The organism is Bacilliculturomica massiliensis (genome assembly GCF_900605495.1).
In the GTDB taxonomy this organism is placed as follows: domain Bacteria; phylum Bacillota; class Clostridia; order Peptostreptococcales; family Anaerovoracaceae; genus Bacilliculturomica; species Bacilliculturomica massiliensis.
On the sequence record NZ_LR027603.1, the window covers coordinates 115,343 to 173,013 of the forward strand.

The following is a 57,671-nucleotide window of genomic DNA, read 5'->3' on the forward strand; positions in this document are numbered from 1 at the left end:
GGCTTTTCAATTTGAATAGAAAATCCTGAATATTTGATACGATCGTAGTCACTTCCAGCGTCCCCCTGTCCCGGATCTTGTTCAGTACAAATTCGGAGACATCCACCGCATAGATATACACGGGGCGCACCTGGCCGCCGCGCACAACAAAAGAGGGCGTCAGATTTCCCGTAGCGATGGTGTGGAGCTGCGTGGCCAGGCACACGATAGTGGTGGCCCGGCAGGTGTGCTCCCGCATGCGGTCCTGCACGTCGGACATGTCGCAGTTTACCTCAGGCATGGGACCGTCGTCCCTCAGAGAGCCCGCCAGCACCATGGGCACGTGGTTTTTTACACAGGAATACACCAGTCCGTCCTTTATGTAGCCTTCTTCCACAGCCTTCTTGATGGACCCGCATTTCTGCACCTGATTGAGGGCGTCCAGATGGTTGTAGTGACCGTTGGGCATATTCTCATTCGTCACCAGATGCTGACCGAGAGCCGTGCGGTACATGGAACCTTCAATATCGTGAGTGGCCACCGCGTTTCCCCCAAAGACCACATGGCAGTAGCCGTTGTTCACGATATACTCCATAGCCTTCCGCGATCCATCGTCGAAGATCGCCGCAGGGCCCAGGACCCAGACAATATGTCCATCCTCGCGGTCGTGGCGCAGAAGATCCGCCAGTCTTCTGTAGTCGTTGGCAAAGGACGTCTCTCTGGATCTTCCGCTGCGGAATCCGAACACGTCGCCGCTGCATCCGCTTTCGTCGGCAAACCCGCCGCCGTACACGTAGATCCCTTCGCTTCCGTCCTCCGTTCTTCCAAGAAACGCCCTGTCGCCTTTTTTCAGCCGCCGGAACTCCGTCGCCTCAATACTGCCGTCCTCCCGCAGCACCGGCACGCAGTCCATGCGGGTGTTTGCGATCAGGACCCACTCTCCGTCAACTTTAAAATACTCCGGATACATGGAAGTGGAATGATAGTAATCAGGCGCCACTCCGTCCCGGGTCACTTCCGCCAGTTTCGCGTCCGGCGCGTTCCGGAAGCGCTCCTCCTCAAAATCAGGAGCTTTATACTTGGGTAATTCAAACATTTGCGTCAACCTTTTCTTCAATTTCCTTCTTTTTTGAATGGTTCGCGCCGCCCTCCGCGGTCTTTTTTTCGTCTCCGGAAAGCACAGCGCTCTAATCGTAATATTTTACCACACTAAAGTGCCTGTGACAAGAGAAAACAGCCATTTTCAGGCTGTCTCCCTCAATTGTTCCGTTTATTTTTCGCGGATCCTTTCGATGCTTCCGATGATCCGTTTTGCCGCCTCGTATTTGTTCATGGTGTAGAGATGGATCCCCCGCACTCCCCAGGCCAAAAGCTCCACGATCTGCTCCGTGGCGTAGGCTTCTCCGGCCTCCCGCAGGGCCGCCGGATCGTCGCCGTACCTGTCCAGCATCCGCTCCAGCTTCGCCGGCACGCTGCATCCCGAGAGTTTGGTCATGCGCAGGATCTGATTCCTGTTCAGCACAGGCATAATGCCCGCGGACACAGGTATGCTGATCCCCGCCTTCGCCGCCCGGTCCATGAAATCGTAAAACAACTCGTTGTCGAAAAACAGCTGGCTGACCAGAAAATCAGCCCCGCAGTCCACCTTCTCCTTCAGATGCTCCATGTCTTCTGCCGGTCCCGGGCTGTCCACATGCCCCTCGGGATAACAGGCCGCCCCGATGGAAAAACCGCCCGCAGCCTTCACCTCGCCGATCAGTTCTCTGGCATACTGATACTGCAGGGGATTGGGAAATTCAAAATCCGGATCCTCCGGGATATCGCCGCGCAGGGCCAGAATGTTTTCGATCCCTGCATCGCGGATGGCCGCAAGCCCCGAGGCCACCTGCTCCTTCGTGGACGAGATACAGGTGAGATGAGCCATGCTCTCGATGCCGTAATCTCCCTTGATCTTCCCGGCGATCTCCACGGTGCGGTCCTTGGCCTTGCCGCCGGCGCCGTAGGTCACGCTGATGAAATCGGGGGAAAGCTCCTTCAGGTGGTCCAGCGTGTCGTACACGGTCTCCACAGGCGACGTGATCTTAGGCGGGAACACTTCCAGCGAGATGACCGTCTTCTTCTGTCTATAAATTTCACTGATCTTCATAAAATACCTCCATTAAATAAAGTCCCTGCGGCGGCGCTGTGTGCCCTGCGTATCTTCTGTCTGCCCTTTCTATGATGGCCTTCAATTCCTCAGGCTTCCGCCTGCCCATGCCCACCTCCGTCAAGGTTCCGGCGATGATCCGGACCATGTTGTATAAAAATCCGTTACCCGACACCGAGAGGAGAAGCTCATCGCCTTCCCGCTTTACATCCAGGCCGTAGATCCGGCGGACGGTAGACTCCATCTCCTTGCCTCCGGCCGCCATAAAGCACCGGAAATCGTGCTCTCCGACTACGTGCTCCGCCGCCAGGGCCATGGCCTGCTCGTCCAGCCGCCTCCGCACCTGATAGCAGTAATTCCTCTGAAACAGATCCGGCTGCCGGCTGTCTCTGATGCGGTAGACATACCGCTTTCCCCGGGAGGAAAAACGCGCGTGAAACTCCGGATCCACCTCCCTCGCCTCCAATATGCGCACGTCCCCCACGGCAGTCTTTCCAAGCCCCAGTCCTGCGGCCAGGAGATTGTTTGCGGCCTGCGCCATGCGCTCCACGGGGATCCCAAACTCCCCCTTGAAGCTGGCCCGCTGGCCCAGCGCATGGACGCCGGCGTCCGTGCGGCTGGTCCCGTTTATCTGTATTTCCTGACCGCAGAGCACGGAGAGCACCCGCTCCAGCTCCCCCTGCACCGTGCGCCGCCCCGGCTGGCGCTGCCACCCGGAAAAGCCTGTGCCGTCGTAGGAAATCGTCAGCAACACATTCTTCATCTTTTACCTCTGTCCTCCGGCCGGTACTCTGTCCGCTCCGGCTGTTAGCCCACCATGACGATCCTTATATTCCGTACAATAATACCACATTGAGAGCAGAAAAAACAACCCCGCCGAAAGGCGGAGCCGTAACTTGCGATCGAAATGGCCGCTCCCGCGCGGCGGCGGTACATATTCCCGGTCACGGCAGGGCCGCGGCTCCGGAGCGGAAGCGCCGGTTAAAAACTTTGTACGCGAACGCTGTGGAACTTTGACGAAACTTCGTTTCTTTTTGCACACCTAAGTCATTTACTTTTTCCGCCGCAGCGCATACAATTATGTACAAATAACGGGAAATTTCTATTCGATACAACATAAACCGCAAGGAGCAGACACTACATGAAACGCCTTAACAACATGATCATTCTGATATTATGCGTGACCTTCCTTCTGGTCATAAACGCTGTTGCCGTCTTTAACTACCGGGACAGCGTTCTTTCCTGCGAAACGAGAAAGGACAGTATGCTGAACTTCGTCATCAAGTATCAGACGCTGGCGGATAATCTCCGCAGCGACGCGCGCAGATATCTGGAGACCGGTGATGAAAAATATGCGACAAGTTTTAACGAACAAATGAATAACTATCAGACCATGGATCACATCTCTCTGGGTTATCGGACGTTTACCGTTTTACAGGCGGAAGAACAGCTGAATTTCGTAAACCCCGAAGAAGATTTTACCATGAAAGCTCAGGCCGATTTCCTCAATTTCAACGAGCAGGAAAGCGAAGTCTATGAGCGTTATCTCCAGAGCTACGGTCAGGTGCTCTCTATGCTACGCAAGAGCATGGAGGAGAGAGATCCCTCCCTCATCCTCTCGCTTTCCATGGAGGAGAAATACGCCGCGCTGGGCGAACAGCTGCGCCTCCTCAGCCGGGACTATATGCACCGGCTCAACGCCGAGGAAGACGATGTGGTGGCGACGCAGAATCTGACAGAGTTCACTCTGATCCTGCTCTCTTTTCTGCTCCTCACCGTGGCCGGCATCCTGTTCTATTTCCTGCTGAAAGAAAACAAATGGAATTCGTACTTCCGGCAGCTTTACACCACCATCGTGGAGAACGTCAGCGTGGGCCTTTCCATTATCAATCAGGCGGGCGAATACGAATACATGAACGCCAAATACAAGGAGATCCTTGGCGTGGACAACCCCCACCCTGTCGGGAAGGCTCCTGAACAGATACTGGACAAAAATGTTTCCGCCGCCCTGACCGGAGTGGCCAGACTGGATCAGGCGCGCTCCGGCGGCCGGCTGCATCTCACCGTCAACCACCTGGAAAAATACGTGGATTACGACCATTTTCTCATCTTCGACGATAACAATCAGAAAAAATACGTAGATCTGCTCAACGATATTACGGAGACAGAACAAATGCGGCTCCGCCAGGAGAAGAACCTGAAGGAGATCGAGTACTATTCCAACTCGAAAGACTCTTTTCTGGCGAATATGTCCCACGAGATCAAGACTCCCATCAACGCCATCGTGGGCATGACCTATTTCCTGAAAGAGACGCCTCTTTCCAGGAAACAGCAGGATCTGGTACAGAAGATCGAGAGTTCCTCCGACGTGCTGCTGGCCATCATCAACGACGTGCTGGACCTGTCCAAGATCAAGTCAAAAAATCTGACGCTGCACCCCACCGCCTTTTCGCTGGCCGAAATGATCCACAGCGTGGAGGACATGTTCCTGGCCCAGATCACGGGGAAAAACCTCGCCTGGTTCTGCGATATGGATTTTGTGCCCGATCTCTGTCTCTATCTGGACCGCACCCGGCTGATCCAGGTGCTGGTCAACCTGATCAACAACGCTTATAAATACACGGAAGAAGGCTACATCACGCTGTCGGTGGAGACCAAATCCGAAACGGCGGAACTCATCTATCTGGAATTCTGCGTGGAAGACACGGGGATCGGAATAGAACCTCAGGATATCCACAAGCTGTTTAAAGAGTTTGAGCAGCTGGAAAATCATCTGACCAAGCAGCACACCGGCGCCGGGCTGGGGCTGTCCATCTGCCGCCATATCGTGGAAGCCATGGGCGGGCGCATGTGGATCACCAGCACGCCCGGGGACGGCAGCCGCTTTTACTTTTCCATCCCCGCTCCCAAAGCCGACAGCAGCGACGTAAAAGCCGCTTCGCCCGCGGAGCCTGCGGAAAGAGTCTCCTTCGACGGTCAGGGCGCTAAGGTCCTCATCGTAGAAGACACGGAGATCAATCTGGAGATCGCACAGAATCTGCTGGAGACCATGAATGTGGAATGCGATACGGCCGCCAACGGGCTGGAAGCCATCGAACAGTGCAGAGACAAGGCGGCGGATTATTACCGCGTTATCCTCATGGACATTCACATGCCCGAGATGGACGGCTACACTGCCTCTGAAATTCTCAGAAATGAAATGAAGATCACCACGCCTATCATCGCTCTGACTGCCACGGAGGTCACCGAGGAGACCAGCCTGCAGCACAGAGACACCATAAGCGGATTTATTTTGAAGCCATTTAAGGTAGAGACCTTTTACAAGACGCTGAGCAAATACTTTGCTCCGTCCAAAGACCCTGCCGCCGGTTCGGAAGTCTCCGACCCGGCATCAGGCGCGGGAGAGTCCGGGGGCACAGGGCCCTACGCGGGAAAAGCCACCGCCATACATAATCTCGGCGGCATGGAATCCATCTATTACAAACACGTGGCCAGATTCAAAGCCAACTACCCTCAGACGCCCGACGAGATCGAAAGGCTGCTGGGCGAGGGCAATTTCGACGAAGCGAAGCGGCACGCTCACTCCGTCAAAGGTCTGGCGGGCACTCTTGGCATGCTGGATCTTCAGAAAACGGCCTACTCTCTGGAAAAGAGGATCGCCGCCCGGGAGACCAAGCTCATCCCCGCTGCCCTGGAAGAGTTCAGCGAGGCTTTGGACGAAGTGATCCGGACAGAGCCGTAGACAGCACCGGCGGAACGCCGCCCCCGCAAGGGTCCGGCGTTCGCCCTGGGTCCAAAACGCCCCTAGGCCGCCGGATCCTTTTCATTCTCCGGTATCTCCGGCGTTTCCGGCATTTCCCCGTCTTCCTCCGGTCCGGACGGTTTTCCGGGAAGCTGAGCCACGATCACCGCGCACATAATGGCCACGCTGCCCAATACCTCCTGAAAGCTCATCCTCTCGTGAAGCACCAGAACGCCGCAGAGAGCGCTGAACACCGCTTCCAGACTCATGAGAAGCGCCGCCACCGTGGGATCGGTATACCTCTGCGCCGTCACCTGCAGCGAATAGCCCACGCCCACCGCCATGATCCCGGCGTAGAGCAGAACCCAGACGCAGTTCATCAGTCCGCTGATGATCCCGTCTTCCTGCACCAGCGCGATGATCGTAAAGAGACTGCCCGAGAAGAAAAACTCTCCGCAGACGAACTTGATGCCGTCCACCCGGGGCGAGATGCAGGCGATCAGATGAATATGCAGAGCAAAGAACAACGTGCTCAGCAAAATGATCAGATCGCCTCCCTGAATGACCAGTCCGCCGGACAGCCCCGGCGCGCAGAGCAGATACAGCCCTCCCATGGTCAGGATCACGCCCACCCAGGTAAACAGACTGGTCTTTTTGTGAAATAGGAACATCCCCAGAATGGGCACAAACACAATGTAGATCGCGGTCAGAAATCCGGCTTTGCTGGCCGTAGTATGGGCCAGACCGATCTGGACCATGACGGTGCCGGCGCCGTTAATCAGGCCGCAGAACGCAACCGTGGCGAGAAACTGTCTGCCTCTGATAGGCTTTCTGCTCTCCATCTCTGCGGCCACTGCCGAGGCGGCTCCGGGCCACTTCTTCGCCTGGTAATTCCGGTACAGGATCAGCGGGATCAGGGAACAGCTGCCCAGCAAAAACCGGGCGGCCACAAAGGAAAACGGTCCCACGTACTCCGCCGCCACCCGCTGGGCGACGAAATTTCCTCCCCAGATGGCCGCGGAGACAATAAGCATAAGGTTAGCGAGTAATTTCATTTTGCGGCTGGCGTGCATTTCTTTTTATATACCTCTACTTCTTCCAGGAGCTCTTCAGGTCAACGATCTGGTTAAATACCTTTTCACTGTCCGTAGTCAGTCTCTCATCTGCAATATAATATCCGTGACGGAAGAACTGGAATCGTTCGCCCGCCTTTGCGCCGGCCACGGAGGGCTCCGCCCAGGCTTCCTTCACGCTGACGGAATGGGGATTCATCACATTCTCGCCGTTTTCATCCTCCACCATCAGATAGCTGTAAGTGCGGACCGTGATCTTTTGAGCAGTTTTCGCGTCCACCCAGTGGATGGTGCCCTTGACCTTTCTTCCCTCAAAACCGCTGCCGCTTCTGGTCTCCGGATCGTAGGTGCAGCGCAGTTCCGTCACATTTCCCGCGTCGTCCTTGATCGCTTCCTGGCAGGTCAGGAAATAAGCGCCCTTAAAACGGACCTCGTTTCCGGGGAACAGACGGAAATATTTCTTTTCCGGCACTTCCATAAAGTCGTCCCGCTCCACATAAAGCTCTCTGGAAAACGGCACGCTGCGTTCTCCCAGGCTCTCGTTTTCCCTGTTGTTCTCGATGGTCATCTCCTCCGTCTGATCTTCCGGATAATTGGTGATGACCACCTTCAGCGGATCCATGACCACCATGCGGCTCTCCACCTTCGCCTTCAGATCTTCCCGGATACAGTGCTCCAGCAGGGAGATCTCCACCATGCTGTTGGCCTTCGCCACGCCGATCCGCTCGCAGAAATCCCGGATGGCTTCCGGCGTATAGCCGCGGCGGCGCAGTCCGGCCACCGTGGGCATTCTGGGATCGTCCCAGCCTTCCACCACTCCGTCGTCCACAAAACTTTTCAGGTAGCGTTTGCTCATCACCGTATTGGTCAGGTTCAGCCGGGCAAATTCGATCTGCTTGGGCGGGTTCTCCCACTCCAGTTCCGCCAGCACCCAGTCGTAGAGCGGACGGTGATCCTCAAATTCCAGCGTACAGATCGAGTGCGTGATCCCCTCGATAGCATCCTCGATGGGATGCGCAAAATCGTACATGGGATAGATGCACCACTTGTCCCCCGTATTGTGATGAGACGCGTGGGCGATCCGATAAATGACCGGATCTCTCATATTGATGTTGGGCGACGCCATATCGATCTTCGCCCGCAGCACTTTTTCTCCGTCCCTGTATTTTCCGGCCTTCATCTCCTCAAAGAGAGCCATATTTTCTTCCGGAGTCCGATCGCGGAAGGGACTTTCCTTCCCCGGCTCCTTCAGGGTGCCCCGATGCGCCTTGATCTCCTCCGCGCTCAGATCGCAGACATAGGCTTTTCCTTTCTCGATCAGCTTTACGGCGCACTCGTACATCTTGTCAAAATAGGAGGAAGCATAGAACAGATCGTCCCACTCAAACCCCAGCCATCTGACGTCCTCCTCGATGGACTCCACGTATTCCGTATCTTCCTTTACCGGATTGGTATCGTCAAAGCGCAGGTTGCACTTTCCCCCGTACTTCTGCGCGGTGGTAAAGTTCAGACAGATGGACTTGGCGTGACCAATGTGCAGGTATCCGTTTGGTTCCGGCGGAAAACGGGTGTGAACGCGATTTCCGTAAACCTGATTCTCCAGATCCTTATCGATGATGTTCTGGATAAAATTCTCTGCCATTTATATTCCTCCTTAGATATAAAATCACAATTTCGATCATTTCTATATTATAAGCTTTTCCGCACCGTGTAAACGCCTTTTCACGTTCTTTCCGCCGATATTTAAAAATCGCCGGCGGGTTTCCCAGGCGCTTTGCGGCCATTGTATCACGACTGGCCGCAGGCCATCGTGATACAATCCGCGCATGGCGTCCGCCGCGCACAGAATCCATATAATAGCCGCTTTGCGGCTATTATATCACATCCGCCGTCGCAGCCGCCACAGTCTGGAAAAAAAATCACGTTCTCTTATGGCCTTCCAGACAAATTTTTGCCCGGAGAGGAAAAGACGCTGTTCTTTTCGAAATATTTCGGCGGGCATTCCGAAAAAAAACACTCAAAAACACAATTATTTTAATGTTTTAACTTGATTTATCTAAATTATTTTGGTATTATTTCTATAAAGTTTGAGTTTATGTGTTATATGTTTGTGTTTTTAAAGAAAATTAAGAGGCGGTGATTATTTGGATATTATTGATGTGAAAATTCTCGAAGTGCTGCAGGCCAATTCACGGGTTTCCATTTCCGAGCTGAGCAAGAAGGTCAACCTTTCCCTCTCCGCTGTCAGCGAACGTCTGAAAAAGCTGGAGAGCTCCAATGTGATCGAGAAATACACGGTCATCCTGAACTCTCAGGCGCTGGACAAAGAACTGTCCGTCATCATGAATATCAGTTTGGAAAACCCTCATCTCACCAGCGATTTCCTGGAATTCGTCCGGGCTGAAGATGAGATCCTGGAATGCCATTATGTGACCGGTGAATACGATTATGTTTTGAAGATCACGACGAGAAATACGGCGACCCTGGAGAATCTCATGAACCGCATCAAAGGCATCTCCGGTATCAAGAGGACGCAGACCAACGTTATACTTTCCAGTGTGAAGCACCTGTACAGCGTTTCGCCCTCGCCCAACAAATAACAAAAGACTTTTCTCATCTCATAGAGATCCCTGCGGCTTCGGCTGCGGGGGTTTCGTTTTTTTGCGGGAGACGTGGGCGCCGCAGAGGCGGGCTGTTTCGCCCTGGACCCGGGCATAAAAAAGCACTGCAGAATCACTGCAGTGCTTTTTGGTATCAGGCATTTTCAGCGCTTATTTCTTCTTTTTCTTACCTGCGCTTCTGGCTCTCATCTCCGCCAGCCGGCGTTCTTCTTCCGCTTTGCGGGCGGCTCTCTTTTTCTTGTTTTTACGGACGATACTGTCCGGAGTCTTAGCCCCTACCGCCGAGATCGGCCTTCTCGCCTTTACGCGGTACGCGCCGTCGTTCCGGTCATCCTCGTCGTCCTCGTCCTCATCATCGTCGTCGATGACGGTCCTGGACTTCTTCCGCTTTTTCTCCGCCCTGGCCTTCTCTTTTTCGATGTAGGCTACGGCTTCCTCCACGGAGATCCCCTTTTCCTTGGCGATCTTATAGGGGTTCAGCGCTTCCTCTTTGTTGGCGATGGCTTCCTCTTGCTGCTGCTTCGCCATCTTTTTCGCGGAAGCGGTGGAAGCGAATATCATGATGACGAACATGCCCAGCGTCATGAACATGCTGATGTTGTTGTCCGTCTTTACGTTTCTGGTCGAGAAGGTGGTGACGTAATCGGCGCCCAGCTCTTTGCCGCTGCTGGACAAGAATCCCTTGTCGATCGTGATCTTATATTCCGTGTCGGAAACCAGATCGTTCTGAAGGATCAGCCAGACCTCGTTGGGATACTTCTCCGCATCGTAGATCGTCACGTACTCCTGCGCTTTTCCATCCGGGTCCGTGACCTTGAACCGGTTTTCATTTTCCTTCTGCGCCTCCGCGCTGGTCACGTTCTCGTTGAATCTGACCTTCACCGCCATATTCTGCGGCTGCTTTCCCGTCTCGCCGTCCTTCGGGGTAATGTGCTCCACCGACAGTCCGGCTGCGTAGGCAAATGGACAAGCCAGCATGGCGATGACCACTGCGAGGCTCAATACGGCACCCAGTCTCTTCATAATCCTTATCTTCCTCCGTAATTTATTGTTTTTTCTTCCGTAATGATCTGAAAAATTCTTTCATCAACTGTCCGCACTCCTCTGCGAGCAGTCCGGTCTCCGTCTCCACTCTGTGATTCAGGCGGCTATCCGCGACGATGTTATATACAGAACCGCAGGCTCCGGCTTTGGGGTCCATCGTCCCAATGAAAAGCCTGGGCATTCTGGACAAAACAATAGCTCCCGCGCACATGGAACAGGGCTCCGTGGTGACGTACATCGTGCATCCAGGCAGGCGCCAGCCTCCCAGCGTCCGCGCCGCATCCCTCAGAGCGATGATCTCCGCGTGGGCCGTCGGGTCCTTGACCGTGTGGGTGAGATTGTGTCCCCTTCCCACAATTTCGCCGTCTCTGACGATGACCGCCCCTACAGGGACCTCCCCCATGTCGTACGCTTTCCGCGCTTCCTCAAGAGCAAGTTTCATAAAATCCGCATGCTCTGACGCACGCTTTTCGCCTTCGTTAATATCCATGAATTTCCATCATTTGATCCCAATAATTCAGACTAGCTTTATTATGTTATCACACTTCCGCCGCCATTTCAATGGTAACCTCACGAATATCTCCTGTTCGTCCGTCAATTTCCACGATCCAGTAACCGTAGGGATTCTTCTGGTTCTCAGCGCCCTTCACCGGCTGCCAGAAGACAAATCCGGACCGGCCGCCGTCCGGCTGTTCCGCATCCATCTTCCTGCCCGGTATGCCGAAAAAATAGCAGGACGCGTAGCCCCGCTGGTCGGGCCGCGCCCCGAAAATGTAATGGTGATATAGACTGGCGAAATAATGCGCTCCCGGGGAGACCAGCGGCAGGTTCATAATGTTCATGATCTTTTTCCACCGCGCCCCCGTCCGGTCCTCCGCGAAAGGTTTTACTTCCTCATAATATTCCGCCACCTGACAGGTGTGGGCGCAGGCGTGAAGAATGTATTCATTATAAAAGCCGTTGAAACAGCGGCCCCCGGGTTTGACGTCTTGTTTCCGCTCCTCATGGATCCGATCCTTCAGCGCCTCGGGCGTCTTCCACCCATTTATTTCTTCTTTCTCCCCCTCTTCCCCGTGTACGGCTTCCGGCGCCTGTTCCGCCCGGTCCGGCATGGCGCCGGCGGCGTCTTTTTCGCCTCCCCCTTCATCGGTCCCGTTCCGTTCCTGCGGTCCCCCGCCGTCCGTCCCATTCCGCTCCTGCGATCCGCTTCTGTTTACCGACGCGGCCAGAGGCCGGGCTTCCGGTTCATTGCCCGTGTTTCCCTTCAGAACAGGATGCAGCGGTTCTCTGTCGTTTTTCATGGAGACAGCGGCCACCACCGCCGTGCTGAAACACATATAGTCGTTTCCCCGTCCGTCCACATCGTTGGGATCGAAGCGGAAATAGCCCTCTCCGTTGCCGCTTCGCCCCACCGGCACCGTCCCCACCACTGAATGGATCGTGCGCTCCCCCCGGTTTCCAAACAAAATCAGCTTGTATACATAATCGCCCTTTGGATAGGGGCGCAGATTTTCCACACTGCAGCGCATGGCGCCCTTGTTGTTCCCTGTTTCTACCTTTAGATATCCTGCGATCTGTCCGTCCGCTGCGGCAAAGTCCCGCCCCTGACCGGAAAGAACCGTCACCGACCGATTGTATCTCCCGTAGTTCATATGGCCTCCCCCTTTGAAATCCCTTGTTTTTCACCGCATAAATTGGTAATATAGATATATGCAAAAAGAAGGGGGGTTAGACCTATGTGGATGGACATTGCAATACTTGTCATCGTCCTCGGTTCAACCGTATTGGGATATAATCAGGGGTTTATGCGCACGTTTCTTCACACGGTGGGATGGCTGCTGGCCATTGTACTGAGTTTCGCCTGGTATCCGGCCGTCGTGGAATTTCTCAAGGACAAGACAGACTTTTACACTACCATGCATACCAGCATCACGGAACAGCTGGCCGCAGGCGCGGGGGACGCCGCGGCGGACAGCGCCGGCACGGCCTTCGGCCGCATCCCGGATATTCTGGTCCAGGCCTTTCAGGCCGCTTCCGACGCGGTGGCGGATTCCGTGGCAGGCAGCATCACCGACCTGCTGTTCAACATCGTCGGTTTTCTCATCGTTATTGCAGCCATCAAATTTATTTTCTGGCTGCTGATCTCTCTGTTCAGCAAGAAGGACAACGACGGGATCACAGGCTGGTTTGACGGGATCTTCGGAGCGGTGTTCGGCGGTGTGAAGGGGATCGTCGTCGTATTCATTCTTCTCGCCATTCTCGTTCCCGTGACCGAACTTTCTTCCGGGACCTTTTTCCTGGATTCCCTGCACGAGTCAAAGATCGCCGAAAGCCTTTACGACAACAACGCCGTGTTTATCATGGTCAAGGAATTTCTGTAGGAGGCCCCCTCCGGCCATTACAGTTGGTTTTTCACCGGCCCTATTATTACAATCAGGACCGCTCTGAAAAAACTTTGACGCACCGACGAACACGGGATCAGAAGACTCGCCGGTGAGGCAAAAGCCCGAACCGGCCGGCAGAGTCAGAACAGGAAGGTCAATCAATTGGAAGATAAAATAAAAAAAAAGCGCGTCGCCGCTAATCTGGCGCTGCTGCTTATTGCGCTCATCTGGGGCTTCTCCATGGTAGCCCAACGAATGGGCATGAGCTATATCGAGCCCTTTACCTTCTGCACCGTCCGCTTCTCTCTGGGCGTGGCCGTGCTCATTCCCGCCGTCTGCATGTTCCACAAAAAAGAGGCGGACCGAATGCGGGAATCCGGGGAGACTCCAGCTCCCATCTTTACGAAAGAGCTGTGGACCGGCGGCCTGCTCTGCGGGCTAACCGTCTTCTTCGCCGTAGGGCTGCAGCAGGTCGCGCTGGTAGATACCTCCGCCGGAAAAACAGGCTTTATCACCGCACTTTATATCGTGATCGTTCCCCTGATCGGGCTGCTGTTCCGCCAGATCCCGCCGAAGGCCGTGTGGCTGGCGGTGATCCTGGGGCTGGCCGGTCTCTACCTCCTGTGCATCAAGGAGGGATTCACCATCGCCCCCTCTGATTTTATCATTCTGGGCAGCACCCTATTCTACGCGGGACAGATCTGGATCATCGCCCACTATTCGAGACGGGTAGATCCACTGTGGTTTTCCGTCATTCAGCTGGGCTGCGTGGCCGTGTTCTCCTTTTTCGCCATGCTGCTTCTGGAACATCCCGTCTGGCCCGATATTCTTGACTGCGCGCCCATACTGATCTATGTGGGATTTGTCTCCGTAGGCTTTGCTTACTCCGTGCAGGCGGTGGCTCAAAAATACGCAGATCCCACCGTAGCGGCACTCATCCTCAGCATGGAAGCGGCCTTCAGCGCTCTGGGCGGTTTCCTGATCCTGGGCGAACGCCTGACGGCCCGGGAAAGCGTCGGATGCGTCCTCATGCTGGCCGCTGTGATCATTGCCCAGCTGCCGGAGCGGAAAAAAGCCCCTGCCGACTCAAATGATCAATGACTGACAGAAAAACGCCGCCATTCACAGCAAATCGGAGCTGTGTGTGGGGGCGTTTCCTGTTTCATTATGGTTTTTGATCAGTCGTCAGCCCGCCGGCTGGAAGCGCCGGCCCACGGCGTCCGCGGCGGCCAGCGCAGCGGTTCTGGCTGGCTGCTCCGCACCCCCACCCTGCGCACTGGCCAACGAAAAGTTGCCACGACGTGCAGAACTACCTCTGGTCTTTTTATTTTTTATGGAAAGCTTGCTTGACATTTCAGGGCAGCGTGCTATAATTCAAGTATGGAAAGCAGACTTTCCATCGAAAGGAGAACGGCTGTGAAAAACCGCTTAGAAGAAATCAGAAAAGCCAGGGGGATCAAACAGGAAGAGCTGGCCGCCGCTTTGGAAGTCTCACGGCAGACCATCGGTTCGCTGGAGAATGGGCGCTACAACCCATCTATCCTTCTCGCTTTCAAAATCGCCCGTTTTTTTCAGATGAGCATAGAAGACATTTTTATTTACGAGGAGGAATTGAAATGAAACATACAAAGAGTTATGTGATAATCGCCGCAGGCATCGCGCTGTTCGGACTGGGTTTTTTTCTGCTGAAAGCCTTCACGGACCCCTATTGGATCTCCCATACCTTTCCCTATCTGTGTATCGGAGTAGGCTGCGGCGCCTTTGGTCATGGACTGGGCGATCTGCTCAGCAAAAAGGCCCGGGAGAAGGATCCCGAGATGGCAAAGCAGCTGGATATCGAGCTGAACGACGAGAGAAACGTGCAGCACATGAACGCGTCCAAAGCAAAGGCATTCGACATGATGACATATGTTTTCGGCGCCCTCATGCTGGTCTACGGACTGATGAACGCTTCCCTCAGCATCCTGCTCACCTTCGTGGCCGCCTACCTCTTCATTCAATTTTATGCGCTGTATTACCGGTTCAAAATGGACCGGGAGGACTGAACCGCCCCGAAAATGGATGTTTCAGCGCTGGCACCGCCCTCCACCCCGAATCCTTCATTTCAAAAGTATGATATGCACTTCGCCATTCGAAGGAAAACATTCCCTTCGAATGGCGGAATATCCGGTCTGCACAAGGAAAATCGATCCCCATTTCCAAAATACAGCTTGCGAAAACATACCCTTTAGCATTATAATATAAAAGTGGATCTTATCCACTCAGATCGATGGCAGACGCCATCGCACAAATCTGCCTCCGTAGCTCAGGGGATAGAGCGTCGGTTTCCTAAACCGTGCGTCGGGTGTTCGAATCGCCTCGGGGGCACCATGCAAAACAGACCTGTTTTTTATTGAAAGATAAAAGACAGGTCTGTTTTCACATCCAAACATTCCAACCGGGCAACAACAGAATTTTAAGCCTGTCCGCACCGGGCGCCCCTTTTTTGGGCTAGCGGGCATTTTTTACGGACAGCTTTGCTGCTCTGCACTCGCAAGGTACACGTTTTTCATCCAAAGATGCTGTTATATCTGACATTGCAGACCCTACACTATAACACCAGACTTTCGGCCTATGGTAATATAGTTGTATGCAGGAGGGATGTTCAATGAACACATACAAAACCGCTGAAATAGCCGCGGTGATCGGGATACACCCAAACACTGTCCGGCTATATGAGGAATTAAAGCTTATTCCAAAGCCGGAACGCCGGCCCAACGGCTACCGTGTATTCACGGATTTTCACGTCGAGCAATTCAGGCTTGCACGCCTTGCCTTTCAAGTTGAAGTGCTGCAAAATGGCCTGCGAAAGAAAATTGTCCAGGTGGTGAAAAGCTCGGCGGCGGGCGATTTTGACACGGCGCTGGCGCTGGCACAAGAATATAGAACTCAAATTCGGAAAGAACGCGACAACGCAGAGGAAGCAATCGAGATCGCAGAGCAGATTTTATCCGGCGCCGTACAGGAAAACGGATCCTTTTTCAAAAGGAAAGAGGTGTCCAAATACCTTAACATTTCCATGGACACTCTGCGGAATTGGGAAATGAATGGTTTACTGACCGTCAAACGAAAGCAAAATGGTTATCGTGTGTATACGGCCAAAGATATACAGATCTTAAAAGTTATCCGCTCTCTGCGGTGTGCGAATTACAGTTTGTCGGCAATTTTAGGGCTCCTTTCCCAGTTGTCACAAGATCCGAATGTGGATATAAAAGCGGCATTGGATACTCCATCGGATGATACGATCATTGCGGTATGCGATAAGCTCATCACCTCTTTGACAGCTGCAGAAGAGAATGCCGGACAAATGATTTGTATGCTGCAAAGGATGAAGATCACCTTTTCATAGACTCTCCACTTTACCACCAGGGTTTTCTTTGGTGGTATTCTTTTTGTATTAAAACAAGGAGGTGGATCTATGCAGGATGCAGTCAGAGTGGAGCAGCTTTCAAAATCTTATGGCAGGCTGCTTGCAGCGGACAACATCAATTTATCAGTAACAAGCGGCACTGTGTTCGGGCTGCTTGGAGCCAACGGAGCGGGCAAAAGCACAATCATCGAGTGCATTTTGGGAACGAAAAAAGCTGACGGCGGTAAAATTTCCGTTTTGGGAATGAACCCGTTGACCGATCGTAAAAAGCTGTTTGAAAAAGTGGGCGTTCAATTTCAGGAAACGAACTATCAAGACCAGATCACCGTAGCGGAACTTTGCGAAGTTACCGCGTCGCTTTATCGCGACCCCGCCGATCCCAATGATCTGCTGGCAAGGTTCGGGATCGCCCACAAGCTAAAAAGTCTTGTCAGGGATCTATCCGGTGGACAAAGGCAGCGGCTGTTTATTGTCCTCGCGCTCATCCCCGGACCGAAAGTCGTTTTTCTGGACGAACTGACCACCGGGCTTGACGCTAAAGTGCGGCGGGAAGTTTGGAAGATCCTTTCCGGCCTAAAGGAAAAAGGCCTGACTATCTTTTTAACGTCTCATTTCATGGATGAAGTCAAAGCTCTATGCGATCAGATCTGTATTTTAAAAAAAGGAAAGATCGCGTTTCTCGGAACGATTTCTGAAGCAGTCAAGGCCAGCCCTTGCCACAGCTTCGAGGATGCTTACCTTTGGTATACGGACGAGGAGGGACAGACCGATGAAAACTTTTAAAACAATGCTGAAGACGGAACTGAAATTGTCACTGCGGGGTCTGGATATGTTCATATTTGCAATTTGTCTTCCGCTTGTGGTGCTGGTCATTCTCGGTATACTATATGGAGATAGACCCGCCTATGAGGGGGCGGATCACACCTTTTTGGAACAATCGTTCGGCGCGCTGGCCGCGATTTCTATTTGCGCCGGCGGCGTTATGGGGCTGCCTTTAGTGGTTTCAGACTACCGGGGCAAAGGCATATTGAAGCGTTATCAGGTCACGCCCGTTGACCCCTCAATGATCCTGCTGGTGCAGGTGACGATCTACACCCTATATGCGGTTGTCTCTCTCCTGCTTTTATACTTTGCGGCCGTCCTCTTCTTTGGCTGTCAATTCCACGGGACGCTTCCAGTCTTTTTCGGCGGCTACCTTTTGATGGTCGTATCCATGTTCAGTATCGGCATGATGGTAGGCGGTGTAGCCCCCAATACGAAAGCGGCTGGCGTAATGGCAAGCATCTTATATTTTCCTATGCTGATATTTTCAGGGGCCACGCTGCCCTATGAGGTAATGCCGGCATCACTTCAAAAAATAGCGGATATTTTGCCGCTGACACATGGAATAAAGTTATTGAAAGCCGCATCTCTGGGATCATCGGCCGATGACATGCTGATCCCGCTGATCATCATGTCTGTCATCGCCCTCTTTTGTATTTCCATATCCCTTAAATGTTTCAAATGGGAGTAGCTCTTCTCAATCTTCGCATAACCCCCTATTCCACGGGAAAGGGGGTTATTTCCCATGTTGTCCAGCGATTTTTCCTGAAATAATTGTCAGATTGTTTCAAATATTGTAGATCAGATTTTGCAAAACTGCTATAATTATGAAAAGACGGAACGTTACTATCTGACAAAAGAAGGTGGTCTTATGAAACCAAGGGAATTAATTGTAATTTTTCTCTCCGCTGTCATCGAGTGTATTCTCACCTTTGTTCTGACTCAGGTGTTCGCTCTCGGCAACTGGGGCATGCTCGCTATTTTTACGGTCAATGTTATCGTACTTTTGTCGATCTACCTGTGGTTTAACCGCAAAGAAAAAAAGCATGCGGAGATCGAAGACATATTGAGAGAGATGAATATCGTCTCCCACGAGGATCTCACAGCTCACCGGGATCTTCACGCGCGGCTGGATCTTTTGGGGATGGTAAACTGTACGGAAAAACTCACCGACACGCTCTTTGCACCCATTACATGTACGTCCAATATTAAAAAGACGCTGTATTTTATGGGAGTGGCCGGTTCAAAATGGGTCAATGACCCTCCTGTACTCGTTCAGTTCGAGCGCATGCTGCAAAAAGTATCCGCCGCGCAGGGGGAAGTGAAGTTTTTGCTGATCAATCCGCGGGGGGACGGCTGGCAGAAGTTAAAGAGCCTGAGAAGGGACAGGCTGAGCGATGAATCCTATCCAAAATTTAAGGAGCTGGCTTCAAAATATCCCTGTCTGAAGGTAAGGCTTTATGATTCGCTGCCAAGTTTTCGGCTTCAGTTTGTGGATAATTCCTATGTCACCGTTTCCAGATATAAATTCGAATTCTCAGAGTATGAGGCCACTCACTACGGCTGGGACGCGCCGCATCTCATCGTTAAAAATGAGGAACCGGAACTTTCCACTGGAAATATACGTCATTTTTGGTCCTTGTACATGGCGTTCCAATATTTATACGACCATATCTGGAACCACTCAAAGGACTTGTCAACACTGGAGCTTTGATCGCTCGGGAGGGAGAAAGATGACAGATTCTACAGGCGTGATCCACGGAAGATTTCAGATGCTCCATATCGGCCATATGGAATATCTCCTCGCCGCCGTTGAGAGATGCGGACATTTAGTGATCGGCATATCAAATCCCGACCCTTCCGTGACCAGATACTCAAGCGCCAATCCTCATCGTTCGGAAGCGATCTCAAATCCGCTGACCTATTTTGAACGCCTGGAGATGATAAAGGGCTCCATGCTGGAATATGGCGTCTCCGTCGACAGCTTTGATATTGTCCCGTTTCCGATCAACTGTCCGGAGCTTCTCTTCAATTATGTTCCCCGGGACGCAAAGTATTATATGACGCTGTACGACGCGTGGAGTTTAGAGAAAAAAGCGTGTCTGGAACGGCTGGGATGTTCGGTGGAGGTAATGTGGCAGAGAACGAATGAGGAAAAAGTCGCCAGCGGAGCGGAAGTCCGCAGACGTATCATAACAGGCCAGCCCTGGAAGCATCTCGTACCCAAATTCGTTTATCAATATGTAACGGGCCGCGGAATCGATGAACGGCTGCGGCAGATGGCTGTGAACGGAGAGGAGGACACGCATTGTTAAAAATAGCGGCTCCTGAAGACAGAGGTATTACCGATCAGATTTTCGGCGGAAAGGCGGCAGGATTATCTGTTTTGGTCCGCCATGGTCTCAGAATTCCCAAAAGCATATTGATCGAAGCCTGCGGGGACGCGAGCCAGCTGGACAACGAGGAATTTCTTCGCGCCTTCAGCCGGCGTCTGGCTGCTCTGGGAGAGAACGGCCGTTATTCTGTGGCTGTTCGGTCCTCGTCCACGGTGGAGGATGGTTTCTCTGAGAGCAAAGCAGGTCATTTCAAAACGGTGATCGGATCCATGTCTTTCACCGGAGTTCTGGATCGCATGCGAAGTGTCATAACAGATCTGACCACTGAGCGAAGCGGCGCTGAAATGGGCGTCATCGTCCAGCAAAAGATCGACGCCGATCTCTCCGGTGTGATTTTCTCATCAAATCCGCTGACGTACAGTAAGTCGGAAATGCTGCTCTCTTATGTCAGCGGCATGGGAGAAACGCTGGTGTCGGGCGCTTGCCCCGGACAGGATATGTCCATACAGATCAGGGACGGTCATTTTTCCTTTGAGGCCCCCTGCGCTATCTCGCCGGAGCTTCTTGAAACTCTCTGCCGGGAGGTAAAAAGGCTTGAGGAGCAGCTTCACTTCCCGGTGGATGTGGAATGGGCCATAAAAGGAACCGAACTGTTTTATCTCCAGTGCCGCCCTCTGACCAGCATCACAAAAATAGCTCCGTCTCTTTCGCGGGTCAGCCGGGACAGCCTGTGGGCGCCGCGGCAGCTGACGGCTCACGACAAAGTTTGCCTGCGGCTGCAGGCCGAAAAAAATAAGATCGCGATCTCTGACGCCTATGTGTATGTCCATAACAGCAGCCGTCCGGACTGCGCGGCGCCGGCGGCGCCGGATCGGTCACCTGCGTGCCGGGGCTTCAGCGCGGTGGTGATCTATCCTCATAAATTGTCAAATAAAGTAGTCCGCTCCTTTGTGGGGGATGAAAGAGATATCTCTGCCGGCACGCCCGGCTGCGGCGGCTATGAGATCCATTCGTTTCCTGATTACAGGAGCCTGACGGAGTGCCTGGACGCCTTCGCAGATCTCATCTCCCGGGAGTATTGGGTGGGAGCGGTGATCATACAGGAGATCTACGATCCCTTATACACCGGCATTCTGCAAAAAATACGCAACGGGTATCTGATCGAGATCACCCGGGGCCATTTTCTCACAAAAGGCGTGGTTCCCACCAGTCAGTACGTTCTTGACGGGAAAGGCACGGTCGTCTCCCGCCGGGAAACCGAACAGAACGCCTGGTACAAAATCATCGAGGGCCATGTACTGTACTGCCGGCGCGGGGCCGGGGCAGATGCCCGCGTCACGCTGAAAGACAGCGATCTGACCCGGCTGATCCGATATTTTTCCCCTCTGCTGACCGACCAGTCCTCGGTGATCGAGTTCGGCGTTTTGAGCAGCGGCGGCGCCGGGATCGAACCTTATCTGATCGATTTTGCCAGAGCCGGTTCCGCCGGATCCACTGTCCATATTGCAGCTTCCGACATTTCAGATGGTATCATATCCAGGGGACGGATCCGCGGAACGGTGGTCCGTGTGACGGAGCCGGCGGCCGGTTCAGAATCTCTGAACATGCATCTGCACGACGGCAGGCAGCAGGCGCAGGATCCCGGAGCCGCCACGATCTTCCTCTGCAGAGGCCCTGATATTTCGCTGCTGACGCTGCTGGAGAACCACAGATCCGATCAGATCGGATTTCTCTTTGAAGACGGTTCCTTGTTATGTCATTTTGCGATCATTCTTCGCGAACGGGGGATCCCGGCCATAAAAACAGGTCCCTGTGGCCCGTCCGAATATCCCGCCGGCCGCATATGCACCATCGACGCAGAAACGCCGGGCCTTACCGGAAAGGAGCGAGTTTTTTATGAATAATACCCGAAATTACGTGATCTCGTACAGAAATCCGGATACCGACGGGGCAGCCTGTTCCATCGCGCTGGCCGAGCTGCTGACCGTCTCGGAAAACCAGCGCTATGATCCGGTCCTTCTGGGCAATATCAATGAGGAAACTGCATTTGTATTAAACTATGCAGGGATCGATTTTGCCCCAGTCCCGTTCTGTGCAGAGGACGCGTCTTCCGTCGTTGTGGTGGATACCCACCACAGATCCCAGCTGCCTGAGGACTTTCCCTTTCACAAGGTGCGCCTTGTGGTCGACCATCATTCCGGCGGCGACGACCATTTATTTGAGAACGCCTTTGTGGACAACAGGCCCATCGGCGCGGCGGCTTCCATCGTCGCAGAAATGTATTTTGACCGCGGCTGCCTGAAAAAGAATATGCTGACCATGCTGGGATTTGCCATATTGTCGAATACCCTGAACTTCTCAGCGCCGTCCACATCGGATTTCGACGCAAAAATGTTTCAGAAGATCACCGATCTGTATCCCCTGCCCGACAAGAGCGTGGCAGCTATGTTTGCGAAAAGAGCCGCTGTCCTGCAGCAGGGCCTGCACGCAGCGCTGCTGTCAGATTTTAAAAAATTCGAGACGAAACGGGCAGACGTAGGGATCTCGCAGCTTGAGATCTATGATCTTCAGGCGCACATTGCCATTCATGAGATCCCGTCCATCCTTCGTCAGATCGCAGAGGAGCAGGGACTGAAGTACTGTATGTTCAACGGTGTGGATCTGAAAACGAAAACCAGTATCGTCATCTGCGCAGATCCGCAGACAGCCGCGCTTGCCGGCGAGATCTTCCATATGGACTTTCCCGAAAGCGGTTATGGTCATACCTTCGACAGGATCCTGCTGCGAAAAACGGATTTTATCCCTGCTCTCAATCGGTGATCACCGGGGGGCTGGGGATCTCTGGGGTTCTCTGGGGTTCCAGACGATCCTCGAAGTACCGTGAGGATCCCCCTCCCTGTCGGGCCGCCGCTCCCTGATGAATCTCCGGTCCCCGGGGGCTGTCACCGCCCTGTGGAGTCATGATCTCAGGCGTAAATGGGTAAAATCCAGACTTTTTTCTCCTTTTCACCGAAAAAGAGCTGTCAAATAGGTGAGAATCAATGTTTTTCAAGGATCTCACCTATTTTATGGAAAATATTTGAAAATAATCGCGTATTTTCACCCCGTTTTCGGTGATTTTTAATTTTTTTTGCTCTTTTCACCTATTTCGCTATTCCGGTGCCGGACGAGAGCTCCCAGCCAAACGATCCCCGCGGCCGGCAACCCCTCGCCGAGTGCCCCCGCGGCCCGGCTAATCCTATCCCCCCGCAATTTCCCTGCGGCCCCGCCATCCTATCCCCAGGCAAATGCCCTGCGGCCCCGCTATCCCACGACCCGGTGATTCCGAAGTTCAACGGTCCCTCCTCCCCGCCCCCTATCTGCGCGGCCCCGCCCGCCTCTGTCCGTACTGCCATGCCCACGCCCTCCCCTCTGTGTGTTTCATTTATAAAACATGTTCCATAAATGAAACTACGCCTGGCTTTTCTCAGAAATTACCGATTTTCGGGAAATTTTCTCATTAAAATCTTTTCTTTGTTTCATTTTTGACACAAGCTCTTTTTCCCTGCCCTTTCTTTAACCCCCTCTCATATAGAAAAAATCAATGAAAATTCAAAATAATATCACTCTTTTCAGGCCCGCGGCACCATTTATTTTTCAATGGCAGGGGATATTCTTTGATTCGGCCGGCGATAACGCCACCCCTGCAGGTTCCTGAATGCGGCATGCGATTTGCATTAAAAGACGGTATAGTCGGGCGATCCGACGGAAAAGAGAGGTGACGCTATGGGCTGAAAATGGCGCTGACAGTTGTGCCGGCAAGGGACAGGATCAAAAGGAAAGCTATAATTTTATTTATCAGACAGATAACAGGAGGAGAAAATGAGACTTAAAAAGACGAGATATATAAGTGCATTGATTCTGATTTTAGTTCTGAGTATGCTCGCCACAGGCTGTGGCGGCGGCGGTGGCGGCCAGGGCTCCGGCGGGGAGACAGGAGAGAAAGTCAAGCCGAATACTTTGGTCATCGCCTCCGGCAGCAGCGCGGGCACCTATTATTATATCGCTACCGGGCAGAGCCAGATATTGAGCGAGAAGATAGATGGACTCACCGTAAATAACGAGGCGACGAACGGGACGATCAATTTCAGTTTAGCCTCCGAGAATCCTGACACCATCGGAATGGGCGGTCTGGAACAGCTGGTATCCGCAGTGGAAGGCAGGGAAGACAGAGGCTATCCCGTTCCATTGGATAATCTGGGAGTGATCCAGAGCGGACATAAGTTTGTTCTGTACTGCGTGACCGCGGCCAACAGCGGCATAGAGACTTTTGCAGATCTCAATGGAAAAAGGATAGGCAAGCCCACCCTGACCGGAAGCTCTACCCCCATGATCGATATGCTTTATGAGGCCTATGGAGTAGATGTGAGCACGCTGAAAGAAACGCCCGCTTCCCATGCAGAGAACATCGACGCTTTGAAGGACGGCGTGGTAGACGCCATCTTCGTGGCCGGAGGCGTGCCTATGGCGGGATTGACCGATCTGACCACGTCCAAAGATGTAAAATTCTTAGATATCGACGCGGACCTGCTGAAGCCCTATATGGACAAAGACAAATATTTTGATCTGATCACCATAGAGCCCAACACTTACAAAAATCAGACAGAACCGGTCAATCTGATGACGGTGGACGTGCTGCTGGCCGCCAATATGAATCTGGACGACGATCTGGTCTATGAGATCACCAAGACTCTCAACGAAAACGTAGATGAGCTGGCGCTGGTACATAAAGACGGGGCAGAGTGGAATGCGGAAAATACGATCAATCTCTACAAAAAGAATATAGTGCCTTTCCATCCGGGAGCAAAGCGGTATTATGACGAAATCATGTAAAAAGGAGTGAGGCGCAATGGATGCACCCAATACCAGTAGTTTTGATCTCTATATGAGAAAATTAATGCGATACATCGCCATCGCCATGTCGCTGTTTCACATTATTACCGCGGCGGTGGGGGCGCTGCCCACCATGCAGCAGCGATGCGTGCATTTGGGCCTTGCTGTCATATTGGTCTATATGCAGAGCTACTTTAAGCAGAACAACGTAGTAAAAAAAGCAGTGTGCATCATCATGATCGTTCTGGCGGCCGTGGCCAGCGTATACGTGTTTTTTACCTGGGAACGGATGACGCTGATGGTCGTTTATCCGCAGACTCTGGATATTCTGCTGGGTCTGGTGATGACTATCGCTGTGGTCGACGGGACCAGGAGGACCACCGGGCTGGCCCTTCCCCTGGTGGCCATCGCGTTTGTGCTGTACGCGTATTTCGGAAATATGCTGCCGGAGATCATCGGAAATAAAGGCTACAGCGTCACCCGCATCGTGTCCATGCTGTTCATGGAAACAGAAGGGATCTACAGTTCCATTCTGGGAATTTCCGCCACATATATTTTTGTATTTATTCTGTTTGGTTCGTTTTTGGAAAGCTCCGGAGCAGGCAAGTTTTTTATCGACCTGGCCGCCGGTCTGGTGGGTAAAAAACGGGGCGGAAGCGCTATGGTCTCCACCATATCCAGCGGCTTGTTCGGGATGGTATCCGGAAGCGCTGTGGCGAACATCATGGCGGTAGGTCCCCTCACAGTGCCTATGATGACGGAATCTGGCTACGACAAGCGGTTTGCCGGCTCTATTCTGTCTGTAGCCGGTACCGGCGGACAGCTGATGCCGCCTATCATGGGAGCCGCCGCGTTTATCATGGCGGAGACTCTGGGCGTGCCTTATGTGACGGTAGTGGGCGCGGCGGCGATCCCGGCGGTCCTGTATTACCTGGCCATCTTTTTTGCCATCGGTATGCGGTCCAACCGGCTCAACATCAAGCCCATGGAACATGTTCCGGACTGGAAAAAAGTGCTGAAAAGCGATTTCTATCTGGCTTTTCCGCTGATCCTGCTGATCATTTTGCTGGCTGTGGTCAAATGGTCGCCGGCCAAGGCGGGCTTCTGGTCCATCGTCAGCCTGATCGCCGTCGCCCAGGTCAAAAAGTCGACCAGAATGAGTCTGAAAAAGATATTGGACACCTTTGAAAAAGGCGCCTATGACGCTTTGCAGGTGGCGCTGATCTGTTCTCTGGCAGGCATCATGATCGCCATGCTGTCCCTGACCGGACTGGGCATCCGGATCTCTTCCCTGCTGCTGATGCTGTCGGGCGGAAACATGGCTCTTCTGCTGATCATCACCATGATCGCGGGCCTCATATTAGGCATGGGAATGACCACGTCCTCTGTGTATATCATACTGAGCGTGCTGGTGGCCCCCGCGCTGATCCAAATGGATGTGCCCGCCATCGCCGCCCATATGTTTACCTTCTATTTTGGGATCTTGTCCGCCATTACGCCTCCGGTGGCAGTCGCTTCTTACGCGGCGGCCAGCGTGGTGCAGGACAATCCCATGAAGCTGGGATTCTCGGCCTGGAAGGTAGGAATACCGGGCTATATCATACCGTTCATATTCTTGTACAATCCTGAGATCTTGGGCATCGGAAGCATACCCAGCATCATCCTTGCCACGGTGCTGGTGATATTCGCCACCATGTTTATGGCCATGTCCATCGAAGGATTCTACAAAAGCGAGATCAACATACTGGGCCGGATCCTGATCTTTGCAGGGGCGATCCTGCTGATCAAGCCGGGACTGGTGTCGGGCGCCATAGGTATGGTCTTAGCCGGGATCATCATCGTACCTCAGTTTATAAAGGCGAGAAAGGAGAAGAACGAACAGAGTACGCTCTCCGCGTAAACGCATAGTGAATTCCGGAATACGAGTCCGGCTTCATCTGGCCGGACCGGTCCTTATCAATCTCAGCTGAATTATAAAAGGAGAAGTTTATGAGACTTGAAATGCAAAGCATGAAAGTAGATTACTTGATTGCAGGTGAAAAAACTTGTGCGGAAAAGGAAAATCTGTACGTAAATATCGAAGAATTAAGAGCGCATCTGTGTGAAGATGACAAATTGGTCTCCCTGGATATTCGGGTGATCGACAAAGACAACGACGACACGCGGTTTGTAAACGTGATCGACGTCATACAGCCAAGATGCAAGCTGGACGGCGGGGAAAACTTTCCGGGATTTGTGGGAAAGATCGAGACCGCAGGCAAGGGCGTGACCCGTTCTCTGGACGACGTCATCGTGGTGGTGTGCAACGCTACGCCCGGCAAGGGAAGAACGGTCCAGAAGTTCTTTGACACCGGCGGCACAGGCGCCAGACTGACCGAGTATTCCAGCAAAAATATCTTGTATATGTGCGGGGAGACCGTGGAAGGCCTCACGGACAACGAGCATGAGGACGTCCTGCGGATCGCCGGCATGAAGGCGGCGGTCTATCTGGCCGAGCGCGCGGGGGACCTGGCCGTCAGCGATACGGAGGTGTACGATCTGGATCTGTACGCCCAGGACGAAGACACGAAAGACCTGCCCAGGATCTGCTACTACTATCAGGTGTACGCGCCCCACTACGATTATGGAAACGATCCTTCAAGAGTTCTGTACGGACAGACGGTGACCGAGATGCCGCCCACGATCCTTCATCCCAATGAGATCCTGGACGGCGCCATGTCCGGCGTCCACATCCAGTCCTACTGCACCTACGACAACCAGAATCACGGGATCATCAAAGAGCTTTACAAGAGACATAAAAATAAGGAGATCGTGTTCTGCGGCGTAGTGATCGGCGTTCTGTCCATGAGCGAGGTGCGCAGAGGCTTCTTCGTAAAGCAGACCGGAAAACTGATCAAAGATGTTTTGAACGCGGACGGCGTCATACTGACGAAGTTCCACGGCGGCGCCGCTCATCTGGACTCCGCTTTAGTAGCCATCGAGTGCGAAAAGTTAGGCGTGTCCACCTCCATGCACATCACCTCTTTTACCGACGTGGGCAAACTGGCGGATAACCTTGTGTATGCGGATGAATCGCTGAATCTGATCATCGCGGGCTTTACCTATTTCGCGCCGGTGGACATCCATTTTGAATACAAAAACCTGTTGGGAGCCTCGCCGGATTCGTTTGCCAGCTCATGGCGGGCGACGAGCTGCAATACTCCCCTTGGTTCCGTAGATCTAAAGATCGAAGCCATCTTTGTGGCCGGTTACACGGATTTTCTCGGCAGAACCAAAGTCAGAGCAATGGAATACTAAGTGGAATGCTGCGTAGAGCAAGGAGGAATACGAATGTTACAGAAATTGAGAGTGGTCCATTATATCAATCAATTCTTCGCGGGGATCGGCGGAGAGGAATACGCGGACGTGGGATTCGCTCTGCACGAGAAGCCCGTTGGCCCGGGCGTAGCGCTGCAGAGAGAACTGGGCGAACGGGGAGAAGTCGTCGCGACTCTTGTCTGCGGAGACAACTTCTTCGCCGGAGATTTTGAAAAAAATGCGGAAGAAGGATTCCGCATGATCGAACAATTCAAGCCCGACCTCTTTATCGCGGGTCCGGCTTTCGCGGCAGGAAGATACGGCCCCTCCTGCGGCGCCATGTGCAAGATCGTTTCAGAGAGATTGGGGATCCCGGCCATCACCGCGATGAATGAAGAAAATCCCGGCGTGGAGATGTATTCGCAGTACGCTTATATCGTAAAGTGCGGAGTCAACTCCAAGGAAATGACCTCTGTGATCAAGAAAATGGTAAGATTGGCCGACGCGTTGCTGGAGAATAAGCCGGATCCGCGTTTGGTGGCGCCCAACGACTGCATCCCCTCCCCTTACGAGTACGACTATTATACCCGCAACCTGATCAAAAATGTCTTTACGGAAGAAACCACGGCGGAGAGATCCATCGATCTGCTGTTAAAGAAAATAAGGAAAGAACCCTTCGAGAGCGATGTGCTGAAGCCGCCCTTCGGCAGAGTAAAGCCGGGCGAGCCCATCAAAGATATCACGAAAGCAAAGATCGCCTTCGTGACGGACGGCGGGATCGTACCTGCAGGAAACCCGGATCGGATCCCCAGCAGAATGTGCACGATCTGGAAGGAATATGAACTGGATAAATTGTGTCCCCAGGGGGGCGGGCAGCACGAGGTATCCCACAGAGGATACAACAACTATGAGGTATTGATGGATTACAACCGTCTCATGCCCATAGACCCCGCCCGCGAATTTGAAAAGGAAGGCCGCATCGGCAAGCTGAACCCCACCTTGTTTACCACCTGCGGAAACGTGAGCATCGTCAAAAAGTCGAAGATCATGGGGGATGAGATCGCCAAAGTTTTAGTGGATGAACATGTGGACGCTGTCATCCTAACCTCGGCCTGAGGAACCTCCACTCGTTGCGGTGCAACGATCGGTTCCAGCATTGAAGAAGCGGGCATCCCCGTGGTTCAGATCACGGCTCTGCCGGAAGTGGCCAAGATGGTAGGCGCCAACCGGATCTTGAGAGGTACCAATATCACCTACGTTGTGGGTAACAAAAATCTGCCCAAAGAGGAGGAGCAAAAACTCAATCAGAGGTATTTGGAAAAAGCGCTGGCCCTGCTGCAGACGCCGGTGGAAGAACAGACCATTTTCGCACTCGATTAGTTTCGTGCAGCAACGCCCATTCGCAGCAGTCCGGTAAATATTTAAATGCAATATCTGCCGATGTGCAGCCTCAAGGTTTTGAAGCGGCTTCATCGGCAGACATTGGTTAAGGGGTGCGGTTATGTCGGAACATTTTAAGAAAAACAACAGTCTGAATATGTTAGAGGCGATCATACAGACATCCTACGACGGTATTTTCATCACGGACGGTCAGGCCAGAGTGATAGAGATCAACAACAGTTATGAGAGGATCACAGGTCTGAAGAGGGAACAGGTTTTAGGGCGTATGATGGTCGAACTGGTCCAGACAGGGCTCATCTCCCAATCCGCCACATTGGAGGTCCTGAAACGAAGGCAGCCTATCACTCTAAACCAGACATTTAATACGGGAAAAAGCGCTCTGGTGACGGGAACTCCTTTCTTCGATGAAGACGGCACGATCCAGATGGTCGTCACAAACGTAAGAGATATCACCGAGCTGCAGATCCTGAAAGAACAGTACAATGAGAGCCGTACAGAAAATATTCAATATAAAGGTTTGGTCGAAGAACTGAAAAAGCAGATCGCCACCGCTGATTTCATCGTGGCTGAGGATGATGAAATGCTGGAATTGCTGTTGATGGCCAAACGGGTCGCACAGGTCGACACCACAGTCATCATCTATGGAGAGACCGGCACGGGAAAAGAGCTGATCTCAAAGTATATTTACAATAACAGTCTGAGAAGCGACAAACCCTTTGTGAAGGTCAACTGCGGCGCCATACCGGATAGTCTCATTGAATCTGAATTGTTCGGATATGCGGAGGGCGCGTTTACAGGCGCTGTCAAGGGCGGACAGATCGGTATGTTTGAGGCGGCGGACCACGGTACTCTGTTCTTGGACGAGATCGGAGAGCTTCCTTTGACTACGCAGGTCAAGCTGCTTCGGGTGCTTCAGGACGGGTCCATAGAAAAAGTGGGAAGTCATAAAATGATCCAGGTGGATGTACGCATCATCGCCGCAACCAACAAAAATCTGGAGGAGATGGTCAGGAAGGGAGAATTCAGGGCGGATCTGTTTTATCGGTTAAACGTCGTCCCGCTGCGGATCCTGCCTTTGCGGAATCGAAGAAGCAGCATCATCCCCACCGTCGAATATTTTTTGAATGTGTTTAACGAAAAGTATCGAATGAAGAAAAGGCTTTCGCAGGAGGTGCTTCGATATTTATATGATTACCAGTGGCCGGGCAACGTTCGGGAATTGCGGAATCTGATCGAGCGGATGGTCGTCACCACTTACAGCGATGAGATCAAGTCCAATGATCTTCCGTATCAGATCATCGAGGCCGTAGACAATCACAGGTATGAGCCAAATAAGTGCATGAAATTGTCGGAAGCCATCGAACGCGTTGAAAGCGAGATGATCTTTCAATCGTTTGAGCGTCATAAGAACGTCAGAGCCGCAGCCAGAGAATTGGGCATCAGCCCCTCCACTTTTGTGAGAAAAAGAAAAAGGCTGCTGGTAAAATAGAGCCTGGTTTTATCTCTTTGCATTTATATCTTTCTTTTTGCGCAAAAAAGAGCCGCGCGCTCAACGTTTTTTCCGTTGGCGGGCGGCCCCTTCTTTTTGGTCCTTTGTTTCAATTATATAGCCATACTACACTACACATTACACCTTTGGTTAAAAAATCAGATGTGCGATCGGGCAAACGATCAGCAGGCTGATGATGGTTCTCTCTAAGAAGATCACGAACAGCTCCCACAGTTTTACCGGAAGCTTGGAACCAAGGATCAGGCCGCCGACTTCAGACAGGTAGATCAGCTGTGTGACAGATACCACAGCTACGATAAATCTGGTCATAGGGCTTGCGATACCTTCCGCCGCAATGATGGAAGGCGTAAACATATCGGTAAAGCCTACGATCATGGTCTTGGACGCTTCCGCGGCCTCAGGCACCTGCAGCACCTGCAGCAGCGGCAGGAAGGGCTTTCCTAAATATTCGAAGAACGCGGTGTTGTTGGCGACCAGCAGGGCCAGCGTACCAATACACATAACGGTGGGCAGTACGCCGAACCACATACCCGTGGCATTCTTCAGCCCGTTCTCCAGGAAACTGCCGATCCCTTTGTGTTCTGCCACTCTCTTCAAAGCCAGATCCAGCCCATACTCATTTGAATTCTTGTACTGAGACGGGATCGTCTCCGGCATGGCTCTTCCTTTTACTACATAATCGTCTTTCTTCATGGAAAGAGGCGGTATCCGCGGCGAAATGATCGCGCACACAATGCCGATCAGGCAGATCAGCAGATAATATGTACCGAAGTACTGCATCAGATCTACCTGAGCCAATACGACGATACTGAAGGTGATCGACACAGCCGAGAAGGTGGTCGCGATGACGGACGCCTCTCTGGCTGAATAGTAACCTCCCTCATACTGGTTGCATGTGAGCATAACGCCCAGCGTGCCGTCTCCGATCCAGGATGTGATGCAGTCTACGGCAGCACGCCCCGGAATTTTGAACAGCGGTCTCATTATCTTGGTCAGCATTGCTCCGATATATTCAAGCAGGCCGAAATCCAGAAGCAGGGGTAAGAGCAATCCTGCAATGGCAAAGATGATGACCAGCACTGTGAGCAGGTCTCCCAATACGAATCCGCCGGCGCCGCCGTCTGTGATCATATGGATGATTCCCGTTTCTCCCTCGCCCGTGCCGATGCCGAGATAGGTCAGCCAGATAAAAATAGCGCCGAATACTCTCACCACCACCCAGATCCAGGATGTGGAAAAAGTATCGTTCAAAATCGCATTATCCGTGATGAATTTTGGTTTCGCCTGTGCAATAAGCGACATGACCGCTGAAATAGTTACAATAATAACGCAAAGAATCGGAAGTACGCCGCCCAGGGCGCTGCCGATCATGTCCGCCAGGATTTTAACACAGATCGTCCAATCCCCACCGTATTTCACGGGAATCATAAACAAGACGATTCCGACTATAGATGGTATCAGGAACCCGGCCATCAATCTGCCTCTGCTTTTTTCCATGTCCAATCTCCTTTCATACAGCTCATGACTATATAATTAATTTAAGTATAACATGCCCCCGGCTTGCAGATAAAGAAAATTTAAAATATTTACGTAAATAATACTTGGGAAATGTGGAAACTCCTGATGTTTTCCTCCTTACCGGCGAAATACGCCCGATCTCCTTGACGGTAAAAGTACAATAAAGTATCATGGGGAAAAGAGCCATTTTCCGCTCTCACAGAAGAAAGGTCAGGAAATAAGTTGAAAAATAAGACGACCCAGACGCACAGCAGGCGTGCGGAGGAGGCGAAAGCCCTCGCCAGCCGTTTAATGCATATGCACTACTGCGACGGCAACGCAGAAGGCGTGGCAGCTTTTTTCGCTCCCCAGTTCACGTGGTTCGGCGCCGGTGAAGAACAATATATCGCTGGCCAGGAGGCCGCCGCGGAGATGTTTCGCCGTTTTACCGGGGCTGTCCCGCCCTGCGAGATCCAGGATGAAGAGTATGACGTCACTGAGCCTGTGCCCGGTTTGTATGTGGTATCCGGCCGTATGTGGATCTCCACGGCTCCCGGAGTGGAGATGTATCTGAAAGTACACCAGCGCGTTACCTTTGTACTGCAGGAGACGGACCAGGGGCTGCGGTGCTGCCACATCCACTGTTCCAATCCCTATCAGGAAATGGTGGGCGAGGAACTCTTTCCCGAAAAGATCGGCAGACAGTCCTACGACTTCGTGCAGGAACGGCTTTCCGAATTGGAGGCCCAGACCATTCAGCAGAACCGTCAGCTGGATGTGATCATGGCGTCCATCGCCGGCGGTCTCAAGATCAGCAACGACGACGACATGTACTCCTTCGTCTTTGTGAGCAGGGAAGCGGCCGCCCTGTTCGGCTATACGGTAGAGGAATTTATGACCGCTACCGGCGGCACCGCCGTGGGAACCGTTTATCCTCCCGATCTGGAACAGGCCCTGTCCGACTGCGCCGAAGCCTTCCGGGACGGCGGTCTCACTTACTCTACCCGCTACCGTGTGCGCTGCAAAGACGGCAGTCTCAAATGGATCATCGACAGCGGCAAAAAGGCGCGGGACGCCGAAGGAAACTGGATGGTCAACAGTCTCTACCTGGACATTACGCGGGCTGAGGAGGACGCGCAGCGTCTGCGGGAACAGACACAGCTGCTGGCAAGCATCTACGCCACCGTCCCCTGCGGGATCATCCGATTTATACGGCGCAGAGACGGATCCTACGATCTGATCTCTCTGAACCGGGCGGCCCTTTCTCTTCTGGGCTACGAAAGCAGGGAAGAAGGCCTGCAGGACTGGCACAGCGGCGTCCTGGGCAGCGCGCTGGAAGAAGATCAGGCCATGCTGCGGCAGACCTACCAGCTGCTACAAAACGTGGGAGACCGGGAGGACCGGGAATACCGCGCCCGTTGGCGTGACGGTTCCCTTCACTGGCTGGAGAGTTCCAACATGATCGTGGACGTGACTCCAGACGGGGAAGCGGTCATACAGCGCACGCTGCTGGACATTACGCCCCGCAAGACGCTGCAGCGTCAGCTGGAACAGGAACAGGAAATGTATCGGGTGGCCATGGAGTCCAGTTCCGACACCATGTTTGAATACATGCCGGCCACCGATCTGTTTATCAGCTACGAGCCCAAAGGCGGCGGTCAGGGCGTTACGCGCCGGGAGCTCCCCAATTATTCCCAGCTGCTGAAAGACAAGGCATTTATACATCCGGAGGACGCGCCCATGGCGGTGGACAACATCTGCAACGGGCGCGCGGAGATGTTTGAGGTGCGCGTGGTCACCCCCGACACCGCGCCGGGAGACTACCGCTGGCATCGGATCAGCAGCCGGCTCATTACCCGCGACGGCGAGCCGGAACGTGTGGTGGGAACCATCCGCAACATCCACACCATGAAAGAGGCGCTTTCGGAAAACACCGAACGTCTGCACATGAGTCAGTCGGCTCTGCAGGCGATCAGCGGCGTCTACATCAGCATCGTCTACGTAAACCTCACTGCCGATCAATACTATGCCGTGCGTCTTCCGCAGACGGGAGACGCTCTGTCCATCCCCCGCACCGGCAGTTTTACCACGGATCTGTGCGGCGGGCTGCTCACCCACGTGGACGAAGGCGACCGGAGACGGATCGCCGATGTATGCGACCGGTCCAGACTTCTGCAGCAGTTCTCCCAGATCAGCGGTCACACGGAGATCGAATTTCGTCAGCACGTTTCCGACGACTCCAGAGCCCCGTGGATACGTCTGGAGATCCATCCCGTCACCATTGACGGCGCCGATATGAAAACAGCCATCGTCACGCTCCGCAATGTGAGCGATGAAAAACAGCGGGAGCTGGAGCGTCAGGCCGAAGACAGAGCGGCGAAGCAGGCCCTTGAAGAAGCATACGAGGGCGCCCGGCAGGCCAACCTGGCCAAATCTGAGTTTTTGTCCAGAATGAGTCACGACATCCGGACGCCGATGAACGCCATTCTGGGTATGACGGCCATCGCGGAAAAACAGCCGGACGACAGAGAAAAACTGCTGGACTGCCTGGCAAAGATCCGCGTATCCGGCGACCATCTGCTGGGTCTCATCAACGAGGTCCTGGACATGTCCAAAATAGAGTCGGGCAGCATCGCTCTCAGTGAAAACACCTTCCTGCTCAGCGAGACCCTTGAGACCGTCACACAGATCATCCGGCCGGATACCCAACGCAAGGGACAGGAGCTGTCTCTGCGTTCCGATCTGAAAAACGACACGGTCTTCGGCGACTCCATGCGCGTCCAGCAGATCCTGCTGAATCTGTTGTCCAACGCTGTGAAATACACCGAAGACGGCGGCCACATCGCCCTGAAGGCGGAGCAGAGGCCCTCCGGCCGCAGCGGGATCGGCTGTTTTGAGTTCACCGTACAGGACGACGGCATCGGTATCGCTCCTGAGTTTATCAATAAGCTGTTCCTGCCTTTCGAAAGGGCGGAGGATCCCCGGGTGAGTTCTGTACAGGGTACGGGACTGGGGCTGCCCATCACCCGCAATCTTGTGCAGATGATGAACGGCACCATTCAGGTGGAAAGTCAGCCCGGCCGCGGCACCTGCTTTGTGGTGACTCTGTTCCTGAAGCTGGCGGATAAGGACGCTCCTGTCACCCCGCACCCGGCGGAAGAACCGGAGGAACAGTCAGCCTTTAAACCGGGCACAAGGCTCCTTCTGGTGGAAGACAACGAACTCAACCGGGAGATCGCGAAAGAGCTTTTAGGCATGGCCGGACTGGAGTCGGTCTGCGCCGCCGACGGCAGGCAGGCGGTGGATCTCTTCACCGCCAATCCGCCGGGCACCTTCGCGCTCATCCTCATGGATATCCAGATGCCGGTGATGGACGGATATGAAGCTTCACGGGCTATCCGCAGATTGGCGGAGACCGGGGACCGGCCCGACGCCGGGGCGATCCCCATCATCGCGCTCACAGCCAACGCCTTTGCCGACGATGTATACCAGGCCCGGCAGGCAGGTATGAACGAGCACATTTCCAAGCCGCTGGACGTGGATCAGCTGCTGAAGATCCTCCGCCGCTGGATCGGCTGACATGCCTTGACCGATCAAACCCAAGGGCTGCCGGACCTGCTCTGATGCCCGCTGTGCGGTCTGCCGCCGCAGAGTCTCATCGCCGTACCGCAGACGGCGCCGCGTCCGCGGAGAAAGGAAAAACAATATGGATCATTATATACTAGCCATCAATCCCGGATCCACATCCACAAAGATCGCCGTCTATAAGAACGAAGATGAGCTCTTTGCGGAATCCATCGACCACAGCAACGAGGATCTGGCCCGCTGCAGGGGATTGAGAGATCAGTTTGAAATGCGCAGAGCTCTGGTCTTTCAAGCGTTGGAAAAACACGATTTCGACAAAAGCAGGCTTTCCGCCGCCGTGGGCCGCGGCGGTCAGCTGCCGCCGGTCAAAGCCGGCGGCTACGGCGTGAACGAAGCCATGAAGCGGCGCATCATTCAGGGCCCTATCATCGATCACGCCTCGAATCTGGGCGCACTGCTGGCCGCCGCCGTGGCGGAGCCCCAACACATCCCCGCCTATATCTACGACGCCGTGTCCTCCGATGAGCTGAAGGAAGTGGCCAAGGTGACCGGCATCCCGGAGATCGTTCGCCAGAGCTTCTGCCACGTGCTGAACAGCAAAGCCACCGCCCGCAAAGTGGCGGCTCAGATGGGCGGCCGCTATGAAGACATGAATTTTGTGGTAGCTCACCTGGGCGGCGGAATCTCCATCAGCGCCCACGAAAAGGGAAAGATCGTAGACGTGATCACGGACGACGCCGGTCCCTTTTCTCCGGAGCGTTCCGGCAGCGTACCCATCTTGTATATCGTGGATATGTGTTACAGCGGCGAGTACAGCAAAAAGGATCTGATGAAAAAACTGCGGGGCATGGGCGGCCTTAAGGCCTATCTGGGCACCCACGACTGCCGCCGGATCGAGGCCATGATCCAAGGCGGCGATGAGAAGGCCAAGCTGCTTTATCAGGCTCAGGCCTATCAGATCTCCAAGGGGATCGGCGAGCTCTCCCCCACCATCGACGGAACGATCGACGCAGTCATCCTCACCGGTGGTATGGCTTACTCGGACATGCTCACGGATATGGTTTCTAAACGAGTGAGCTTTATCGCCCCCGTGGTGGTATACCCCGGCGAAAACGAGTTGGAGTCGCTGGCCTACGGAGCTCTGCGGATCCTTCGGGGTCAGGAACCCTGCAACGAATACGTGGATAACTATCAGGAAAAAGAAGAACTGTTTATCTAGGCGGAAGACCGCCCCGCCCCTGCGTTTCTGGCGTAATTTAATGATTGCGCTTCGGAAATAAAACAAATATAATAATTTGTGTGACGCCCGAAACGGCGCGTCATCCGGACTGACCGCGATCCGGGATCGTATGAGGTCCGGATCTGAGATCATGGGATCATCAGAAAAAAATGAACGGATCAGAGGAAAGGAGAAAGAAAAAGAAAATGTTCGATCAGAAAGTAGCAGAGCTGCTGAATACGCAGATCAATAAAGAATTTTACTCGGCCTACCTGTACCTTCACTTTTCCAACTTCTATGCGGAACAGGGACTGAGCGGCTTCGCAAATTGGTATATGATCCAGGCTCAGGAGGAGCGGGATCATGCCATGCTGTTCGTCCGGTACATGCAGAACAACGACCTGAAGGTGACCTTCGAAGCCATCGACAGGCCGGACGCGGACCTGAAAGACAATATGGATCCCCTGAAGGCGGGACTGGTCCACGAACAGTACGTCACAGGGCTGATCAACGCCATCTACGAAGCGGCCTCCGACGCCAAGGACTTCCGCACACTGCAGTTCCTGGACTGGTTTGTGAAAGAGCAGGGCGAGGAGGAGACCAACGCCTCGGACCTGATCAAAAAGATGGAACTTTTCGGTACCGACGCCAAGGGCCTGTATATGCTGGATCAGGAGCTGGGCGGCCGGGTCTATGCCGCGCCGTCGCTGACGCTGTAATACACGCGTCCCCCACGTCTCATAAAAATACGGAAATGCCGGACGGCGGTATACTGTGCCGCTCCGGCATTTTTATATAGCAAAATTTCCTGATACTGCAGAACGGAGGTTTGATCACATGCAGAATTCCAAAATACAGCTTCGCTATCTGGCCAACTGCGGCGTGCTGGCAGACTGCGGCGGCGGCCGCATCCTCATAGACGCTCTGGCCTCGGACGATTCCTGTTTCGACCGCATACCGCCCACTGCGGAACGGATGCTTCTGGACGGCTGTCCCCCATACGACAGGATCGCCCTGCTGCTGTACACCCACCTGCACTTCGATCATTTTGATCTGGATAAATCCGTGGAATTTATGGAAAACCATCCGGAGACCATCCTGATGCTTCCCTCCGAAGCAGAGCGTCTGATCCCCGGCACGATCCGCGGCAGAACGGTCTTTATGGACGGCGGCGACGGGGCTCTCCACACATATACGCGGGGCTCCTTTACCGTGGACTATCTGCTGACGAAGCACATCACCTTCTCCTGCCCGGGGCATTACTGTATTCGCCTGACCTGCGGGAATACGGAGCTGATCTTTACGGCAGATATGGATTTTGCCCAGCTTCCGTTCGCGGCGGAGCGATTGGGCCTGTCAGGCGGACCAGGGCCTGGGGTAAATACCGGCGCTCCTCCGCGCTCCCGTTTCCTTTTCTTCAACCCCATCCTGCTGGGCCGTGAAGAATGGGTGAGAGAGGCCGCCTGCTGGGGCGCCCATGGGATCTATATCTACCACATTCCCGCCCAGGTCATCGACGAACACGGCTATCGGAAACTGGCGCTGCGGCGTTTCGAAAGATATCGAGACGTCCTTCCAGGTCTGAAACTGCTTCTGGATCCCATGGAAAATGTGGAACTATGCAGCGGGACAGAGCGCGATTTTACACAAAATTAACAATAAGAAAACCCTCCTTTAATACGCAGATCTTATGATGAAACAGTCAGGGGATCTCATGGTGATCAAGGAGGGTGCGATGGAACTCAGGACCAGATTACATAAAAAAACAGCGGCCCAGTTGGTTTTACTGTCGGCGCTGCCATTTTACATTTTAATTCTCGTCACGATCTACAGGAACCAGCTCTCGGGGCACGGGTCCCACGGAAATATGGTCTTAGCTGTATTCACCGTGATCTTCGGCGGGCTTTTCTTCGCCTTTCTTCTCGGAGCCGCCCTTGTACGGCCGGCCTGGATGGTACTTACCGGCAGCCGCTATCAGGGGATGGAATGGGTGGAACGCTATTTCAGCGACAGGGAGCTGGAAGCTCTGCTGAGAGACGAACACTTTCATCCTGTGAACGGCCGGCTCTCCCAGTCGGAAAAATGGATCCGCATCGACGGGATCTTCGTCCCCAGGAATATGATCGCAGACTGGCAGACCGTGACCGCGCTTCCCAACGGGGACGGCTGGGCAAGGGAGATCCGGCTGCTGCTCACAGACGGCCGCGCCTGTACGCTGACAGAGAGCGGGGACGGTCCTGTCTCCGCCTGCGCCAGTGGGCTGATGCGGGCCGTGCGGCCCCTGCGGCCCGGTCTTCTCCGCCGTTTAAATGACGCTGAGCTTCAGGCTGCGCGCCGCAGCCTGAAGCAGGAATTTCTGGCGGATCTTGAATCGGACCGTCATTTTCTCTTTGACCGCCCTCTGCCGCTCACAGTCCCCGGCCCGGAAGCCGGCGTCTCATCCTAGTGATTTCCGCAGCCGTGATCTCCGCAGCTGTGTCCTTCCCCATGGCTGCCGCAGTCGTGGCCGTCTTCGTGACCGTGGCCGTGGTGGCTGCACATGGTGTCGGGGTCGTAGGCCAGCGTGCCGCCGATCAGGGCCTCCACCTGCTCATCGGCGCTGCCGGAAGCTCCGGGATAAAGATCGATCCCCGCTTCAGCCAGGGCGGTCCTGGCTCCGCCGCCGATCCCTCCGCAGATGAGCGTATCCACGCCTTTTTCCTTCAAGAATCCTGCCAGGGCGCCATGTCCGCTTCCGTTGGTATCGGCTACCTCCGAACCGGTGATCTTTCCGTCCTCCACGTCATAGATCTTAAACGCCTCCGTATGGCCGAAGTGCTGAAATACCTGTCCATTCTCGTACGTAACTGCAATTTTCATGTTCCTGCCTCCATTTACTCTTTTATTCTGTCCTCTGCCGGACACATTCCCGCTTTTCTGCGGCAATCGACGCCCGGCGGAACGTTTTTCTCTCCGCCGCCGCAGGTCCCGCAGCCGCTCCGACGGCCGCAGCTCTTTCTGCAGCAGCCCCCGGATTCAGAGCAGACCACATAGTCGCCGCCCCGGATCGACAACTGTCTCCCCTCTACGAGAGCGCAGGCCAGTTTTTGTCTGGCGTTGTTGTAGACAGCCTGGACCGTGGTCCTGGCCACGCCCATCTGCTCCGCGCACTCTTCCTGCGTGCAGTCCAGAAGGTCGATCAGTCGGATGGTCTCATATTCGTCCAGCGCCATGATCAGATCTTCCTGACCTGCGGCGTCGCCGCCTCCGCTCTTTTCCGTCTCCGGACCCAGCGGTCCAAAACGCCGGCTTCTGGGCAGCTCACATATTCTTCTGCATTTACGGGGGCGTGCCATATGATCTTCTCCTTCTTATTTTCGACTTATGTCAATTATATTATCCTCTTTTCTGTCATATGTCAATAATAATTTAATTTTAACCTTCCAAAATACAGTGGCAAATTCCATAAAAATTTACGCCGTCGTTCTCTTTACGTGATATAATTAGAATATCTTTCATTGTATTTGATTTTTCATTGAAATATTACTTTAGAAAAACGCGCCGGAAAAACACCAAACGGCGCGGCGGGACCGGGAGACCGGTCTGCAGCTTGAAAGCAGCGATAAAAGAGGAGTAGAACATTGAACTATTTATCTCTCATCCAGCTCCTGGGCGGGGTCGGGATGTTTCTCTACGGCATGAACCTTCTGGGTGCTTCTCTGGAACGTCTGGCCGGCGCGGGTCTTGAGCAGACGCTGGAACGTCTGACCAACAGCCGGCTGAAAGGAGTCCTTCTCGGCACGGCCGTCACAGCGGTGATCCAGAGTTCCACGGCCACCGGGGTGATGATCATCGGCTTTCTCAACGCCGGCATCATGAAGCTGGTCCAGGCGGTCTCCGTGGTCATGGGCGCCAACATCGGCACTACGATCACAGCGCAGATCCTTCGTCTGGGCGACGTTTCTTCCGATAACATTTTACTGTCTCTTCTCAAACCGTCCTCCTTCTCACCCATATGCGTAGCTGTGGGCGCGGCCCTGCTGCTCCTTGCCAAGCGTCACCGCACGAAGGACAAGGCCTCGATCCTCATCGGATTCGGCATCCTGTTCATGGGTATCACGCTGATGGAGAGCACGATGGCTCCGCTGAAGGAATCCGCGGAATTCCGCAGTATTTTTTATATGTTTGAAAATCCCCTTCTGGGCGTGCTGCTGGGCATTGTGGTGACTGTGCTCCTTCAGAGTTCGTCCGCCTCGGTGGGCGTTCTGCAGGCTCTGTCCTCCACCGGCACGATCACATGGGCCATGGCTATGCCCATAGTCATCGGGCAGAACGTAGGAAAATGCGCCAGTCTCATTCTCGCCAGCATCGGCAGTAAAAAGCGGGCAAAACGCGCCGTCTGCATCGACGTTATGATGAACAGCATCAGCGCCGTTCTTTTTCTCGTCGTCCTTTACGCCTACCAGCATTTCATCGGTTTCTCCTTCTGGGATGCGGCCGTCACCCGGGGAAATATCGCCGATTTCCACACGCTGTTCAATCTGCTCATGTGCCTGGGGATGTTCCCCTTCGTCAACGTGCTCATCCGCCTGTCGGAACGCCTGATCCGCGACAATCAGCCTTCCCGTATCGAACAGGAACTGCGCATGCTGGACGACATGTTTCTGAAAACGCCGTCTCTTGCTCTGGGGCAGTGCAAAAAAGCGATCCTGAGCATGGGCGAGACCGTCGACGAAAACTTTGCTCTGGCTTCTGAGCTTTTGAAAAAATACGATGACAACAAGATGGAACTGCTCCAGGAAAACGAGCGCTTTCTGGACCGTTCGGAAACCGTTCTGGGCGATTATCTGGTGAAGATCGGGGAACACAACCCCACGCCGGCCGACAACCGTCTGGCCGCCGAGATCCTCCATACGCTGGGTGATCTGGAGCGGATCGGCGACTACTGCGTCAACCTTGCGGAGGCGGCGGAGATGAACGCGGCCCAGAACGTCTCTTTCTCCTACACCGCCAACCGGGAGCTGGAGTACATGACGCGGGCCGTCTCGAATATCATCAACACCACCATGGACGCTTACCGCAGTCAGGATGTCAACACCGCTTTCCGGGTGGAACCCATGGAGCAGACCATCGATATTCTGGTGGAGACGCTGAAATCCAAGCATATCGAACGGCTGCAGAAGGGGGTCTGCACCACAAAAAGCGGCATCTCCTTTGTGGAGCTGCTCACCGATATGGAACGGATCTCCGACCACTGCTCCAACATTGCCGTTCACCTGACCCAGCGTCTGACTCCGGCGGAAAGCTTCGACACCCACGAGCACCTGCGCAAAATGCACGAGAGCGTCAGCGACGAGTATCAGGCGCTCTGCCGCTATTACGAATCGATCTACTATGAGCCTGTGAAAAACGGGACCTTCGACAATATCTCCAGTCTGCCTTCCGCATCCGAATGGAAAGGTCCGGCCTTCATTTCCGGCGGGGAAGGCGGCTTTGCCGCTGCCTCCCCGGCTGCGGGAGAATGAACAGCCGGACAGTTTCGATCTGTTTTCGTGCTGTTTCCGGTCCCTTACGGACCTCAGGCAGCCTGCCGGTCCGACCGCTTCAGACGGCGTTCAAACAGATTGACTCCCTTTGAAGTAAAGAAAGTCAGAAGAAAATAGATGACCGCCGCTATATAGTAGGTGGGAAGAGGCTGATAGGTCTGCATCTGGACCGCGTTTCTGCAGTACATGATGTCCGCCACGCCCAGATATTGGATGATGGCTGTTTCCTTGATCATGGACACAAATTCATTTCCGATGGCCGGCAGGATATTTTTTATCGCCTGAGGCATGATGATCAGACGCATGGCCATCCAGTGCCCCATGCCCAGACTTCTGGACGCTTCCATCTGACCTTTTTCCACCGCCTGGATGCCCGCCCGGATGATCTCCGAGACATAGGCCCCGCTGTTCAGCGCCAGAGCGGCCAGACATGGGATAAATTCATCCATGCTCACTCCCCAGAGCGAAAATTTCGGAAAGGTCATGAACTGTGTCAGCTGCAGATAAAAGATCCAGAGCTGTACGATCAGCGGCGTCCCCCGGAATACGTCCACATACGCGGTAGCTATGTAATTGAGCGCTTTGATGCGGGAGAGTCTCATCAGAGCGGCGATACAGCCTGCTATAACGCCCAGTATCACCGCGCTTACAGACAGCACCACTGTCATCCGCGTTCCCTTCAGAAAATACGGCCAATAGTTGACCGTTAGATCCAAAATATCTGTCAGCAAAATATAACCTCGTTTCCTGTTACTCCGTCTTAGACGCGTTCTCTTTCTCGATCTGACCTGCCAGCGCCTGCGCATCGGCCATGAGTCCATCGATGGTCCCATCCTCTTTCAGCTCCGCAAGCACCGCGTTTACCTTATCGCAGAGTTCCTGATCATCCTGCTGGAAGGCGATGGCCACATCCGCATTTTCGTAGTCGATCTGGATCGGCGCCGCCATCAGATCGTCGTTTGCCTGTATGTATATCTGGGCCACGTCGTCGTCGGCGATCATCGCGTCCAGCTTCCCGGCTTTGAGCATCATGATCATATCCGGAAACTGCTGGATCGCCGTAGCGGTCTCGCCTGCATACTCCTCTGCCAGCGTCTGCTGCACCGTTCCGCTCTGTCCGGCCACTTTCTTGCCTTCCAGATCTTTCAGTCCAGTGTACTGGTCCGCATCCGCGGCTTTGATGATAACGGTCTGCTCTCTGGTATTGTAATTATCCGAAAAGAGGACTTTACGCTTGGGGTCCACTGTCAGCCCCGCGATCACCATGTCGAACTTTCCCTCCGCCAGACCGCCCAGCAGTCCGTCAAAACTCATGTTCTTCAGCTCCATCTTCATGCCCAGCTTTTCGGCTATGATCTTGGCCAGCTCGATATCAGCGCCTACGATGGTCTCATTTCCCTCCGCGTCCAACTGAATAAACTCATACGGCGGGTAATCCGCGGAGGTCCCCACGGTCAGCGTTTCTTCCGTTCCGCCGCAGCCGGCGAAGCTCAGCGCCATTGCCAGCGCCAGACTAAGAGCCAATCCCTTTTTCCAGATTCCTGTCATCATTTTCGTTTCCCTCTTTCTTTCATTTCGCGAAACGCCCCGTCCGCCCTTGTCTCTCACAGGTTCCCGGCCGCCGGCGCCTTTCAGGATATCTATTTCCCGAAATTTAATACAAGAAGAACTATAGCATGCATAATTATTCATTGTCAAGAGATTTTATAAATAAATCATCGTTTTTTATTCACAAAATTTACGAAAATGTGACTAAATATTCATTTTCCCCGCCGGCTTTCCGGCGGTCCGGCCTTCAGCCGTTCCAGCTCTGCCTCATTTTCTGTGCAATATAGAATATAGGGCCGCAAAGGAGGAACCATAAGAAGGAAAACAGCAGGCAGACCTGACCCAGGACCTGAAAACGAAACATGGAGTAGTCCCAGACGTTCCAGCCCAGCCACAGATTCACCACGCAGCCCACGATGAATTCCACTCCGGTGATGATCCCGGCGCCGGCCAGACACCGCAGCCACAGCGGACGGTCTCCCATACGCGTCTGGATCCCGTAGAGCAGCAGAAAGACGAATCCGCCTGTGAGCGCCATCGTCCAGTGGGTATAGCCCCGAAAGCTCACTTCGATCACGCTGTAGCCGACGGCTCCTATAAAAAACAGTATGATTTTTTTCTGAAACGGACTCAGTTCATTCTCCAAATCCTTTCCTCCCATCTCTGCATTTCGTATAAGCAGCCCCATCAAGCCGCCCACGCTGCTATAGTATTTGAGAATAAAGTCGGATTTACGCTCTGAAAAATCTGGGTGACAGCCATATCGTTCAAGAAATGGTCCGGTCTTTATGTTAGAATAACCACAGATCAGCTATTTACGGATCCTATGCGCCCCAGACCATGCGCGGATTTCACCATTGGAAAAATTCAAAAGGAGATTTAAAATATGCCCCAGGAACAGGAACAGCGCCACGTCTGTTACGACAGCGACCTGAATATCGAAGCCTACAATCTGAGCGGGATCGTCCAGAAATTTCCCAATCATTTTCACGAGTATTACGTGATCGGCTTTATTGAGGGCGGACGCCGCCATCTCTGGTGCAGGGATCAGGAATACGATCTTTCACGGGGCGATCTGATCCTGTTCAATCCCAGGGACACGCACCGATGCGCTCCGATCAGCGGAGAGATCCTTGACTACAGGGCGGTAAACATTCCGCAGGACGCCATGGACCGGGCCGTCCGCGATATCGCAGGCAGCCAATATACCGCCAGGTTTACACAGCCGGTGGTATTTCAGAGCGAGATCACTCAGTCCCTGGCCGCCCTTTACAACAGTATCGTGGACCAGGCGCCGCGTCTTGAAAAAGAAGAGGCCTTTTATCTTCTGCTGGAGCAGATCCTGACGGAATACAGCCGCCCCTGCGGCGAGGCGGAAAAGGACGCGCCCGACGGAAAGATCAGTATGATCTGCGACTATCTTGAGACCCATTACGACGAAAACGTGGCGCTTTCCGATCTGGCGGAGATGGCGGAGCTCAGCCGTTCCTGGCTGCTCCATCTCTTCACGCGGCAGACCGGCGTTTCTCCCTACCGCTATCTGCAGTCCCTGCGGGTACAAAAGGCGAAGGAGCTTCTGGAGCAAGGCGTTGCGCCTGTAGATGCCGCAGCCGCAGCCGGTTTTTCGGACCAGAGCCACTTCAGCCGGTTTTTTAAAGACTTTATCGGCCTCACGCCGAAACAATATCAGCGGATCTTCACGGCTTCCGGCCGACTTTCCGACGAGCCGGCGCCCATCCGCCACACAGGAGGAGCGTTATGACAGACCATATCTCATCGCAGCATCCGGCGGCCAGAGGCCATCTCGCCGCCTTTGTGACCATATTTATATGGGGCACCACCTTTATCTCCACCAAGGTGCTGCTCACAGACTTTGAACCGCTGGAGATACTATTTTTTCGCTTTCTGATCGGATATGGGGCTCTCTGGATCGCCGCTCCCAGGCTCCTCAGAATGCAGGACAAAAAACAGGAGCTGTGGTTCATGGCGGCGGGCCTGTGCGGCGTGACGCTGTACTATCTGCTGGAAAACTTCGCTTTGACATTTACGCTGGCGGCAAATGTAGGAGTCATCATCTCTATCGCTCCCTTTTTCACCGCTCTGTGCGACTGGTTGTTTCTGAAAGGCAGGCGGCCGGACCTGCGGTTTCTGACCGGCTTTGTGCTGGCTATGGCCGGCGTATGCCTCATCAGCTTCCGCAGCGGCGGCGCTGTGGAACTGAACCCCGCCGGCGACGTTCTGGCTGTGACCGCCGCCGTCATCTGAGCGGTGTACGGTACGCTGACCAAAAAAATAAGCGCCTTTGGCTACAACACGATCCAGTCCACCCGGCGCATGTTTTTTTACGGTCTGCTGTTCATGATCCCGGCGCTGCCGCTGTTTTCTTTCCGGCTGGGCCTGGAACGGCTGACAAATATGACAAACCTGCTGAACATCCTGTTCCTCGGTCTGGGGGCGTCGGCCCTGTGCTTCGTCACCTGGAATCTGGCTGTCCGCATTCTGGGCCCGGTGAAGACCAGCGCCTACATATACATGGTCCCTGTGGTCACCGTGACCACCTCCGTGCTCATTCTGCACGAAGCGATCACCTGGACGGCGGCGCTGGGCATCGTTCTCACGCTGGCCGGACTCCTGCTTTCGGAGGGAAGGCTCCCGTTGTCCCGGAAAAAAGACTGCCCGGCCTCCGTTCCGTGCCCGCCCGGATCTGAATAGCCAAAACACAGCTGCCGCTGCGGACAGAGGACGGCAGCCGGAAAAAACGCCGCAAAACAAAGTAAAACGGAGGACGATAAAATGGATCTCACCAATATGAAATGTGTAATAGTAATAGACGATACACTGTCTGCAGGCATCATCGCCAACACCGCGGCGATCCTGGGAGCCACGCTGGGAAGACAGGCGCCCGGGCTGATCGGCCCGGATATCCCCGATGGGGACGGCAGCATCCATACCGGTATCGTGGCGTATCCCGTGCCGGTCCTGAAAGGGGACGGAGAGCTGCTGAGTGCTCTGCGCAAAAAACTCTGCGATCCGGACTACCGGGAACTGGTCGCCGTGGATTTCACGGAAACAGCCCAACAGTGTCTCCATTATGAGGATTACACCGAAAAAATGGCGGCGTCAAAGGGCGAAGAGCTGCGTTACCTTGGGATCGGGCTCTGCGGAAATAAAAAGCTCGTCAACAAGCTGACAGGAAGTCTGCCACTGTTGCGATAAACACTCATGAAAAAACGTCCTCTGACCGGGAGGACGTTTTTTCGTATTTAAATATTTGCCGTTAGGATCCGCTGTCATTTGAAATGCACAGCGGAAACGATTTCCTGCTGAAACGGTCCCCGCCGCCTTTACACGAACTTGTCGCCCAGGAAAAGGCGGGGCAGGAAGGTGGCCACCTGCGGAACGTAAGTGGTCAGGATCAAAGTAGGTATGTAGGCGCACACGATGAGGATCAGACTGTATTTGATCACCTTGGCCGAGTTGACGCCCGCGATCTTCGAACTGAGATACAGAAACGGCGCCGTAGGCGGCGTAATGTTGCCCATACCCAGGTTGACGCCGATGATGGCGGAAAACTGGTAGGGGCTCACGCCCAGCTCCCGCATGATGGGCAGGAGCAGCGGCGTACAGAGCATCAGGCCGCAGGTGTCGTCCATGATCATGCCGATGAACACCAGAAACAGGTTGATCATCAGCAGCACCACGTACTTGTTGCTGGAGATCGCCGTGAACAGTTCCAGTACCACCGTCGGCACGTTTTCCATAAGCAGGATCTGGCTCAGCACCATGATCAGCGCGCACATGACCATGACCACGCCGGTAGTGGTGGCCGTGGACACGAAGACGGATTTCAGCTCACGGACAGTGGTTCCCTTGTAGATCAGCACCGCTACGGGAATGGCGTAAAACACTGCTACGCCGGCAGCCTCCGTGGGCGTCATGATACCGCCGTAGATGCCGCCCAGGATCAGCACGGGCATGAGCAGCGCCGGCGCCGCATGAATGGTCTTTGGACCGGCCTGTTTCATCAGCGCCTGTGCCGAGTGCCACTGAGCCTCCTGGTTTTTCTCTATATTCGGATCGTTTCTCATCAGAAAATAACTGGTGATGCTCAGCAGAACGATGAGAATGATGCCGGGGATCACAGTGGAGAGAAAGCAGGCCAGCACGGAGAGATTTCCGCACCAGGCGACTACGATCTGCCCCGCGCTGGGCGGGATCAGCAGCCCCAGCGGCGCGGAACAGCACACGATGGCCGCGGCTTTCTCCATAGGGTATTTCTTGTCCCGCATTTTAGGCAGCATGATGGAGCCGATGCAGGACAGCGTGGCGGCGCCGCTGCCGCAGATGGAGCCGAACACGCCGCAGGTCACCACGGAAATGATGGCCAGACAGCCTTTTATCTTTCCGAAGAACAATTCGATAAAGTCGATCAGCGCGTCTCCGATCTTACCCTTTTCCATGACCCCGCCCGCCATGATGAACATGGGGATAGACAGAAGCACTACGCTGGCCAGCTTACCGTACATGGTGGGAAAAAGCCCCAGTGCAGTATAGCCGAAGGTAAGGGAAAATAATATGATGACGCTGCCGAAGCAAAATACCACCGGCACTCCCAGGACCAGCAGCACTACGAGCAAAACAAAACCCAGCGCTAAGACCATGTCTTCTCACCTCCCGATGTTTCAATTGCGGGCTCCCTGCCCAGCAGTGCGAGGATCAAATGATAGATACTGTAAACCGCCATGAAGACGAAGCAGATCGTGAGAGGGATCCGCGACAGGATCATGGGAATGTGCAGGCTGACGGTCTCGCCGCCGATAGCAATACTCCAGCGCAGATAATCCAGCCCCCACTTGGCCAGCATCAGGGAAGCCCCCGCAGAGACGGCCAGCGAGAGGATCCGCACGATCCTCATCTTTTTTTCAGACTTGACGTAGACGGACAGGATATCCGCCCTGATGTGGCTGTTCTCATAGCTGCCGTACACGCCTCCCAGAAAATAGAGCCACATGGCGATAACGGTGATGATCTCCTCGATCCCATACAGATCGCTCTTGAAGACATACCGCAGCACGACGCTTACGACTACCGTTCCGATGGCCGCCACGCTGCAGATGACCAGAATCGCCCGTTCCAGTTTCAGCAGCAGCCGCCACAGGAAAAAATCTTCTATTCTTTTCATGTGCTGCCGTTCCTTTCTTTTGGGAAAAGGGCACTCCGCCGGTATACTTCCGCTGTGAAATGCCCTCTATCCCTTCATAATTCATCTGCTTCGCGAACCGCGGTCCCGGAGGTCCTGCGGACGCCCGGGATCCCTATTCCAGCGTGACGCCGTAGGTCTCGCACAGGTCGTCGATGATCTCATCTCCCACCAGCTCTCTGCACTGACCCCACACCTCGGAACGGATCCGCGTGCTCAGCGCTTCCAGCTGCTCGTCTGTGGGCTTGATGACCGTTACGCCGTAATTGCCCAGATCGATCAGCGCCTGCTCTTCCTGCTGCTGTCTCTCGTCGGCCACTCGCTCTGCCATAGCCAGGAACGTATCGGTGATGACTGTCTGATAATCCTCCGGCATGCCCTCAAGCAGCGCCTTGTTCATGACAACGGGAATGCACTCGTTAACCGCGCGGCAGTCGATGAAATATTTGATGACGTCGCGGAAACTCTCCCAGTTCACCAGACCGGAACCGCCGATCCAGCCGTCTGCCACGCCGGACTGAAGGGCCGGGTACAGGTCTGCGTAAGAAATGGACGTGGTGCGGTAGCCCATGGCTGGGATCAGCGTCGCGAAGACGTTGTTCGCCGGGATCCGCAGCAGCGTGGGCTTGGATACGGTCCCGTCCGTCAGGTAGTCGAAATCCTCGGAGGGCAGCGACGCTGATCCGATCCCCATGAAGCCTGCGTTAAAGATCCCCAGCAGGGTGCAGTCGTTTTTCTCATTGATATCCGACAACAGATCCCACAGATAGGAGCCGGGGAAATAGTCCTCTTTGAACTCTGCAAAGTCCTTGGCCAGATACGGCAGGCTGACCACGGAGGCCCGCTCGTCATAACTTGGGGAGATAGGCAGGGCCGCAATGTCGATATCGCCGGTCATGACCTGTCCGTACACCACGGTGTAGTCTCCCAGCTGGCAGGAGGGATACACGGTAATGTTCACCTTGCCGCCGGTCTTTTCCTTGATCGTGTCCGCTGCGTCCTGCAGGGCCACAGTCTGGTGATTGTCCACCGCGTATTCGCAGGACAGCCTGAGATTGTAGGTCTTTTCCCCGTCGTCGGATCCTCCGGATCCGCCGCTTCCGCCGCAGCCGGAAAGTCCGAGGGACAGTGTCAGCGCAAGGCTAAGTGCGATCAATAATTTTTTCTTCATTTCTTTACCTCCCTTGTGGTAAAAATTCTAGTTGGGATCTCCTCTTTTTCCTAACTATTTCTCATGCCGCAGCATGTAAGAAACTCCATCCCTCTTGCGGATCTCCTCCGCGTCGACTCCCAGTTCCCTGGCCAGGATCTCCAGTACCTGGGGCCCGCAGAATCCGCCCTGACAGCGGCCCATGCCCGCTCTCACCCTGCGCTTGACCGCGTCCACCGTCCTGGCGCCCACCGGCCGGCGAATGGCCTGGACGATCTCGCTCTCCGTCACGGTCTCACAGCGGCAGATCACGTGGCCGTAGAGCGGATCCTCTGCGATCAGCCGGTCTCTCTCCTCGTCGGAAGCCTTCGAAAAATTGACAATGCCCTTTCGCGTGGCCTTGAACCCCTTTTTGCGCTCCAGCGTCAGACCCGCTTCCCGCATCATCTGAATGGTGTATTTGGCGATCCCCAGACTTCCCGTCAGCCCGGAGGATCTCACCCCCGAGATGCCCACGTAGCCTCTGGCCTTCTCTGATACCAAAATATTGTAGCCCTCCGGCTCTCTGGCCGGGCGCAGGCCGACAAACTGTGTGATCGTATCCTCCATGTGAAGACCGGGCACCAGCATTCTGGCCTCCCTCTCCACCTCTTTCAGGCCTTCCTTCGTGGTCTTCTTGTCATCCTTGTCGTACAGATCCTCCGCCGTGGGTCCTACCAGAATATTTCCGTCCACTGTGGGAATGATGAGTTTCCCTCTTGTCTGCGGCAGCGGGATCGACAGGATAATGTGCGAGACCTTCACCGGCGTATCCTTTTCCAGTACGTAGAACTGTCCTTTCCGCGGATGGACCGTATAATCGCATTCTCCCACCATTCCGGCGATCTCGTCGTTTCCCAGGCCTGCGGCGTTGACGATGTACTTGGTGCGAATGTCTCCCTTTGTGGTCCGCACCAGGGAAACTCTGCCCTGCTCAAGCTCGATCCCCTCCACTTTACAGTCCAGAAGAAATTCCACGCCGTTTTCCGCCGCGTTCTCCGCCTGGGCTACCACCAGCAGAAACTGGTTGATCTGTGTGTCCCGAGGACTGTAAACGCCGCCCAGGACCTCTGGATTCAGGTTGGGCTCCATCTCAAGCAGCTCTTCCTTTGAGCGGTATTCCACGTCGTAAACTCCGTTGTCGAAGGCTTTCTTTAAGATCGACGGGATCTTTTCAAACTGCTCCTGATTGACCGCCGGAGTGATGCTCCCGCAGTAGTTCAGGGGAACGTCCAGATCCCGGCAGAGCTGATCGAACAGCGGCCGTGAGCACTGACAGATCTTTGACTCCAGCGTGCCTGGCGTCAGGGTAAATTCCGTGCTGATGCAGCTGCTGCACGACTTGGACGCGTCTCCCCCCACGTCGTCCTTTTTGTCCACGACCATCACGTCAATGTTGAATTTGGAGAGCTCCCGGGCGATGGCGATCCCTACCGCGCCGGCGCCGACCACTAAAATGTCTGTATTGTACATGCCTAATCCTCCTGTTTTTCGGCCACCGGCATGCAGGCCACCATATCCGCTCCCGTGCCCAAAATGTCCGCAATAATGACCTGATGCAGCTTGACCGGAGCCTTTATCTCTGCCTGTCGTATCTGTTCCATGCAATTCATGAGCTGTTTTTTTGAAATGGCTTTGGACGAGCGTACAGGAAGCATTTTTCTGCGGGCGCCCAGAAGCCGCACGGATGATGTGAGGATGCGGCAGGGATCGATAAATTCGCTCTCCGCGTAGGCCCTGCCCCGGGGACATTGATTTCCCTCTATTGAGTCCACCTGCGCTTCCGATCCCGTCACCTGGATCCGGCAGCCTTTCGGGCAGACGATACACACGATTTCTTTCTTCATCTCGCTCCTCCTTTCACCTCAACCGTAATATCCGCCGTCAGACCGACCGCGTCCTCTGCTGAAATGGTCAGGGATTCCATCTCCCCCGGATTCACGAAAGGGGCCTTTCTGCTGACCAGGACCCGGTCCCCCGAACGTGCCGATACCGTCACTTCCTCCCCTGGCGCTGCCACCCGGAAGAACAGCCGGATCTCTTCGTCTCCTCCCGGTATCACCCGCTGAGGGCAGACGTACCGGACGTTTTCCCCGGGAACCGCGCTGACCGGCCGGCCCACGGGCAGAACGCCCGCCGCGTAACGCGCCGCGTTTCTTCCCGCCCGCTCGCTCTCCCTGCTCACATTGTCCACCAGATCGTTGACGTGGAGCACATTGCCGCAGGCGAACACGTTGGGGATCTCTGTCTGCATGTATTGATTGACCGACGCTCCCTTTGTGACGCTGGACAGCGGGACCCCTCTCCCCCTGCTCAGCTCGTTTTCCGGGATCAGCCCTACGGAGAGCAGCAGCGTATCGCACTGGATCTCCCTGCTCTCTTCGCAGATGGGATCTTTATTCCCGTCCACCGGCGCAATGGTGACTTTTTCCACCCGGTCCACTCCGGTGATGTCCGTCACGGTATGGGACAGCAGCAGCGGAATATTGAAATCGTCCAGACACTGTACTTTGTTTCTCCGCAGCCCTGCCAGATAAGGCATGATCTCCACCACAGCCTTCACCTCGGCCCCCTCCAGAGTCATGCGTCTGGCCATGATCATTCCGATATCGCCGGACCCCAGGATCACCACTTTTTTCCCTACCATGTGTCCCTGTATATTGATCAGCCGCTGGGCTGTTCCTGCCGTGTAAATGCCGGCGGGCCGGCTTCCCGGAATGACCAGGTTTGCCCTGGTGCGTTCCCTGCAGCCCATAGCCAATACCACCGCTCCGGATCTGACCCGAAGCAGTCCGCCGGGACCGGAGCACATGAGCTCTTCCTCCCGCAGATCCAGCGCCATGGTATTGAACAGCACCTTGACTCCCGCTTTTTCAGCCTCGGCGATAAAGCGTCCCGCGTACTCCGGCCCCGTCAGCTCCTCGTGAAAATAGTTCAGTCCGAAGCCTGGGTGAATACACTGCTGAAGGATACCGCCCGGGCTGCTGTCGCGCTCGATGATCACGACTTTTTCCGCCCCGTTCTTTTTCGCCGCGGCTGCGGCGGCCAGTCCCGCCGGTCCCGCGCCGATCACCGCCACGTCACATTCCAGTTCTCTCATTCTCATACCTCCGATCTCCACCGCCGGTCCCCGTTTTTCTATTCCTGGCAGGCGATCCATTCTCTGCAGCGATCCACTGCCCGGTGATACATATTCATCCGCGTTTCCCTCTCGTCGACGGACATGCGCGGTTCGTATTCCTTCTTCATCTTTGTAAAAGTTTTCACGTCCTCCAGCGACGACAGCGCGCCTATGGTGTAAGCCGCCATACAAGCGGATCCAAAGGCCGCCGTTTCTTTTTCAGCAGGAACGACCACCGGGATCCCCAGCATATCCGCCTGCAGCTGCATGAGCAGCCCATTATCCACCATGCCTCCGTCCGCCCGCATGGCCGGGATCCTGCCGTCGTACTCAGCGCGCACAGCACGGTAGCAGTCCGTGGTCTGGTAGGCCACGCTTTCAAGCACCGCCCGCACCATGTGCTCCTTGGTAACGCCTCCTGTCAGTCCCAGAAAACCGCCTCTGGCGTACTGATCCCAGTAGGGGGTAGCCAATCCGGCGAATGCCGGAACAAAGTAAACGCCCCCGCTGTCCGCTACGCTGGCCGCCATGGCCTCCGTATCTCCCGGGCTCTGAATGAATCCCAGCCCGTCCCGCAGCCACTGGATGGCGGCCCCCGCGATGTAGACGGCGCCGCTCAGCACGTAGGTAGGACGGCCGCCGGTGCGGAAGGCACAGACGGTCATCAGTCCCTGTTCTGACAAAATGTACTTGTCTCCTGTGACCAGGCCCATAAAGCTGCCCGTCCCATATGAATTTTTCAGCGTTCCGGCGCTACATCCCCCGCCGCCGATGAGTCCGGCCTGGGAATCGGTCAGGCATCCAGCGATAGGGATCCTGGCCCCGTCGAACAGTTCGGGCTTTGTACGGCCGAACGACCGGTTGCAGTCTGTGATGGGCGCGATTATGTTTTCCGGGATCTCCAGCAGGTCCATGATCTTTCTGTCCCACTCCGTTGTTGCCAGATCCATCATCATCCAGCGGCCGGCGCTGCCCGCGTCGGTGAGAAAAGTCTCTCCGCCCGTCAGATTCCAGATCAGCCATGTGTTCAGCGTCCCCGCCAGCAGCTCGCCCCGCGCCGCTCTCTGTCTGGCTCCTTCCACATGGTCGAGGATCCAGCGGATCTTCGTGCCGGTATAATAGGAGTCCGGCAGCACCCCCGTGATCCTGTGTATGTAATCCCCGTGTTTCTCCTTCAGCTCCTGAGCAAAATCCGCCGTCCGGCGATCCTGCCACACGATGGCATTGTATAGAGGTTCCCCGGTCTTCTTATCCCAGATCAGACACGTCTCTCCCTGGTGGTCAAGGCCCATGCACAGAATATCCGAGGCGCGGATCCCCGCCTCCGCAATAGCTGTGCGGATCGCGCCCACGAAACACTCGTATATTTCCACAGGATCGTGCTCCACCCAGCCCGGCCGTGGGTAGATCTGCCGGTGTTCCCGGCTTCCCCTTGCGATGATCTTCCAATCTTCATCCATGATCAGAGCTGTCGTCAGCGTGGTGCCCTGATCGATTCCGAGATAATAGCCGCCCATTTCTCTGCTCCTTCTCAGCCGTCTTACTTTTCTGATAACTGTCATTTTTATCTTCAAACAATTCTGTTTTCAGTTCATTTTCATCTTAGAGCCGCATGACAACATTGTCAAGTTGTTTTCAAAATATTGACCGTTTTCTTTTTAAATATGATCATTTTAATTGCATTGTAGCCAATATGTAGTCATTTTTAATTGCATTAATGTATATATTGATCACACTTGTGCATTTTATTGATAAACTCTTTGCATATTTTTGAGATCGGGTATATACTGAAAATGAAGCAGAAGTTTTCCAGATCTTAGGTCATTCTTTATTCATTCTTTATTTTAGATGGATCCCTGGAGGACTGTCATACAACGGTGATGATCCGGCCACACCATCGAGAGCCGTTCAGACGGCGTCCCTATTTTACATAAACGGAACGATCAGGCTGCGCAGGCGGCAAAGGAGTTGTCCTATGAGAGATGCAAGACAGAAACAGATCATTGACAAGCTGGTAAAGACCGGTTCTGTTAAGACCAGCGAACTGGTGGAGGAATTCAACGTTTCCATCGAAACGATCCGGCGGGACTTTAAAGAGCTGGAACGGGAAGGGGTCTTGAAGAAAACCTACGGCGGCGCCATTCTGGCAGCGTCAAAGGTAAGCATAACAGAACTGGAACCGTGGCAGGAGCGGACTAAATACTATCAGGAGGAAAAGTCGCGGATCGCCCAGGCAGCCGTCCGCCACGTGCACGACGGCATGACCGTCTCCACCGAGTCCGGTACTACCATGTTCGAGCTGGCCAAGTATCTCAATCAGAAAAAGAACCTCACCGTGATCACCAATGATATTTACGTGGCCCAGGAGATGTTTCGCAATCAGAATAACAGCATCTACTTTCTTGGCGGGCAGATGGTCCTTCCCGGCATTACCGTGGGCGAACTGGCCAAAGAGGTCCTCAACCACTTCGCGTCCATCGACCTGTGCTTTTTCAGCACCGACGGACTGACGCTGGAAAAAGGTCTGACCACCTCCGCCGCCTTCACCAACGAACTCAAGAAGCAGATGATGAAAAAGGCCGCGAAAAAGATCGCGCTGGTCGACCACAGCAAATTCGGCAAGAACGCGCTGTTTCGCACCTGCTTTATCGACGAGATCGACCTGCTCATCACCGACTCCCTGATCCCCAAAGACATACTGGCCAGGATCCGCGAAAAGGGCATCCCCGTGGAGATCGTACCCGCCGAGCCGGAATTCGCCATGCTGTAAACAGCGCTTTTATTGCGGCAGGCTTCCTTGGCCAGTTGGCGCACGCCTTCATCCAGACGCCGTCAGGCGAAGACGGCAGAAAAAAATGATCTTCACCTGTATTGGGCGAAGATCATAGTAAAAACGTATCGTTCTTTGTATTAAATCGGCAGGAAATCATTTTTATGATTTCTCGCTGATTTTTTTCTTATTCAGTTGAACTCAGGAAAAAAAATCTGTTTTCCCCTGTCTGACGGCTTCCCGCCAGTCAGCCAGCAGATCGACAGATGTGACGAGAGCCGCCGCCTGCCGCGCCCTTCTGATCCGGTCCCACGCAGCGCCCTCATGGGGGGCAGACAGGCAGGATAAGTCTTTGCAGACCGTCTGCTTCCCCGCCGCTGCCTTCCTGCTGTCTCTCTGCTGCCCAGCGCGGATCATTCGGATCGTTAAATACAGATACGCGTTTTATTGTGCCGCGTCAACGCAGCCCCCACAAACTCCCGAAACAGAGGATGTGCCCGGTTTGGACGGCTCTTGAATTCAGGGTGATACTGAACAGCCATAAAAAAGTCGTTGGACGGCAGTTCCACGGCTTCCACCAGCCTGCCGTCCGGGGAGGTGCCGGAGATGACCAGTCCCGCTTCCTCCATGGCATCCCGGAACGCATTATTGAATTCGTAACGGTGCCGGTGCCGCTCCCGTATCAGCGGCGCGCCGTATGCTTTCTCCAGCAGGGTCCCTTCCTTCACCAGGCAGGGATAAGCGCCCAGTCTCATGGTGCCGCCTTTGGGCAGGTTCCCATGCTGATCGGGCATCAGGTCGATAACAGAGTGGACCGTCTCCCGAAATTCTGCAGAATCGGCGTCGGCGTACCCCGCCACGTGCCGGGCAAATTCGATGACCGCTGTCTGCATTCCCAGACAGATCCCCAGATAGGGAACGTTATGTTCTCTGGCATACCGGGCGGCGGCGATCTTCCCCTCCACGCCCCGGTCCCCGAAACCGCCCGGCACCAGGATCCCCGCCAGATCCTTCAGATATTTCTCCGCCGTCTCATCTGTGACATCCTCCGCGTCGATCCATTGAATGTCTACCACACAGCCGTTCTCATAGCCGCCGTGGCGCAGAGATTCCGCCACAGAGAGATACGCGTCGTGGAGCCTGACATATTTCCCCACTATGGCGATCTTTATTTTCCTGTCTCTGGCTGCGATGCGGTCCAGCATGGCCACCCAGTCATCCATTTTTGCCGGTCCCGCCTTGATGGAAAGCTCCCGGCATACGATCTCTGAAAACCGCTGTTCCTCCAGCATGACCGGCGCCTGATACAGCACCGGCAGCGTGATATTTTCGATGACGCAGTCGGGCTTTACATTGCAGAACAGCGCGATCTTGTCTTTGG

At 54.3% G+C, this 57,671-nt stretch carries 51 protein-coding genes and 1 tRNA gene (2 of these 52 running past the window's edge); 30 read left to right on the forward strand and 22 right to left on the reverse strand.

What is annotated here, in order from left to right:
* The 3 genes from E0E37_RS10225 to truA form a co-directional block, all read right to left on the reverse strand.
* Positions 1-1,075 carry the 5' portion of a putative NPN-dependent ornithine cyclodeaminase gene (locus tag E0E37_RS10225; protein ID WP_130862956.1) on the reverse strand. 20 nt of this gene lie to the left of the window's left edge, so 1,075 of the gene's 1,095 nt are visible here — the first part of the coding sequence; it begins with the start codon at positions 1,073-1,075; its stop codon lies beyond the left edge, outside the window.
* Between the two features lie 174 nt (positions 1,076-1,249).
* Complete coding sequence (gene metF / locus E0E37_RS10230; RefSeq protein ID WP_130862957.1) at positions 1,250-2,125, reverse strand: methylenetetrahydrofolate reductase [NAD(P)H]; 876 nt, start codon at positions 2,123-2,125, stop codon at positions 1,250-1,252.
* The gene (truA, locus tag E0E37_RS10235) at positions 2,112-2,888 is read right to left on the reverse strand and encodes a tRNA pseudouridine(38-40) synthase TruA (protein WP_130862958.1); all 777 of its coding nucleotides are present in this window, start codon (positions 2,886-2,888) and stop codon (positions 2,112-2,114) included. Before truA ends, metF begins: the two co-directional genes overlap by 14 nt.
* A 378-nt stretch (positions 2,889-3,266) precedes the next feature.
* Here truA and E0E37_RS10240 point away from each other — a divergent pair, with 378 nt between their 5' ends.
* The gene (locus E0E37_RS10240) at positions 3,267-5,867 is read left to right on the forward strand and encodes an ATP-binding response regulator (protein ID WP_130862959.1); all 2,601 of its coding nucleotides are present in this window, start codon (positions 3,267-3,269) and stop codon (positions 5,865-5,867) included.
* A 62-nt stretch (positions 5,868-5,929) separates the two neighbouring features.
* Here E0E37_RS10240 and E0E37_RS10245 read toward each other — a convergent pair whose 3' ends face one another.
* Both E0E37_RS10245 and E0E37_RS10250 read right to left on the reverse strand, forming a co-directional pair.
* Positions 5,930-6,922 carry a DMT family transporter gene (locus E0E37_RS10245; RefSeq protein ID WP_165445318.1) on the reverse strand — a complete coding sequence of 331 codons (993 nt, stop codon included), beginning with the start codon at positions 6,920-6,922 and terminating at the stop codon, positions 5,930-5,932.
* 34 nt (positions 6,923-6,956) lie between these two features.
* Positions 6,957-8,582, reverse strand: coding sequence for a glutamine--tRNA ligase/YqeY domain fusion protein (locus E0E37_RS10250; protein ID WP_130862961.1), 1,626 nt, complete (start codon positions 8,580-8,582; stop codon positions 6,957-6,959).
* 502 nt (positions 8,583-9,084) lie between these two features.
* Here E0E37_RS10250 and E0E37_RS10255 point away from each other — a divergent pair.
* Positions 9,085-9,540, forward strand: coding sequence for an Lrp/AsnC family transcriptional regulator (locus E0E37_RS10255; RefSeq protein WP_130862962.1), 456 nt, complete (start codon positions 9,085-9,087; stop codon positions 9,538-9,540).
* Positions 9,541-9,711: 171 nt separating this feature from the next.
* Here the strand turns inward: E0E37_RS10255 and E0E37_RS10260 are convergent, their stop codons facing one another.
* Genes E0E37_RS10260 through E0E37_RS10270 form a run of 3 tightly spaced genes read right to left on the reverse strand, consistent with a single transcriptional unit; the run spans position 9,712 to position 12,257 of the window.
* On the reverse strand, positions 9,712-10,584 hold the full coding sequence (locus tag E0E37_RS10260; RefSeq protein WP_130862963.1) for an Ig-like domain-containing protein: 873 nt from the start codon (positions 10,582-10,584) through the stop codon (positions 9,712-9,714).
* A 22-nt stretch (positions 10,585-10,606) separates the two neighbouring features.
* A complete protein-coding gene (gene tadA / locus E0E37_RS10265) occupies positions 10,607-11,095 on the reverse strand; it encodes a tRNA adenosine(34) deaminase TadA (protein ID WP_207302952.1) in 489 nt (162 codons plus the stop codon).
* A 49-nt stretch (positions 11,096-11,144) separates the two neighbouring features.
* Positions 11,145-12,257 (reverse strand): hypothetical protein, encoded by a 1,113-nt coding sequence (locus E0E37_RS10270; protein ID WP_130862964.1) that lies wholly within the window; start codon positions 12,255-12,257, stop codon positions 11,145-11,147.
* An 84-nt stretch (positions 12,258-12,341) separates the two neighbouring features.
* Between E0E37_RS10270 and E0E37_RS10275 the strand changes: the two genes are divergently transcribed.
* The 17 genes from E0E37_RS10275 to E0E37_RS10360 all read left to right on the forward strand — a co-directional run bounded on the left by E0E37_RS10275 (position 12,342) and on the right by E0E37_RS10360 (position 30,615).
* The gene (locus E0E37_RS10275; protein ID WP_130862965.1) at positions 12,342-12,986 is read left to right on the forward strand and encodes a CvpA family protein; all 645 of its coding nucleotides are present in this window, start codon (positions 12,342-12,344) and stop codon (positions 12,984-12,986) included.
* 165 nt (positions 12,987-13,151) lie between these two features.
* Positions 13,152-14,090: a DMT family transporter gene (locus tag E0E37_RS10280; RefSeq protein WP_130862966.1), complete on the forward strand. Its 939-nt coding sequence runs from the start codon at positions 13,152-13,154 to the stop codon at positions 14,088-14,090.
* Positions 14,091-14,405: 315 nt separating this feature from the next.
* Positions 14,406-14,609, forward strand: coding sequence for a helix-turn-helix transcriptional regulator (locus tag E0E37_RS10285; protein ID WP_130862967.1), 204 nt, complete (start codon positions 14,406-14,408; stop codon positions 14,607-14,609).
* Positions 14,606-15,034 (forward strand): hypothetical protein, encoded by a 429-nt coding sequence (locus tag E0E37_RS10290; RefSeq protein WP_130862968.1) that lies wholly within the window; start codon positions 14,606-14,608, stop codon positions 15,032-15,034. Before E0E37_RS10285 ends, E0E37_RS10290 begins: the two co-directional genes overlap by 4 nt.
* A 249-nt stretch (positions 15,035-15,283) precedes the next feature.
* Positions 15,284-15,359, forward strand: a tRNA-Arg gene (locus tag E0E37_RS10295).
* A 277-nt stretch (positions 15,360-15,636) separates the two neighbouring features.
* A complete protein-coding gene (locus E0E37_RS10300; protein ID WP_130862969.1) occupies positions 15,637-16,377 on the forward strand; it encodes a MerR family transcriptional regulator in 741 nt (246 codons plus the stop codon).
* Between the two features lie 69 nt (positions 16,378-16,446).
* Positions 16,447-17,181 carry an ABC transporter ATP-binding protein gene (locus E0E37_RS10305; protein WP_130862970.1) on the forward strand — a complete coding sequence of 245 codons (735 nt, stop codon included), beginning with the start codon at positions 16,447-16,449 and terminating at the stop codon, positions 17,179-17,181.
* Positions 17,168-17,911, forward strand: coding sequence for an ABC transporter permease (locus E0E37_RS10310; protein WP_130862971.1), 744 nt, complete (start codon positions 17,168-17,170; stop codon positions 17,909-17,911). The genes E0E37_RS10305 and E0E37_RS10310 overlap by 14 nt, the downstream gene beginning before the upstream one ends.
* A gap of 180 nt (positions 17,912-18,091) precedes the next feature.
* Positions 18,092-18,934: a hypothetical protein gene (locus tag E0E37_RS10315; protein WP_130862972.1), complete on the forward strand. Its 843-nt coding sequence runs from the start codon at positions 18,092-18,094 to the stop codon at positions 18,932-18,934.
* Positions 18,935-18,953: 19 nt separating this feature from the next.
* Positions 18,954-19,535: an adenylyltransferase/cytidyltransferase family protein gene (locus E0E37_RS10320; protein WP_130862973.1), complete on the forward strand. Its 582-nt coding sequence runs from the start codon at positions 18,954-18,956 to the stop codon at positions 19,533-19,535.
* The gene (locus E0E37_RS10325) at positions 19,529-21,460 is read left to right on the forward strand and encodes a PEP/pyruvate-binding domain-containing protein (RefSeq protein ID WP_130862974.1); all 1,932 of its coding nucleotides are present in this window, start codon (positions 19,529-19,531) and stop codon (positions 21,458-21,460) included. Before E0E37_RS10320 ends, E0E37_RS10325 begins: the two co-directional genes overlap by 7 nt.
* Positions 21,453-22,376 carry a DHH family phosphoesterase gene (locus E0E37_RS10330; protein WP_130862975.1) on the forward strand — a complete coding sequence of 308 codons (924 nt, stop codon included), beginning with the start codon at positions 21,453-21,455 and terminating at the stop codon, positions 22,374-22,376. Before E0E37_RS10325 ends, E0E37_RS10330 begins: the two co-directional genes overlap by 8 nt.
* A 1,041-nt stretch (positions 22,377-23,417) precedes the next feature.
* Positions 23,418-24,428 (forward strand): TAXI family TRAP transporter solute-binding subunit, encoded by a 1,011-nt coding sequence (locus tag E0E37_RS10335; RefSeq protein WP_130862976.1) that lies wholly within the window; start codon positions 23,418-23,420, stop codon positions 24,426-24,428.
* Positions 24,429-24,444: 16 nt separating this feature from the next.
* Positions 24,445-26,328, forward strand: a complete 1,884-nt coding sequence (locus tag E0E37_RS10340; RefSeq protein ID WP_130862977.1) for a TRAP transporter permease — start codon at positions 24,445-24,447, stop codon at positions 26,326-26,328.
* Between the two features lie 89 nt (positions 26,329-26,417).
* A complete protein-coding gene (locus tag E0E37_RS10345) occupies positions 26,418-27,725 on the forward strand; it encodes a glycine/sarcosine/betaine reductase component B subunit (protein WP_130862978.1) in 1,308 nt (435 codons plus the stop codon).
* 33 nt (positions 27,726-27,758) lie between these two features.
* On the forward strand, positions 27,759-29,105 hold the full coding sequence (locus tag E0E37_RS10350) for a glycine/betaine/sarcosine/D-proline family reductase selenoprotein B (RefSeq protein WP_246019693.1): 1,347 nt from the start codon (positions 27,759-27,761) through the stop codon (positions 29,103-29,105).
* 121 nt (positions 29,106-29,226) lie between these two features.
* Positions 29,227-30,615 (forward strand): sigma-54 interaction domain-containing protein, encoded by a 1,389-nt coding sequence (locus E0E37_RS10360; protein ID WP_130862981.1) that lies wholly within the window; start codon positions 29,227-29,229, stop codon positions 30,613-30,615.
* Positions 30,616-30,765: 150 nt separating this feature from the next.
* Here E0E37_RS10360 and E0E37_RS10365 read toward each other — a convergent pair whose 3' ends face one another.
* Entirely contained in the window at positions 30,766-32,133 is a 1,368-nt protein-coding gene (locus tag E0E37_RS10365) for a YjiH family protein (protein ID WP_130862982.1), read from the reverse strand.
* Between the two features lie 243 nt (positions 32,134-32,376).
* Between E0E37_RS10365 and E0E37_RS10370 the strand changes: the two genes are divergently transcribed.
* The 5 genes from E0E37_RS10370 to E0E37_RS10390 all read left to right on the forward strand — a co-directional run bounded on the left by E0E37_RS10370 (position 32,377) and on the right by E0E37_RS10390 (position 39,383).
* Positions 32,377-35,712 carry an ATP-binding protein gene (locus tag E0E37_RS10370; RefSeq protein WP_246019694.1) on the forward strand — a complete coding sequence of 1,112 codons (3,336 nt, stop codon included), beginning with the start codon at positions 32,377-32,379 and terminating at the stop codon, positions 35,710-35,712.
* Between the two features lie 127 nt (positions 35,713-35,839).
* Positions 35,840-36,937: a butyrate kinase gene (gene buk, locus E0E37_RS10375; RefSeq protein WP_130862983.1), complete on the forward strand. Its 1,098-nt coding sequence runs from the start codon at positions 35,840-35,842 to the stop codon at positions 36,935-36,937.
* 206 nt (positions 36,938-37,143) lie between these two features.
* Positions 37,144-37,656 carry a ferritin gene (locus tag E0E37_RS10380; protein ID WP_130862984.1) on the forward strand — a complete coding sequence of 171 codons (513 nt, stop codon included), beginning with the start codon at positions 37,144-37,146 and terminating at the stop codon, positions 37,654-37,656.
* Positions 37,657-37,774: 118 nt separating this feature from the next.
* Positions 37,775-38,593, forward strand: a complete 819-nt coding sequence (locus E0E37_RS10385; protein ID WP_130862985.1) for an MBL fold metallo-hydrolase — start codon at positions 37,775-37,777, stop codon at positions 38,591-38,593.
* Between the two features lie 34 nt (positions 38,594-38,627).
* On the forward strand, positions 38,628-39,383 hold the full coding sequence (locus tag E0E37_RS10390) for a hypothetical protein (protein ID WP_130862986.1): 756 nt from the start codon (positions 38,628-38,630) through the stop codon (positions 39,381-39,383).
* Here the strand turns inward: E0E37_RS10390 and E0E37_RS10395 are convergent.
* Positions 39,380-39,796 carry a NifB/NifX family molybdenum-iron cluster-binding protein gene (locus tag E0E37_RS10395; RefSeq protein WP_130862987.1) on the reverse strand — a complete coding sequence of 139 codons (417 nt, stop codon included), beginning with the start codon at positions 39,794-39,796 and terminating at the stop codon, positions 39,380-39,382. The genes E0E37_RS10390 and E0E37_RS10395 overlap by 4 nt on opposite strands.
* 14 nt (positions 39,797-39,810) lie before the next feature.
* Positions 39,811-40,272: a DUF134 domain-containing protein gene (locus E0E37_RS10400; RefSeq protein ID WP_130862988.1), complete on the reverse strand. Its 462-nt coding sequence runs from the start codon at positions 40,270-40,272 to the stop codon at positions 39,811-39,813.
* Between the two features lie 285 nt (positions 40,273-40,557).
* Between E0E37_RS10400 and E0E37_RS10405 the strand changes: the two genes are divergently transcribed.
* Positions 40,558-42,441 (forward strand): Na/Pi cotransporter family protein, encoded by a 1,884-nt coding sequence (locus E0E37_RS10405; protein ID WP_130862989.1) that lies wholly within the window; start codon positions 40,558-40,560, stop codon positions 42,439-42,441.
* Between the two features lie 53 nt (positions 42,442-42,494).
* Here E0E37_RS10405 and E0E37_RS10410 read toward each other — a convergent pair whose 3' ends face one another.
* The 3 genes from E0E37_RS10410 to E0E37_RS10420 all read right to left on the reverse strand — a co-directional run bounded on the left by E0E37_RS10410 (position 42,495) and on the right by E0E37_RS10420 (position 44,656).
* On the reverse strand, positions 42,495-43,193 hold the full coding sequence (locus E0E37_RS10410; RefSeq protein WP_246019695.1) for an amino acid ABC transporter permease: 699 nt from the start codon (positions 43,191-43,193) through the stop codon (positions 42,495-42,497).
* Positions 43,194-43,212: 19 nt separating this feature from the next.
* Positions 43,213-44,013 carry a transporter substrate-binding domain-containing protein gene (locus tag E0E37_RS10415; protein ID WP_165445319.1) on the reverse strand — a complete coding sequence of 267 codons (801 nt, stop codon included), beginning with the start codon at positions 44,011-44,013 and terminating at the stop codon, positions 43,213-43,215.
* Positions 44,014-44,257: 244 nt separating this feature from the next.
* A complete protein-coding gene (locus E0E37_RS10420; protein WP_246019696.1) occupies positions 44,258-44,656 on the reverse strand; it encodes a putative ABC transporter permease in 399 nt (132 codons plus the stop codon).
* A 240-nt stretch (positions 44,657-44,896) separates the two neighbouring features.
* Here E0E37_RS10420 and E0E37_RS10425 point away from each other — a divergent pair, with 240 nt between their 5' ends.
* The 4 genes from E0E37_RS10425 to E0E37_RS10435 all read left to right on the forward strand — a co-directional run bounded on the left by E0E37_RS10425 (position 44,897) and on the right by E0E37_RS10435 (position 47,226).
* On the forward strand, positions 44,897-45,772 hold the full coding sequence (locus E0E37_RS10425) for a helix-turn-helix domain-containing protein (RefSeq protein WP_130862992.1): 876 nt from the start codon (positions 44,897-44,899) through the stop codon (positions 45,770-45,772).
* Positions 45,769-46,275 (forward strand): DMT family transporter, encoded by a 507-nt coding sequence (locus E0E37_RS19110; RefSeq protein ID WP_330548572.1) that lies wholly within the window; start codon positions 45,769-45,771, stop codon positions 46,273-46,275. The genes E0E37_RS10425 and E0E37_RS19110 overlap by 4 nt, the downstream gene beginning before the upstream one ends.
* A gap of 3 nt (positions 46,276-46,278) precedes the next feature.
* Entirely contained in the window at positions 46,279-46,722 is a 444-nt protein-coding gene (locus E0E37_RS19115) for a DMT family transporter (RefSeq protein ID WP_330548573.1), read from the forward strand.
* Positions 46,723-46,803: 81 nt separating this feature from the next.
* Positions 46,804-47,226 (forward strand): DUF2000 domain-containing protein, encoded by a 423-nt coding sequence (locus E0E37_RS10435; protein WP_130862993.1) that lies wholly within the window; start codon positions 46,804-46,806, stop codon positions 47,224-47,226.
* Between the two features lie 128 nt (positions 47,227-47,354).
* Here the strand turns inward: E0E37_RS10435 and E0E37_RS10440 are convergent, their stop codons facing one another.
* From E0E37_RS10440 to E0E37_RS10470, 7 genes are all read right to left on the reverse strand, one after another.
* Entirely contained in the window at positions 47,355-48,671 is a 1,317-nt protein-coding gene (locus tag E0E37_RS10440; RefSeq protein WP_130862994.1) for a TRAP transporter large permease, read from the reverse strand.
* Positions 48,662-49,192: a TRAP transporter small permease gene (locus tag E0E37_RS10445; RefSeq protein WP_130862995.1), complete on the reverse strand. Its 531-nt coding sequence runs from the start codon at positions 49,190-49,192 to the stop codon at positions 48,662-48,664. Before E0E37_RS10445 ends, E0E37_RS10440 begins: the two co-directional genes overlap by 10 nt.
* 133 nt (positions 49,193-49,325) lie before the next feature.
* Entirely contained in the window at positions 49,326-50,381 is a 1,056-nt protein-coding gene (gene dctP, locus E0E37_RS10450) for a TRAP transporter substrate-binding protein DctP (protein ID WP_130862996.1), read from the reverse strand.
* 54 nt (positions 50,382-50,435) lie between these two features.
* On the reverse strand, positions 50,436-51,872 hold the full coding sequence (locus tag E0E37_RS10455) for an NAD(P)/FAD-dependent oxidoreductase (protein ID WP_130862997.1): 1,437 nt from the start codon (positions 51,870-51,872) through the stop codon (positions 50,436-50,438).
* A 2-nt stretch (positions 51,873-51,874) separates the two neighbouring features.
* On the reverse strand, positions 51,875-52,246 hold the full coding sequence (locus E0E37_RS10460; RefSeq protein WP_130862998.1) for a DUF1667 domain-containing protein: 372 nt from the start codon (positions 52,244-52,246) through the stop codon (positions 51,875-51,877).
* Complete coding sequence (locus E0E37_RS10465; RefSeq protein ID WP_130862999.1) at positions 52,243-53,499, reverse strand: NAD(P)/FAD-dependent oxidoreductase; 1,257 nt, start codon at positions 53,497-53,499, stop codon at positions 52,243-52,245. Before E0E37_RS10465 ends, E0E37_RS10460 begins: the two co-directional genes overlap by 4 nt.
* Positions 53,500-53,537: 38 nt before the next feature.
* Positions 53,538-55,082, reverse strand: coding sequence for an FGGY family carbohydrate kinase (locus E0E37_RS10470; protein ID WP_246019697.1), 1,545 nt, complete (start codon positions 55,080-55,082; stop codon positions 53,538-53,540).
* Positions 55,083-55,495: 413 nt separating this feature from the next.
* Here E0E37_RS10470 and E0E37_RS10475 point away from each other — a divergent pair, with 413 nt between their 5' ends.
* Entirely contained in the window at positions 55,496-56,290 is a 795-nt protein-coding gene (locus tag E0E37_RS10475; RefSeq protein WP_130863000.1) for a DeoR/GlpR family DNA-binding transcription regulator, read from the forward strand.
* Positions 56,291-56,715: 425 nt separating this feature from the next.
* Here E0E37_RS10475 and E0E37_RS10480 read toward each other — a convergent pair whose 3' ends face one another.
* Positions 56,716-57,671: the 3' portion of a CTP synthase gene (locus tag E0E37_RS10480; RefSeq protein WP_130863001.1), read on the reverse strand. Its footprint extends 661 nt past the window's final position; the window shows 956 of its 1,617 coding nt (coding positions 662-1,617); its start codon lies beyond the right edge, outside the window — the gene reads right to left on this strand; its stop codon occupies positions 56,716-56,718.

What these genes read in the sequence shown, in the direction of transcription:
- E0E37_RS10290 (WP_130862968.1), top strand. Translation starts at nt 14,606, where the DNA reads ATGAAACATACAAAGAGTTATGTGATAATCGCCGCAGGCATCGCGCTG.
- E0E37_RS10440 (WP_130862994.1), bottom strand. Translation starts at nt 48,671, where the DNA reads ATGGTCTTAGCGCTGGGTTTTGTTTTGCTCGTAGTGCTGCTGGTCCTG.
- E0E37_RS10300 (WP_130862969.1), top strand. Translation starts at nt 15,637, where the DNA reads ATGAACACATACAAAACCGCTGAAATAGCCGCGGTGATCGGGATACAC.
- E0E37_RS10335 (WP_130862976.1), top strand. Translation starts at nt 23,418, where the DNA reads ATGAGACTTAAAAAGACGAGATATATAAGTGCATTGATTCTGATTTTA.
- tadA (WP_207302952.1), bottom strand. Translation starts at nt 11,095, where the DNA reads ATGGATATTAACGAAGGCGAAAAGCGTGCGTCAGAGCATGCGGATTTT.
- E0E37_RS10390 (WP_130862986.1), top strand. Translation starts at nt 38,628, where the DNA reads ATGATGAAACAGTCAGGGGATCTCATGGTGATCAAGGAGGGTGCGATG.
- dctP (WP_130862996.1), bottom strand. Translation starts at nt 50,381, where the DNA reads ATGAAGAAAAAATTATTGATCGCACTTAGCCTTGCGCTGACACTGTCC.
- E0E37_RS10305 (WP_130862970.1), top strand. Translation starts at nt 16,447, where the DNA reads ATGCAGGATGCAGTCAGAGTGGAGCAGCTTTCAAAATCTTATGGCAGG.
- E0E37_RS10395 (WP_130862987.1), bottom strand. Translation starts at nt 39,796, where the DNA reads ATGAAAATTGCAGTTACGTACGAGAATGGACAGGTATTTCAGCACTTC.
- E0E37_RS10245 (WP_165445318.1), bottom strand. Translation starts at nt 6,922, where the DNA reads ATGAAATTACTCGCTAACCTTATGCTTATTGTCTCCGCGGCCATCTGG.
- E0E37_RS10270 (WP_130862964.1), bottom strand. Translation starts at nt 12,257, where the DNA reads ATGAACTACGGGAGATACAATCGGTCGGTGACGGTTCTTTCCGGTCAG.
- E0E37_RS10465 (WP_130862999.1), bottom strand. Translation starts at nt 53,499, where the DNA reads ATGAGAGAACTGGAATGTGACGTGGCGGTGATCGGCGCGGGACCGGCG.
- E0E37_RS10340 (WP_130862977.1), top strand. Translation starts at nt 24,445, where the DNA reads ATGGATGCACCCAATACCAGTAGTTTTGATCTCTATATGAGAAAATTA.
- E0E37_RS10425 (WP_130862992.1), top strand. Translation starts at nt 44,897, where the DNA reads ATGCCCCAGGAACAGGAACAGCGCCACGTCTGTTACGACAGCGACCTG.
- E0E37_RS10460 (WP_130862998.1), bottom strand. Translation starts at nt 52,246, where the DNA reads ATGAAGAAAGAAATCGTGTGTATCGTCTGCCCGAAAGGCTGCCGGATC.
- E0E37_RS10310 (WP_130862971.1), top strand. Translation starts at nt 17,168, where the DNA reads ATGAAAACTTTTAAAACAATGCTGAAGACGGAACTGAAATTGTCACTG.
- E0E37_RS10330 (WP_130862975.1), top strand. Translation starts at nt 21,453, where the DNA reads ATGAATAATACCCGAAATTACGTGATCTCGTACAGAAATCCGGATACC.
- E0E37_RS10435 (WP_130862993.1), top strand. Translation starts at nt 46,804, where the DNA reads ATGGATCTCACCAATATGAAATGTGTAATAGTAATAGACGATACACTG.
- truA (WP_130862958.1), bottom strand. Translation starts at nt 2,888, where the DNA reads ATGAAGAATGTGTTGCTGACGATTTCCTACGACGGCACAGGCTTTTCC.
- E0E37_RS10455 (WP_130862997.1), bottom strand. Translation starts at nt 51,872, where the DNA reads ATGTACAATACAGACATTTTAGTGGTCGGCGCCGGCGCGGTAGGGATC.
- E0E37_RS10475 (WP_130863000.1), top strand. Translation starts at nt 55,496, where the DNA reads ATGAGAGATGCAAGACAGAAACAGATCATTGACAAGCTGGTAAAGACC.
- E0E37_RS10315 (WP_130862972.1), top strand. Translation starts at nt 18,092, where the DNA reads ATGAAACCAAGGGAATTAATTGTAATTTTTCTCTCCGCTGTCATCGAG.
- E0E37_RS10250 (WP_130862961.1), bottom strand. Translation starts at nt 8,582, where the DNA reads ATGGCAGAGAATTTTATCCAGAACATCATCGATAAGGATCTGGAGAAT.
- E0E37_RS10365 (WP_130862982.1), bottom strand. Translation starts at nt 32,133, where the DNA reads ATGGAAAAAAGCAGAGGCAGATTGATGGCCGGGTTCCTGATACCATCT.
- metF (WP_130862957.1), bottom strand. Translation starts at nt 2,125, where the DNA reads ATGAAGATCAGTGAAATTTATAGACAGAAGAAGACGGTCATCTCGCTG.
- E0E37_RS10275 (WP_130862965.1), top strand. Translation starts at nt 12,342, where the DNA reads ATGTGGATGGACATTGCAATACTTGTCATCGTCCTCGGTTCAACCGTA.
- E0E37_RS10240 (WP_130862959.1), top strand. Translation starts at nt 3,267, where the DNA reads ATGAAACGCCTTAACAACATGATCATTCTGATATTATGCGTGACCTTC.
- E0E37_RS10380 (WP_130862984.1), top strand. Translation starts at nt 37,144, where the DNA reads ATGTTCGATCAGAAAGTAGCAGAGCTGCTGAATACGCAGATCAATAAA.
- buk (WP_130862983.1), top strand. Translation starts at nt 35,840, where the DNA reads ATGGATCATTATATACTAGCCATCAATCCCGGATCCACATCCACAAAG.
- E0E37_RS10360 (WP_130862981.1), top strand. Translation starts at nt 29,227, where the DNA reads ATGTCGGAACATTTTAAGAAAAACAACAGTCTGAATATGTTAGAGGCG.
- E0E37_RS10400 (WP_130862988.1), bottom strand. Translation starts at nt 40,272, where the DNA reads ATGGCACGCCCCCGTAAATGCAGAAGAATATGTGAGCTGCCCAGAAGC.
- E0E37_RS10415 (WP_165445319.1), bottom strand. Translation starts at nt 44,013, where the DNA reads ATGATGACAGGAATCTGGAAAAAGGGATTGGCTCTTAGTCTGGCGCTG.
- E0E37_RS10345 (WP_130862978.1), top strand. Translation starts at nt 26,418, where the DNA reads ATGAGACTTGAAATGCAAAGCATGAAAGTAGATTACTTGATTGCAGGT.
- E0E37_RS10385 (WP_130862985.1), top strand. Translation starts at nt 37,775, where the DNA reads ATGCAGAATTCCAAAATACAGCTTCGCTATCTGGCCAACTGCGGCGTG.
- E0E37_RS19110 (WP_330548572.1), top strand. Translation starts at nt 45,769, where the DNA reads ATGACAGACCATATCTCATCGCAGCATCCGGCGGCCAGAGGCCATCTC.
- E0E37_RS10445 (WP_130862995.1), bottom strand. Translation starts at nt 49,192, where the DNA reads ATGAAAAGAATAGAAGATTTTTTCCTGTGGCGGCTGCTGCTGAAACTG.
- E0E37_RS10260 (WP_130862963.1), bottom strand. Translation starts at nt 10,584, where the DNA reads ATGAAGAGACTGGGTGCCGTATTGAGCCTCGCAGTGGTCATCGCCATG.
- E0E37_RS10470 (WP_246019697.1), bottom strand. Translation starts at nt 55,082, where the DNA reads ATGACAGTTATCAGAAAAGTAAGACGGCTGAGAAGGAGCAGAGAAATG.
- E0E37_RS10320 (WP_130862973.1), top strand. Translation starts at nt 18,954, where the DNA reads ATGACAGATTCTACAGGCGTGATCCACGGAAGATTTCAGATGCTCCAT.